At 35.1% G+C, this 57,671-nt stretch carries 54 protein-coding genes (2 of these 54 running past the window's edge); 35 read left to right on the top strand and 19 right to left on the bottom strand.

Going from position 1 to position 57,671, the window contains the following annotated elements:
• The 6 genes from EG344_RS13710 to EG344_RS13690 form a co-directional block, all read right to left on the bottom strand.
• Positions 1-266: the 5' portion of a 3-deoxy-D-manno-octulosonic acid transferase gene (locus EG344_RS13710; RefSeq protein WP_123909900.1), read on the bottom strand. The gene continues 973 nt to the left of window position 1, outside the view; 266 of the gene's 1,239 nt are visible here — the first part of the coding sequence; the start codon lies at positions 264-266; its stop codon lies beyond the left edge, outside the window.
• An 11-nt stretch (positions 267-277) separates the two neighbouring features.
• Positions 278-742 carry a DUF1648 domain-containing protein gene (locus EG344_RS13705; RefSeq protein ID WP_123909899.1) on the bottom strand — a complete coding sequence of 155 codons (465 nt, stop codon included), beginning with the start codon at positions 740-742 and terminating at the stop codon, positions 278-280.
• A gap of 3 nt (positions 743-745) precedes the next feature.
• A complete protein-coding gene (locus EG344_RS13700; RefSeq protein ID WP_123909898.1) occupies positions 746-1,462 on the bottom strand; it encodes a C40 family peptidase in 717 nt (238 codons plus the stop codon).
• 85 nt (positions 1,463-1,547) lie between these two features.
• Positions 1,548-2,195 carry an O-methyltransferase gene (locus EG344_RS13695; RefSeq protein WP_123909897.1) on the bottom strand — a complete coding sequence of 216 codons (648 nt, stop codon included), beginning with the start codon at positions 2,193-2,195 and terminating at the stop codon, positions 1,548-1,550.
• A 140-nt stretch (positions 2,196-2,335) separates the two neighbouring features.
• Complete coding sequence (locus EG344_RS24520; protein ID WP_410493975.1) at positions 2,336-2,491, bottom strand: CCPGW family putative bacteriocin; 156 nt, start codon at positions 2,489-2,491, stop codon at positions 2,336-2,338.
• Between the two features lie 474 nt (positions 2,492-2,965).
• The gene (locus EG344_RS13690) at positions 2,966-3,799 is read right to left on the bottom strand and encodes an OmpA family protein (RefSeq protein ID WP_123909896.1); all 834 of its coding nucleotides are present in this window, start codon (positions 3,797-3,799) and stop codon (positions 2,966-2,968) included.
• An 87-nt stretch (positions 3,800-3,886) separates the two neighbouring features.
• Between EG344_RS13690 and tilS the strand changes: the two genes are divergently transcribed.
• From tilS to EG344_RS13645, 8 genes are all read left to right on the top strand, one after another.
• Entirely contained in the window at positions 3,887-5,239 is a 1,353-nt protein-coding gene (tilS, locus tag EG344_RS13685) for a tRNA lysidine(34) synthetase TilS (RefSeq protein WP_123909895.1), read from the top strand.
• Positions 5,212-5,772 carry an RNA polymerase sigma factor gene (locus EG344_RS13680; RefSeq protein WP_123909894.1) on the top strand — a complete coding sequence of 187 codons (561 nt, stop codon included), beginning with the start codon at positions 5,212-5,214 and terminating at the stop codon, positions 5,770-5,772. Before tilS ends, EG344_RS13680 begins: the two co-directional genes overlap by 28 nt.
• 79 nt (positions 5,773-5,851) lie before the next feature.
• Positions 5,852-6,811: a redoxin domain-containing protein gene (locus tag EG344_RS13675; RefSeq protein ID WP_123909893.1), complete on the top strand. Its 960-nt coding sequence runs from the start codon at positions 5,852-5,854 to the stop codon at positions 6,809-6,811.
• A 312-nt stretch (positions 6,812-7,123) separates the two neighbouring features.
• Positions 7,124-9,193, top strand: coding sequence for a protein-disulfide reductase DsbD family protein (locus EG344_RS13665; protein ID WP_123909892.1), 2,070 nt, complete (start codon positions 7,124-7,126; stop codon positions 9,191-9,193).
• A gap of 253 nt (positions 9,194-9,446) precedes the next feature.
• Positions 9,447-9,968 (top strand): biopolymer transporter ExbD, encoded by a 522-nt coding sequence (locus EG344_RS13660; protein WP_123909891.1) that lies wholly within the window; start codon positions 9,447-9,449, stop codon positions 9,966-9,968.
• A gap of 108 nt (positions 9,969-10,076) precedes the next feature.
• Positions 10,077-10,859: an alpha/beta fold hydrolase gene (locus EG344_RS13655; RefSeq protein ID WP_123909890.1), complete on the top strand. Its 783-nt coding sequence runs from the start codon at positions 10,077-10,079 to the stop codon at positions 10,857-10,859.
• Between the two features lie 4 nt (positions 10,860-10,863).
• Positions 10,864-11,673, top strand: a complete 810-nt coding sequence (locus EG344_RS13650) for a hypothetical protein (protein WP_123909889.1) — start codon at positions 10,864-10,866, stop codon at positions 11,671-11,673.
• 44 nt (positions 11,674-11,717) lie between these two features.
• Positions 11,718-12,521: a patatin-like phospholipase family protein gene (locus tag EG344_RS13645; RefSeq protein ID WP_123909888.1), complete on the top strand. Its 804-nt coding sequence runs from the start codon at positions 11,718-11,720 to the stop codon at positions 12,519-12,521.
• Positions 12,522-12,585: 64 nt separating this feature from the next.
• On the opposite strand, the gene EG344_RS13640 is transcribed toward EG344_RS13645, so the two are convergent.
• Positions 12,586-13,590 (bottom strand): DHH family phosphoesterase, encoded by a 1,005-nt coding sequence (locus tag EG344_RS13640; RefSeq protein ID WP_123909887.1) that lies wholly within the window; start codon positions 13,588-13,590, stop codon positions 12,586-12,588.
• 235 nt (positions 13,591-13,825) lie between these two features.
• Between EG344_RS13640 and rpmH the strand changes: the two genes are divergently transcribed.
• On the top strand, positions 13,826-13,984 hold the full coding sequence (rpmH, locus tag EG344_RS13635; protein WP_040997588.1) for a 50S ribosomal protein L34: 159 nt from the start codon (positions 13,826-13,828) through the stop codon (positions 13,982-13,984).
• Between the two features lie 155 nt (positions 13,985-14,139).
• Positions 14,140-14,850 carry a cell division ATP-binding protein FtsE gene (locus tag EG344_RS13630; RefSeq protein WP_123909886.1) on the top strand — a complete coding sequence of 237 codons (711 nt, stop codon included), beginning with the start codon at positions 14,140-14,142 and terminating at the stop codon, positions 14,848-14,850.
• A 44-nt stretch (positions 14,851-14,894) separates the two neighbouring features.
• Here the strand turns inward: EG344_RS13630 and EG344_RS13625 are convergent, their stop codons facing one another.
• From EG344_RS13625 to EG344_RS13615, 3 genes are read right to left on the bottom strand one after another with little or no spacing between them, the layout of a single operon-like run.
• Complete coding sequence (locus EG344_RS13625; RefSeq protein WP_123909885.1) at positions 14,895-15,599, bottom strand: tRNA1(Val) (adenine(37)-N6)-methyltransferase; 705 nt, start codon at positions 15,597-15,599, stop codon at positions 14,895-14,897.
• On the bottom strand, positions 15,599-17,053 hold the full coding sequence (locus tag EG344_RS13620) for a sensor histidine kinase (RefSeq protein WP_123909884.1): 1,455 nt from the start codon (positions 17,051-17,053) through the stop codon (positions 15,599-15,601). The genes EG344_RS13625 and EG344_RS13620 overlap by 1 nt, the downstream gene beginning before the upstream one ends.
• Position 17,054: 1 nt before the next feature.
• Entirely contained in the window at positions 17,055-17,639 is a 585-nt protein-coding gene (locus tag EG344_RS13615) for a riboflavin synthase (protein ID WP_123909883.1), read from the bottom strand.
• Between the two features lie 48 nt (positions 17,640-17,687).
• On the opposite strand from EG344_RS13615, the gene pdxA reads away from it, so the two are divergent.
• From pdxA to rocD, 7 genes are all read left to right on the top strand, one after another.
• Positions 17,688-18,779 (top strand): 4-hydroxythreonine-4-phosphate dehydrogenase PdxA, encoded by a 1,092-nt coding sequence (gene pdxA / locus EG344_RS13610; protein ID WP_123909882.1) that lies wholly within the window; start codon positions 17,688-17,690, stop codon positions 18,777-18,779.
• Positions 18,780-18,863: 84 nt separating this feature from the next.
• Positions 18,864-19,394, top strand: a complete 531-nt coding sequence (locus EG344_RS13605; RefSeq protein WP_123909881.1) for a YceD family protein — start codon at positions 18,864-18,866, stop codon at positions 19,392-19,394.
• A gap of 67 nt (positions 19,395-19,461) precedes the next feature.
• Positions 19,462-19,665 (top strand): 50S ribosomal protein L32, encoded by a 204-nt coding sequence (gene rpmF / locus EG344_RS13600; RefSeq protein ID WP_002976251.1) that lies wholly within the window; start codon positions 19,462-19,464, stop codon positions 19,663-19,665.
• A gap of 127 nt (positions 19,666-19,792) precedes the next feature.
• Positions 19,793-20,275, top strand: coding sequence for an acetyl-CoA carboxylase biotin carboxyl carrier protein (accB, locus tag EG344_RS13595; protein ID WP_123909880.1), 483 nt, complete (start codon positions 19,793-19,795; stop codon positions 20,273-20,275).
• A 93-nt stretch (positions 20,276-20,368) separates the two neighbouring features.
• Positions 20,369-21,724 carry an acetyl-CoA carboxylase biotin carboxylase subunit gene (gene accC / locus EG344_RS13590; protein WP_123857964.1) on the top strand — a complete coding sequence of 452 codons (1,356 nt, stop codon included), beginning with the start codon at positions 20,369-20,371 and terminating at the stop codon, positions 21,722-21,724.
• A 76-nt stretch (positions 21,725-21,800) separates the two neighbouring features.
• On the top strand, positions 21,801-22,352 hold the full coding sequence (locus tag EG344_RS13585) for a YdcF family protein (RefSeq protein WP_123909879.1): 552 nt from the start codon (positions 21,801-21,803) through the stop codon (positions 22,350-22,352).
• Positions 22,353-22,645: 293 nt separating this feature from the next.
• Positions 22,646-23,896, top strand: a complete 1,251-nt coding sequence (gene rocD, locus EG344_RS13580) for an ornithine--oxo-acid transaminase (RefSeq protein WP_123909878.1) — start codon at positions 22,646-22,648, stop codon at positions 23,894-23,896.
• Here rocD and EG344_RS13575 read toward each other — a convergent pair.
• Positions 23,893-24,978, bottom strand: a complete 1,086-nt coding sequence (locus EG344_RS13575; RefSeq protein WP_123909877.1) for a glycosyltransferase family 4 protein — start codon at positions 24,976-24,978, stop codon at positions 23,893-23,895. The genes rocD and EG344_RS13575 overlap by 4 nt on opposite strands.
• Complete coding sequence (locus EG344_RS13570; RefSeq protein ID WP_164464436.1) at positions 24,956-26,110, bottom strand: glycosyltransferase; 1,155 nt, start codon at positions 26,108-26,110, stop codon at positions 24,956-24,958. The genes EG344_RS13575 and EG344_RS13570 overlap by 23 nt, the downstream gene beginning before the upstream one ends.
• Positions 26,111-26,149: 39 nt before the next feature.
• On the opposite strand from EG344_RS13570, the gene EG344_RS13565 reads away from it, so the two are divergent.
• The 5 genes from EG344_RS13565 (at position 26,150) to EG344_RS13545 (ending at position 31,674) form a co-directional block, all read left to right on the top strand.
• A complete protein-coding gene (locus EG344_RS13565) occupies positions 26,150-27,052 on the top strand; it encodes a glycosyltransferase (protein ID WP_123909876.1) in 903 nt (300 codons plus the stop codon).
• Positions 27,049-27,879, top strand: coding sequence for a glycosyltransferase family 2 protein (locus tag EG344_RS13560; RefSeq protein WP_123909875.1), 831 nt, complete (start codon positions 27,049-27,051; stop codon positions 27,877-27,879). Before EG344_RS13565 ends, EG344_RS13560 begins: the two co-directional genes overlap by 4 nt.
• Before the next feature lie 329 nt (positions 27,880-28,208).
• On the top strand, positions 28,209-28,808 hold the full coding sequence (locus EG344_RS13555) for a hypothetical protein (protein ID WP_123909874.1): 600 nt from the start codon (positions 28,209-28,211) through the stop codon (positions 28,806-28,808).
• A gap of 132 nt (positions 28,809-28,940) precedes the next feature.
• Positions 28,941-30,668, top strand: a complete 1,728-nt coding sequence (gene gltX / locus EG344_RS13550; RefSeq protein ID WP_123909873.1) for a glutamate--tRNA ligase — start codon at positions 28,941-28,943, stop codon at positions 30,666-30,668.
• 49 nt (positions 30,669-30,717) lie between these two features.
• Positions 30,718-31,674, top strand: a complete 957-nt coding sequence (locus EG344_RS13545; protein ID WP_123857973.1) for an acetyl-CoA carboxylase carboxyltransferase subunit alpha — start codon at positions 30,718-30,720, stop codon at positions 31,672-31,674.
• Between the two features lie 57 nt (positions 31,675-31,731).
• Here EG344_RS13545 and EG344_RS13540 read toward each other — a convergent pair whose 3' ends face one another.
• Entirely contained in the window at positions 31,732-32,496 is a 765-nt protein-coding gene (locus EG344_RS13540; RefSeq protein ID WP_123909872.1) for a DUF6759 domain-containing protein, read from the bottom strand.
• Between the two features lie 143 nt (positions 32,497-32,639).
• Between EG344_RS13540 and tsf the strand changes: the two genes are divergently transcribed.
• The 10 genes from tsf to EG344_RS13490 all read left to right on the top strand — a co-directional run bounded on the left by tsf (position 32,640) and on the right by EG344_RS13490 (position 47,779).
• Complete coding sequence (gene tsf / locus EG344_RS13535) at positions 32,640-33,464, top strand: translation elongation factor Ts (RefSeq protein ID WP_065395353.1); 825 nt, start codon at positions 32,640-32,642, stop codon at positions 33,462-33,464.
• A gap of 251 nt (positions 33,465-33,715) precedes the next feature.
• Entirely contained in the window at positions 33,716-37,000 is a 3,285-nt protein-coding gene (locus EG344_RS13530; RefSeq protein ID WP_164464435.1) for a T9SS type B sorting domain-containing protein, read from the top strand.
• A gap of 78 nt (positions 37,001-37,078) precedes the next feature.
• The gene (locus EG344_RS13525; protein WP_123909870.1) at positions 37,079-39,889 is read left to right on the top strand and encodes a gliding motility-associated C-terminal domain-containing protein; all 2,811 of its coding nucleotides are present in this window, start codon (positions 37,079-37,081) and stop codon (positions 39,887-39,889) included.
• Positions 39,890-40,003: 114 nt separating this feature from the next.
• A complete protein-coding gene (locus tag EG344_RS13520) occupies positions 40,004-43,399 on the top strand; it encodes a T9SS type B sorting domain-containing protein (RefSeq protein WP_164464434.1) in 3,396 nt (1,131 codons plus the stop codon).
• 191 nt (positions 43,400-43,590) lie between these two features.
• Entirely contained in the window at positions 43,591-44,397 is an 807-nt protein-coding gene (locus EG344_RS13515; RefSeq protein ID WP_123909869.1) for a hypothetical protein, read from the top strand.
• A 250-nt stretch (positions 44,398-44,647) separates the two neighbouring features.
• Entirely contained in the window at positions 44,648-45,421 is a 774-nt protein-coding gene (locus tag EG344_RS13510) for a DUF6759 domain-containing protein (protein ID WP_123909868.1), read from the top strand.
• 100 nt (positions 45,422-45,521) lie between these two features.
• Positions 45,522-46,199 (top strand): tRNA (guanosine(46)-N7)-methyltransferase TrmB, encoded by a 678-nt coding sequence (gene trmB, locus EG344_RS13505; RefSeq protein WP_123857981.1) that lies wholly within the window; start codon positions 45,522-45,524, stop codon positions 46,197-46,199.
• Between the two features lie 22 nt (positions 46,200-46,221).
• Positions 46,222-46,902, top strand: a complete 681-nt coding sequence (locus EG344_RS13500) for a DUF6759 domain-containing protein (RefSeq protein WP_228412735.1) — start codon at positions 46,222-46,224, stop codon at positions 46,900-46,902.
• 6 nt (positions 46,903-46,908) lie between these two features.
• Positions 46,909-47,346 (top strand): DUF6759 domain-containing protein, encoded by a 438-nt coding sequence (locus EG344_RS13495; RefSeq protein WP_123909867.1) that lies wholly within the window; start codon positions 46,909-46,911, stop codon positions 47,344-47,346.
• Positions 47,347-47,593: 247 nt separating this feature from the next.
• Positions 47,594-47,779, top strand: a complete 186-nt coding sequence (locus tag EG344_RS13490) for a bacteriocin-like protein (protein WP_123909866.1) — start codon at positions 47,594-47,596, stop codon at positions 47,777-47,779.
• Positions 47,780-47,842: 63 nt separating this feature from the next.
• Here EG344_RS13490 and rpsB read toward each other — a convergent pair whose 3' ends face one another.
• The 3 genes from rpsB to rplM form a co-directional block, all read right to left on the bottom strand.
• Positions 47,843-48,604: a 30S ribosomal protein S2 gene (rpsB, locus tag EG344_RS13485; protein WP_045501217.1), complete on the bottom strand. Its 762-nt coding sequence runs from the start codon at positions 48,602-48,604 to the stop codon at positions 47,843-47,845.
• A 207-nt stretch (positions 48,605-48,811) separates the two neighbouring features.
• A complete protein-coding gene (gene rpsI / locus EG344_RS13480) occupies positions 48,812-49,198 on the bottom strand; it encodes a 30S ribosomal protein S9 (RefSeq protein WP_047373582.1) in 387 nt (128 codons plus the stop codon).
• 6 nt (positions 49,199-49,204) lie between these two features.
• Positions 49,205-49,660: a 50S ribosomal protein L13 gene (gene rplM, locus EG344_RS13475; protein ID WP_047385928.1), complete on the bottom strand. Its 456-nt coding sequence runs from the start codon at positions 49,658-49,660 to the stop codon at positions 49,205-49,207.
• Between the two features lie 476 nt (positions 49,661-50,136).
• On the opposite strand from rplM, the gene EG344_RS13470 reads away from it, so the two are divergent.
• A complete protein-coding gene (locus EG344_RS13470; protein ID WP_123909865.1) occupies positions 50,137-51,261 on the top strand; it encodes a DUF3667 domain-containing protein in 1,125 nt (374 codons plus the stop codon).
• Between the two features lie 40 nt (positions 51,262-51,301).
• Here the strand turns inward: EG344_RS13470 and EG344_RS13465 are convergent, their stop codons facing one another.
• Positions 51,302-51,718 carry a hypothetical protein gene (locus EG344_RS13465; RefSeq protein WP_317126471.1) on the bottom strand — a complete coding sequence of 139 codons (417 nt, stop codon included), beginning with the start codon at positions 51,716-51,718 and terminating at the stop codon, positions 51,302-51,304.
• A 172-nt stretch (positions 51,719-51,890) separates the two neighbouring features.
• Between EG344_RS13465 and EG344_RS13460 the strand changes: the two genes are divergently transcribed.
• Complete coding sequence (locus tag EG344_RS13460) at positions 51,891-55,238, top strand: methylmalonyl-CoA mutase family protein (RefSeq protein WP_123909864.1); 3,348 nt, start codon at positions 51,891-51,893, stop codon at positions 55,236-55,238.
• 103 nt (positions 55,239-55,341) lie between these two features.
• On the opposite strand, the gene EG344_RS13455 is transcribed toward EG344_RS13460, so the two are convergent.
• Both EG344_RS13455 and EG344_RS13450 read right to left on the bottom strand, forming a co-directional pair.
• Positions 55,342-56,271, bottom strand: coding sequence for a hypothetical protein (locus EG344_RS13455; protein WP_123909863.1), 930 nt, complete (start codon positions 56,269-56,271; stop codon positions 55,342-55,344).
• Between the two features lie 285 nt (positions 56,272-56,556).
• Entirely contained in the window at positions 56,557-56,928 is a 372-nt protein-coding gene (locus tag EG344_RS13450; RefSeq protein WP_123909862.1) for a hypothetical protein, read from the bottom strand.
• 282 nt (positions 56,929-57,210) lie between these two features.
• On the opposite strand from EG344_RS13450, the gene EG344_RS13445 reads away from it, so the two are divergent.
• Positions 57,211-57,671: the 5' portion of a hypothetical protein gene (locus tag EG344_RS13445; protein WP_123909861.1), read on the top strand. The gene runs 421 nt beyond the window's last position; 461 of the gene's 882 nt are visible here — the first part of the coding sequence; its start codon is at positions 57,211-57,213; the stop codon falls past the right edge of the window.

Genomic DNA, 57,671 nt, shown 5'->3' with positions numbered 1-57,671 from the left:
CCTGACGGGGAAAAGAATGTTACCAGGATTTTATGATCTGGAAACTGATCCTTAAGCCTTTCCAGTACAGGCAAACCCTGCTCATATTCTCCTAAACTGGCAGCATGCATCCAGATCACCTTATCTGTTTTTGAAAAAGCAGATTTTACCTTATCTAAAGACTGCTTTCTTCCCTCAACGCCTTTTTTAGTTTTATCATTAAATAATGAGAAAACTTTCATTCCAAAAATCAGAAGACTGATAAATATATTATAAAGTAAATTCAATTTTGATAGATCTAGCCGTTAGACTTTGTTTTACCTTCCCGAAATGATTTTATAAGCCCTATTCCAATTATCATCATCATTGTTCCTAAAATAAAGAAAACAGCATCGCTAAGCTCTGTTTGCTTTCCTTCTGCAACACGAATGCTTTCAACAATAATATCCAAAAACAAAACCATCACAGGAAGTTCCAGAGAAAACAAATACAGTTTCAGCGTTCTTTCGTTACGAAAACTTTGAGGAACATTCAAAAGGGATGAATTGGGATCTTTTATTCCTATAAAAAGAAGATGAATAAAAGTAGCAATACAGGGTAAAACCCAAATTGTTGCCTTTCCTGATTCTCCATCAACATTCCCTTGAAAATCAAAATGCGTAGGAATTACATCAGGCAACTCAGCATATTTAATTCCTGTAAAGATCCAGATTACAACCAGTAAAAGAGTGTTTACAATTAATAATATGCCGGAAGTTTTCATGTTTTAAATAATGCTTTTAAGTACTCTCAGTTTATGAGTATGTTTATTCATTTCCTTATTAAAGATTCCGGTAGAATCCAGTGTATCAATTCTCACTTTTCCTGATGCATGAATAATTTTCTGGTTCTCCAGCATAATACCAACATGGATAATCTTTCCTTCAGCGTTTTCAAAGAAGGCTAAGTCTCCCGGCTTCGTTTCTTCCACAAAAGTAAGGTCTTCCCCTATTTCTGCCTGCTGTGAAGCATCCCTCGGAATCTTAATACCGTGAACTTTGTAAACCAATTGAGTAAATCCGGAGCAGTCTACCGCAAAAAAGCTTTTACCACCCCATAGATAAGGCACATTAAGGAATTCTTTGGCTGTAAGAGCAACACTTTCCCTTACATCGTGGCTTCTTCTTGACGCTACCACAGGAAATTCCACTTCAGAACCCATTGATAACAAAGTTTTACCATCATTCATTATAACAGAGGAAAAGTCTTCCGTAACTACAGTCACTTTTCTATTGGCCAGGTCTTCTTCTGTTACCGTTTTTAGCTGTTTGGTATCCATCCATCCTTCATAACCATCATAATGCATTTTTATTTTAGTCCAGTTTTTATTCACTTCTAAAATATCTACACTTTCTCCAAACAATATTTCCGTAACAATCTCTGCCTTGTCAGAACCTTCTGCTCTCACGGGTGCTACTGTTACAACACAAATTCCTTTATTCATTTTATTCTTTTAGAAATTAGGAAATTAAGAGATTTGGATATTACATCATTCTATAACTTCCAAATCTCTTAATCTTTTCATTTAATTACTTCCTGCGAAGGAAGTTGACTCCATCACGCAAAGGTAAAATAAGATTTTCAAAATCTTCGTCTTTTGCTGCTAAATCATTCAATTCCTGAATAGACTGCGTGGATTTCAGTTTTGGATTTTCTTCCAGTACTTTTCCATACCATAAAACGTTATCAAACATCACTACTGATCCTGACTTTGTATGAGGTTTTATCAGTTTGAAATAGTCTGCATAGTTTTCTTTATCGGCATCTACAAAAATCAAGTCAAAAAACTCATCTGTTTCTTGTAAGAATTCTTTCGCATCCTGAAGTTTGAAATCAATCTGAGCAGCGTATTCGCTGGATTCAAAATATTTTTTCGGAAGATAAGCAAGATCCTCATTCACATCCAACGTAGTAATTTTACCATCTTTTGCTAATCCTGAAGCCAGGCACAGTGTAGCATATCCGGTAAATGTCCCGATTTCAAGAATGTTTGTAGGCCGTAGCATTTGGGATATGATCGTAAGCAATCTTCCCTGCTGATAGCCCGAAATCATATGAGGCTGTGTGGTTTTCTGATAAGTTTCTCTTCTCAGCTTTTTCAGAATTTCGGATTCTGAGGAAGCATGTGCTTCCAAATATCTATCCATTTCAGGATTCTTTTCTTCAAAAAAACTCATACCATTTTAATTTAAACAAATTTAAGGATTTTAAACTTCTTTTTAAACAAACCGCCTCTGTTGAGTATAAGATACAAAAAAGAGAGGAATTAATTCCTCTCTTTTTTCTTAGGCATATCTAACTTTTAAGTAAAAAATTATTATATGGCTATACAATATTGTCTTATACCGGCACAAACCCATCCTGGGCAACATTTTGTCTGTGGACTAGTACAAAATATCTGTGGATTACACCCTGTAATAGCACCTTTTACAGTTTTCATTTCTCCTCTTGAAAGTTTTTTTGAATTTTTCATAATTATTTTGTTTAGTATTAATTTCCTACTCTTTAAGATTTTCGGATACCTCTGATTTTATTTCCTCTTACGGAGATTTAAATATACGCATTCTTTTATTAATCAAATAATTATATTTAAAATAAAATATCTTAGAGAATTCAACAATGAAACTTTTGGGAAAAATCCCATACAAAATACCGTGAAAATACGGATGTTTTTTCTGTAGTATTAATGATAAGTTTGCAAAGAGAACGAAGGGGTAAAAACACTAGAAAACAAAATGATTGCAGAAGATCAACCACAAACTAACCATGAGAATCAAAAAAAAGTACCTCCAAAAGGAAGTATACAGTCTTCTGCAAAAAAAGACAAGACTGAAATATCCAATCATTTTTTACGACGAATTATTTCCCTTTTGAAAAAAGAAGAATTAATTTGATTAAAAAAATAAATCCCGAATTTCTTCGGGATTTATTTTTTATTATAATTTCATTATTTCTTTGGAGCAATATCCATCAGTTTCATGAACTCATCCAGCTTAGGCATAATGATGATTTCTGTTCTTCTGTTTTCTGCTCTTCCGGAAACACTCATATTGGTTGCTTTCGGGTTGTATTCAGAACGACCTCCTGCTGTAATTCTTGCAGGGTCTACTCCAAACTGAGTCTGAAGAACCTTAGCAACAGAAGTACCTCTTAATGCAGAAAGATCCCAGTTATCTCTTGGTAAGTTTACTGAATTTAATGGAGCATTATCTGTATTACCTTCAATCAATACTGAATATTTATCATAATCATTGATTACCTTAGCTACTTTACCTAGCACTTCCTGAGCTGCCGGTAAGATCGTGTAATCTCCTGTTTTGTATAGCATTTTATCTGAAAGGGAGATCATTACTACACCCTTCAACACTTTCACCTGTACATCTTCATCTGATACATTATCTAAAGATCTCTTCAGCTTGTTAGACAAAGCAAGGTTTAAGCTATCATTTTTAGCATTGCTTGAAATTAGCTGCTTGATATATGAGTTGGAAGCGTTGATTTCTCCCACAAGCTTATCAATATTAGCAGAGCTTTTTCCTGTATTGGAAAGACATGCATCCAATGATGATTTTAAAGCATCATGCTGGCTTTTTAATAAATTATTTTCACCTGATAATGCAGAGTTTTGAGATTTCAAATCTTGAATTTCTCTCTGTCTTTCTCCGATATTTTCAATACATTGCTTATAGTTTGTGCTTAAGGCATCATACTGCTTCTTGCTTACACAAGAGGTCATCCCCAACGCCATTGCAGAAACCGCTAAAATTTTTAAAATCTTCATAAGTAATCATTTTTAGACTACTCAAAGTTAGGAAAATTCAATTGAATTATATGGATTATCTTTGTATAAAAGAAATTCTCAACACCTATGTTGAAAAAATCAAGCTTCAGAAAACAATTAGAAAACCTTATTCACCGACCGGAAAACCACTCCTATCTTTTAGCAGTAAGCGGAGGGGCTGACTCTATGGCTCTGGTCTCATTATTCCGCGATTTGAGAGATGAAAAGCAGAATTCTGAGAGTTCATTTCAGGTGGCTCATATCAATTATAAACTCCGGGGAGAAGATTCAGATAGGGATCAAAAAGTAGTACAGGATTTTTGTGAGAAAAATCATATCAGGTTCCATCTGTATGAAGTTTCGGAAAAGGATCGAAAACCAGACAATTCTATTCAGCTTTGGGCCAGAGAACTCCGCTATACTTTTTTTAAAGAAATTCAGGAAAAGGAAAATCTGGAATACCTGGTTACGGCCCATCACCTGAACGATCAGCTGGAAACGTTCATCATTAATCTTTCCAAAGCTGCAGGAATTAATGGTCTGAGTGGTATTCCTGCCAATGACAATTATATCCTCCGTCCTCTTTTACCATTCTCCAAGCAGGAAATTTATCAGTTTACAGAAGAAAACAATATTGAGTTCCGGGAAGATCTTTCCAATAAAAAGAGTGATTATCTGAGAAACAAAATCAGAAATGAAATTGTTCCGAAATTACTGGAAACCAATGATCACTTTCTGGAAAACTTCAAAAAAAGTTCTTTATATCTAAATCAAACCAAAGATTTTGTCCAGAAACAGATTCAGGAAATAGAAAATCGCCTTACGATATTTAACCCAGACCATAAAATCTTATCAAAGGAAAAGCTGGATCAGGAAAGCGATTTCGTGAAATTTGAAATTTTAAAAAAATACGGCTTCAACCAAGAGGAAGAAATCCCTAAAATTTTTAAAGCAGAAAATAACCGTTCTTTTTTTTCAAAAGAATATCAGTTGATAATCAATCGTGATGAACTGATTTTTATGGAGAAAAATAATGTATCGGAAATCGAAGAAGAAATAATACTGATCCATCATTTTGATTTTTCCGAAAACCAAACCACCATCAATCTCGTAAATCATATTGAAAACATTAATGAAATCAATAAAAGATTTGAATGGGATTTTGATGCTGAAAAGCTTCACTTTCCACTCTATTTGAGAAAACAGCAGGATGGAGATGAGTTTTATCCAATAGGTTTTTCGGGTAAAAAGAAAGTTTCTAAATTTTTTAGAGACGAGAAACTATCTGTTCTGGTAAGGGAAAAGAGTTGGTTATTGTGTGATTCAAGGAACCATATTCTGGGAGTAATCCCTCTAAGACAGGACCGCAGGTATCAGACCGATAGAAATACTCAAAAAAAGATAACTGTAGTATGGACAGAAGAACAACTAATTCATTAGCTGTTGATGATTTTAAAAAAGACAGCAATATAGCTTTTGGTGTTTTATACCAACAGTATTTCGGATATACAAAAAAATTTATCCTTAAAAATAAAGGTAATCTGGAAGATGCGGAAGATATTTTCCAAGATGCGCTGCTGATCCTCTATGAAAAATTACATGCTGACAATTTCAAGATCCAAACCTGCCTGGGAAATTATCTCATTGGAATTTCTAAAAATTTGTGGTTAAAAAGATTGAGAAACAGAAATTTTTATGTAGAGTCTCCTGAAAACTATTTTACAGAAAACTACCAGGAAATTAATTCTGCTATTGAAAATGAAAAATATTATTGGGAAAAGCTGGTTGGTTATGTTAAATCTATCTCTCTGCATTGTCAGAATCTGATCCATGATATTTTTATTGAAAATAAAAGTATTGAGGAAATCCAGAACAAATACCAATATTCCAGCAGGCATAATGCCCAGAATCAAAAGTATAAATGTGTTGAACAAATCAAAAAAATAAGAAATAACAGTATTTTTTCAACCTGAAAATCAATTTATTACATAAAATAATTTAATTAACGGGTGATTTTCCTTTTTTAATGGAACATATAAAAAAAGAAACATTATGTTCAAAAAAATAATATTGAGTCTCCTCATATTAGCAGGAGTTTTATTTAATGCACAAAACATTGGTATCAATTTTCAAAAAATTGATTTAGAGGCAGCGAAAAAAATCGCAGCTAAAGAAAATAAACTTATTTTCATTGATTTGTATACTACCTGGTGTGGACCTTGTAAACTTATGGCAAAGAATACTTTCACCGATCCCCGAATTGGAGAGATGTTCAACAAAAATTTTGTAAATATTGCTATAGACGCTGAGAAAGAAGGCGTAAAACTGGTAAAAGAGTTTAAAGTTGTAAACTATCCCTCTTTTTTATTCTTAGATCCAAAGGGCAAACTGGTTCAATATGATTTTGGTTATTATAATCCAGAACAGTTTTTAGAAGTTGGAGCATCTGTCTTAAGAAAAAAAACTCCTCTCTCCGGCAAAACTTCTGATCAGGTAAAAGGAAAAATGATTGGAGATAAGATTGATAATTTCAATGCTAAAGATCATTTAGGTAATACATTTTCTTCATCAAAAGAAAACAAAAAAATGGTTGTTGTTTTTATCAGAGGGCAGTGGTGCCCGTTTTGTAATCAATATATCGAAACATTACAGAATATCGCACCCGAACTACAATCCAAAAACGCTAAACTCGTTATTATATCTCCAGAAAAACCAGAGTTCATAGAAAAAACAATCAATAAAACAAAAACTGAGTATACTGTTTTATATGATGAAGGCTATAAAATTGCAGAGGCCTTTGATGTTCTTTATACTCCTGACAGTGAAACCCTGAATTTCTATAACTCAAAACTGAAAGATGATTTCACTAAAAGCAGGTCAGATAATTCGGGAAGACTTCCTGTTTCTGCAACATTTATACTTAATGAAGCTAAAGAAATTACATGGAGACATTTTGACCCAGACTATAAGAAAAGGGCTTCTGTAGAGGATATTTTAAAAAACTTAAATTAATTTTTTGCAAGTATTTTATACTGAAATAGAGTTATTTATTAACAAAATTAATAATGATTTAGAAATAAGAGAAAAAGCAACACCCCTATTACAAATTTATTAGGAGACTGAATATTTTACCCATCTGGGGTAAAAAGAAAGTTTCTAAGTTTTTTAGGGACGAAAAATTATCTATTTTAGCGAGGCAAAAAATCTGAATAATGGCTGACAGCAATGATTCTATACTTGGGATCATTCCTTTCAGACAGGATAGAAGATATACAAAGAATGAGAAGACTGAATGAAGTCTTAAAATTTTTAATGAAATGAACAATGAAATTTAGAAATTGGTTTTTATTAATTCTGCTGTTTTTAGCAACAGGGATTAATGCGCAGATAAAAAATCCTGTAAAGTTTAAATTTACCATCAACGATCTGGGCAACAACCAGTATGAGGCGGTGTTGAATGCTACCATGGAAAAAGGCTGGCACATTTACTCTAAAGATCTTCCTGAAGATACGGGGATTCCTACGGAGTATAAAGTTTCAGGAAAAAATATTGAGCTGATTGGAAAGTTTACTGAAGTAGGTAAAAAACATGAAGAATTTTCTGAAGCTTTTGGAGGAACTATTGTTTTTTATTCTAACACCGCTGGATTTAAACAAAAATTCAAACTGAAGGATCCTACTAAACCCGCTGATGTTACTTCTGAAATCACTTATCAGACTTGTGATGACAGAGTTTGTCTTGCTCCAAACACTTTAGAATTCAATCAAAAAATAACTCCAAAAGGGGTTACAGAGGAAGCTGTTACTAAAGAGACTGTGGAGCCTGCAAAAGATTCTGTAAAAGCTGTTGAAACCGTTACTGAAAATCCAGCTAAAACGGAGATGACCATTACTGAAACTTCGAAATTGGATCCTAAACAGCTGAAAATTGAAACACTTGATTTCAAAAAACCATTAACGGATTGCGGAACTGCTTCTACAAAGGTAGATGAGAACTACTGGACCTATTTATTCTTAGGATTTATCGGAGGGCTAATTGCTTTACTTACGCCATGTGTATTCCCGATGATTCCTTTAACCGTTTCATTCTTTACGAAAGGAAATAAGGACAAAGCAAAAGGTAAAAGAGATGCCTTGATCTATGGATTTTTCATTCTTCTTATTTTCGTTTTACTGAGTATTCCTTTCCACATTATTGACGGAATTGCAGGAAATATCTTCAATGAGATTTCTACAAGTGTATGGCTGAATATTGCCTTCTTTATTATATTTATCTTCTTTGCCGGAAGTTTCTTCGGGTATTATGATATTACATTGCCTAGCTCTATTGCCAACAAGTCTTCAAAAGCTGAGGAAGCTGGTGGGATCATCGGTATTTTCTTTATGGCATTAACGCTGGTAATTGTTTCTTTCTCTTGTACAGGACCTATTCTGGGAAGTTTATTAGGAAGTGCTGTAACCGGTTCTTCGAATGTTCCTATGTTATTAACATTTGCACTGGCAGGATTTGGATTAGCCTGGGCAATTATTTTTGGATTACTGGCTTTATTTCCACAAGCATTACAGAGTCTTCCAAAATCAGGAGGATGGATGAATACTGTAAAAGTTGTTTTAGGTTTTGTAGAATTGGCTTTAGCTTTAAAATTCTTATCAAAAGCAGATCTTGTATCTAAGACTTTCTTCTTAAAAAGAGAACTTTTCATTGCAATCTGGATCATTATTGCTTTAGGTTTGGCTTTATATTTATTCGGATTAATCAAGTTTCCGCATGATGATAAAAAACCTAAAATTTCAATCACAAGAAAAATATTAGGGGTATTAGGATTTGGTTTTGTAATCTACCTGATTCAAGGGTTGATTCCTTCTGAACGTCCAAAACTTCAGTTATTAAGTGGAATCTTACCTCCATTGAATGTAAGTTATTTCCATGATGAAAAAGATGGTATCTTAGGAATGCATCCTGAACATGATTTCTTTAAAGCGATAGAAATTGCTAAAAAGGAAAACAAACCTATCTTAATTGACTTTACAGGTTATGGTTGTGAAAACTGTAGAAAAATGGAAGAGTTTGTATGGAGCGAACCGGATATTCTTCCTATTCTTCAAAATGATATTGTTTTAGCTTCTCTGTATGTAGACGACAAAGAAGAACTTCCTGAAGATCAAAAAACAAAGATTGACCTTGGGGATGGACAAATCAAAAAGGTTAAAACCATTGGGGACAGATGGAGCTTATTCCAACAGGTTAATTTCAATAACAATTCTCAGCCTCACTACGTTTTAATAACTCCTGACGGAAAAGTAATCAATACTCCTGTTTCAGGATATATGCCGAAGGAAGACTTCAAGAAGTTTCTGGAATGCGGTGTTAATTACTTCAAGAAAAGCAAGTAAATAATTTTACATAAAGTTTTTAAACTCACACTTATCTAGTGTGAGTTTTTTATTTCCACCATTAAAACAGATTATTCACATTCAACACATTGGATAGTTATTTTTAACATTATTTAAGGATAACACTTTAACAAAATTGAAAATTTATTGCATATTTTAAATTTTAGGCATCAACTTTGTATCAATTTTTCAAAATCACGATCGGATTTTCAAAGTTTTCATCAAATACCGTTTAACATTTAAAATATTAATTATGGCTGAAGTAATCGCACAAGAGAAACAAAGCGGCAAGCAAAAGAAAAAATTAATCAGGGTAGATATGACTCCTATGGTAGACTTAGGATTCCTGCTGATCACCTTCTTTATGTTTACTACTAATTTTACAAAACCCAACGTGATGGACCTGAGGCTCCCTGCAAAAGACCCCAACCCTAGACCCATTGAGACTGTAATTGGAGACCAAAACCAGATTACATTTATTCTGGGAAAAGATAATCGCATTTTTTATCATCAAAGCAATGCAAAGGATCTAAATACAAGCAACTTAAAAGAAACTGATTTCAGTGGAATAAAAGTTTCAAAAATCATTTCTGAAGCTTATAAAAACGCTCCAAAACCAGAAAATTTCACAGTCATTATCAAACCTACTGATGAAGCCAACTACAAAAATTTTGTAGACATGCTCGACAATCTGGCTATTGCTAAAAAAGAACGCTATGGAGTAACGGATATCAAACCTTGGGAAACAAAGATTTATAAAGAATTAACTCAATAAAAAAGAAAGGGCATTTTTAAAATGCTCTTTTTTGTTTACATTTGAAAGGAAAACGGAGCTGCAGCCAACAGAACACTGCATTATTTTAACCTCTATAATTTTGGAATCATGCTGAACTTTGAAAGAAAAGGAAATGGAAAAGAAACGTTAGTACTCCTTCACGGTTTTATGGAAAACCTATCCATTTGGAGCGATATGGAACCCCATCTTTCTAACACTTTTTCACTTTTAAAAATTGATCTTCCCGGTCACGGACAATCTGAGGTCCTGGGAGAAATCCATACCATGGAGCTGATGGCTGATGAAGTAAAAAAAGTGCTGGATCACCAGAATCTGGAAAAGGTACATTTATTGGGACATTCTATGGGCGGATATACATCTCTTGCTTTTGCAGAAAAATATCCTGAAACATTAAAGAGCTTAACCCTTTTCTTCTCTACTTATTTTGCAGATGACGAAGAGAAAAAACAACAGCGTATCAAAAGCTATAGAATCATTAAAGATGCTTTCCCCCATTATGTCAGAGCTGGAATTCCCAATCTATTCAACCCCAATGAAAGAGACATTCTCGAAGGTAAAATTGAGATCGCATTGGAAACAGCACTTTCCACAAACAATAGGGGAGCTCTTGCTTGCGTAAAAGGTATGGTGGAAAGAACAGATAAAAAACATATTATGCAAAATCTGGAAGCCAAAATTCTGGTTTTGGCCGGCAAACATGACAATGCCGTAAAAACAGATATTACGATCAAAAATCTTCCGGACAGAACGAATATCAAATCCTATATATTAGACTGCGGTCACAACGGCCATTGGGAAAAGCCAGGCATCTGTGCCGAAATCATTAATACGGAGCTTCTGCATAATCTTCCTAAAAAATTAGTATTGTAAAACCATGAGAATTGCTATTACTACCCTCCTTCTGCTTTCATTCTTAAGCTGTAAAAAGGAAAACCTGCCTACTCCCAGCACTCTAAATGATACAGTTCAGGTATCATCTCCAAAAACTGATACTGTAACAGCCATTCAGCCTAAGCAGGAGGTATTTAATTTTGGAACGGAACTATGTGATAATAAAGGATATTTCGACAGCAATAAATACTCCAGAAAAGAACTTGAAGACACTTACAAACTTTGGTTTGAACTGAGCGGATCTCTGTTAGACACTCCTTTCGTTCACAATCTTAAAGATCTTAATGATATAAGGAATAACAAAGAGCAGGTTCTGGCAAAACTGGATAAAGATTTTGCGGAAAGAAAAGCACAAATCATGAATCTGAAAGTTATCAATACCCCTTATTGGCAGAATGTTAAAAATAAGAGTCTTGAAGAGCTTGTTCAAACGTATGAAATGGAAAAAATTCAGATCATCGCTTACTCTGATCCTTCCATCCTTCTTAAAAACAATAGCTGCTCCAACTTTTCTAAAGCATTAAATTCAACCGATGAACAAAGATTTGCGGAGTGGAAAAAACTTCGTGAAGAGATGAGCAAAAGAAATAGTGACCCACAACGTATTATGAATCAGTTCAACGAACAACTCAATTCATCAGACAAAAGAGATTATGCCCTCATTGACCTGATTACATTTGGCTGGGGAAACTGTGCCAACGACAAAGTACAAAGAGTTACTCGTGATGAAAAAATGAATAATGAATTCAATGCACTTTTCATTAAGATTGATTCTGAATGTGATGAACCCTAAACATTTAGAAAAATCCTGTATATTAGTAAGGTATAATTTTCTCGATGGGAATATTCTCGTTCAAAAAAAAGACACCACCGAAACCGCAGGTTATCGGACTTACACTTTCAGGCGGAGGAATGCGTGGAATTGCACATATTGCTGTTTTAAAAGCACTGGAAGAATACAATCTTAAACCTCATATTATTTCAGGGACCAGTGCAGGCTCTATCATTGCTGCTTTTTATTCGTTTGGAAAAACACCGGATGAAATGATGGAAATTGTAAAACAGACTTCATTTTTTTCACGGTCTGCCTTGAAACTATCAAAAAATGGAATTTTCAGTTCTACTTTTATTTTAAAACTCTTCAAAGATTATTTCCCGGAAGACAACTTCAACATTCTGAAAATCCCTGTTTATGTTGCTACCACGGAAATGACTCATGGAATTGTTGATTTCTTCTCTGAAGGCGAACTTTTCACTCCACTTTTGGCTTCGTCAAGTGTCCCTTTCATCCTACCTCCAGTAAGAATGGGTGAAAAAATCTATGTAGATGGCGGCGTTCTTGACAACTTGCCCATTGAGCCCATTATGGATAAGTGTGATTTCCTGATCGCCTCTCATGTCAACTCTATAAGCTATGATGAATTAAATAAGATGAGCCTCATGAAAGAATTCGACCGGATTCTCCATTTAGCCATTGCAAAATCAGTCTATTCAAAGGTAAAGTATTGTAATATATTTTTAGATCCACCTAAAATGACGAAATATAGTCTTTTTAACAAAAAATATATGGACGAAATGTTTCGGCAGGTATACGAATATACTTGCTTGGAACTTGAGGAAAAGGGATATACCAAGGTTTGAGCGTTGGAGAGTTTTAGGGTTTTAGACTATCACAAAATTGTATTAATCTATCTCACAACTCTTTCTACAAATTCTCTTCGATCAACCTTGCTTTAAATATTTCTATAGTTCCCGACAAAGAATCATTGGATTTACCCCCTGCTGCATTGATGTGTCCGCCACCGTTAAAGTATTTTCTGGAAAATTGGTTTACATCTACATCATCTTTACTTCTGAATGAGATCTTGATAAAGTCATCATACAGATCTTCCATAAAGAATGCAGACATTTTTACTCCGGCAATGCTTAATCCATAATTCACGAAGCCTTCCGTATCTCCTTTCTGGAATCCAAATTCTTTAAGTTCATTTCTTGTAAGACTTAAGATTGCCACTGTACCATCATTCACCACTTCAATTCTTCCTAAAACCAAAGCAAGCAAATGAAGACGGGAAACGGTATTGGTATCCCAGGTATTGGAAGTAATCATCGCTGGATCTGCTCCTTTTTCAATTAGGTTAGCAATAATTCTATGCGTGGTAGCACTTGTTGAACGAAAACGGAATCCTCCTGTATCAGTCATAATTCCTGTGTACATACATTCTGCCATATCCTGATTCACCAGTTTTTCATCTTCCATTGCTTCAATAAAATGATAGATCATCTGTGAAGTAGCAGGAATTACAGTATCAGAGTAGACAAAATCAAATGGTTCCGGCTGTTGGTGATGGTCAATAAGAATTTTCTTCCCCTGAGCCTTTACCAGCCAGTCTCCTAATAAACCGATTCTTGAAGGAGAATTAAAATCCAGACAGAAAATAACATCTGCAGCTGCAATCATATCAGCAGCCAGTTTTCTTTTGTATTCTGCAATAATTACTTTTTTAGCTTCCGGCATCCATTTCAGAAACTTTGGAAAATCGTTCGGTACAATCACCTCTGCATAGATTCCTTTTGCCTTTAAATAATGTTTCAATCCCAGACTGGAACCAATAGCATCACCATCCGGATTATAGTGGGTAAGAATAACTATTTTGTTTTCAGGGGTAAGTAATGTATTGATCTCTAAAAGTTCTGCTGGTGTAAACATCTTGTGTTTATTTTCGTTAAAATTTAAGTTTTCAAAGATAGAGCTTTTATATAAATCATTTAAATATTATTTTTGCAGGGAGAAATTCAGGTTTACATAAGGGTTTGTAAATATTTGAAAAAAAAACATGACAGATAATTTTAAAAAAAGATAATTTAAGTTTGTATCTTATAAAAAATTATATATCTTTGCAACCTGAAAATTAATAGATTAATTACGATTTAAACATATAGTAATGAGTAAAAGAACATTCCAGCCATCAGAAAGAAAAAAGAGAAACAAACACGGTTTCAGAGAAAGAATGTCTACGCCAAATGGAAGAAGAGTTTTGGCTGCTAGAAGAGCTAAAGGCAGAAAGAGTTTAACTGTAAGTGCTTCACGCGCTAAGAGATAATCTTTTTTATTATCATATACAAAAAATGCTTGAAAAGTTGCTTTTCAGGCATTTTTTGTTGTTAAAATTTATTAAAATTAGAGTCAAATAGACTTCTTTTTTTTACTTTTAAAGATTGAAAATTTTTTGTTTGAAATAGCCTTTAAAATTAAATTATGCCACATACAAATATCTCCGGAGACAATATTATAAGTTTACAACACGCAAAAATTGCGCAAAAAAACTTTACTGTTCTTTCTGATGTAAATCTTAACATTAAAAAAGGTAGATTCTGCTATCTTATTGGAAAAACAGGTTCCGGAAAAAGCTCCCTTCTGAAAACGCTTTATGGGCATATTCCATTAGCATCAGGACACGGATCTGTGGTAGGTTTTGATCTGGCTAAACTAAAACCATCTGACATTCCTAACCTAAGAAGAAAATTAGGAATTGTATTCCAGGATTTCCAGTTACTTTCTGACAGAACTGTTGAAAAGAATCTGAAATTCGTACTGGAAGCTACAGGATGGAATGATAAGATAAAAATAGAAGACCGAATCAATGAAGTATTAGGAAGTGTGAACATGAAGAGCAAAAAGCACAAAATGCCACACGAACTTTCCGGAGGTGAACAACAGCGTATTGCGATTGCAAGAGCCCTTCTTAACCACCCGGACCTTATCTTAGCGGATGAGCCAACAGGAAACCTTGACCCTGAAACTTCCAACGAAATCATGACCTTACTAAAGCAGGTTGCCCTTGAAAACGGAGCAGCTGTAGTAATGGCAACACACGATTACCATATGATTCAGAACTTCCCTGGGGAAGCCATCAGATGTGAAGATGGAAAAGTTTCGGTATTGGATACCGCAGAACTATTTGAATAAGAATAAAAGACTTAGAAGCTAATTACAAAATCCATTTTTATTTTCTAGTTTCCAGCCTTCTTAAAAACATGAAACTCTTTAGTGAGTTCAAGATATTGGTCCGAGTATTTTCTCGGACTTTTTTCTATAATAAATTCAGATTCCAAAAAGTTTTTTTCCTTGGAAGAAAATTCCAGAACCAATCTTTTTGCTTTTGAATTCTCTATACCTTTGATATTAACTCTTCTGCTCAGAAACAGGTTATTTTCTTCAGCAATTGAAGTAAAGACCTCTCCGGCCTCAATAGGAATAACCACCGAAAGAAGTCCATGTTCAGATAAAATTGGAGCAGATTGAGCGATAAGCTGCCTAAAATTCAATTCTACCGTCTGGCGTGCAATTTTATCTTTATCAGATCCTGATTCTTCAAAATAAGGTGGATTTGAAACGATCAGATCAAACTGTTCTTCAGTCTCAAAAGTTTTAAAATCCTGATGAATGTTTTTCAGCCTTGCATGAAAAGGGGAATTTTCAAAATTAAGTTTTGTCAACGCTACCGCTTCTCCATTGATATCCAGTCCTAAAAAATCTGCCTGTGGATTCCTTTGAGCTAACATCAATGAGATCAAGCCTGTTCCCGTTCCGATCTCCAAAACACGAAAAGCAGACTCCACATCTGCCAACGCTCCAAGCAATACCCCATCTGTTCCTACCCGAAAGACGTCTTTGGATTGCTGAATTTCAAATTGTTTAAATGTAAAAGGCTTCACTATAGATTGGTAGGCAATGTAATGATAAATGTAGACCCTTTTCCTACTTCTGATTTCACTGAAATTTCTCCTTTATAATCTTCGATCATTTTTCTTACCATGGATAAACCAAGCCCCATTCCACTGGTTTTGGAGGTGAAATTAGGCTCAAAAATTCTTTCATACATACTTTCAGGAATCCCCACCCCATTATCCTGAACAGAAACAATTACTCTTCGCTGATGCTGTTCTACATCTACATTGATAATTAATTTTCTTTCATCACTTTCCGCCTGCTTGGCATTCGTAACAAGATTGGTAATAATTCTGGAGAGATAAATTCTATCCATATTAATCATAATATTACTCTTGTTGGCATGCATGAAGATGCTATCATCATTAAATACACGAAGAATATCTTCTACTTCTGTATTCAGATTGATGACTTCATTATTTTTCTCGGGAAGTTTAGCAAATTCAGAGAATGCAGAGGCTACAGTAGCAATCAGGTCAATCTGATCCACCATTGTTTTACTCATCAACTTAACTCTTTCTCTGATATTCGGATCTTCGGGATCAAATTTTCTTTCAAAATTCTGAATGGTAAGCTTCATAGGAGTAAGTGGGTTCTTTACTTCGTGAGCAACCTGTTTTGCCATTTCTCTCCATGCTTCCTCGGAGGCTTTAAACCTTAACCTTTCTTTTTGATCCTGAATTTGCAGAATCATTCTGTTGTAAGCCCTTGCCAGAGCATTCAACTCGTCATTTTTATAATATCTGATAGGACGCATTTCATTTTCAAACAATGTAATACGTGTAATCATATCAGAAAACTTCGTGATGGTTTTTGCCAGGCTGTTGGAAGTCACCCAGCTTATCCAGATACTGAACAGGATAAGAAATATATCTACTAAAAGAATATATTTTACATACTGATGCAATACTTCCAGATAAGCAGATTCATTATGATATAAAGGAATATAAACGACCCCTATTGGCTCCAGCTCATTGTTCTTCAATAAAAGATATGAAGAGGTAAGCTTAGCTTCTTTAGCAGCATCGTATCTGGTCATATCAACCCTCGCGTCTGTAGACAGGATTTTGTTGATAATTTCTATAGAAAGTGTTTTCTGATCGATCAGGCTTTCATCTTTATTGGAAAGCAGATAATTCCCTTTCAGATCGTAAATAACAATATCGTGCTGGTTAATATCTGCAATCTCAAAGATTTTATTACCTAAAACCTTCGGCAGATCTTTTGTTTCTACCAACGTACGGCTTACGGCATAATCCAGATACCTCATTACAGCATTGGTTTTCTCCTGCATATCGATATTACTCTGCTGTAGAGAGTTATTTCTCAATACAAAATAAGGAACCAGTGATGTTGCCACAACACTTAAAAAGCATACCAATAAGAACCCGAAAAATACACGGTTCCTTAAACTATATCCTTTATATTTATTTAATGACATCCTACTTTTTAATTAACCTAGCAATATACTTACCAATGATGTCAAATTCAAGGTTCACTTTATCACCAATTTTCAAGTGTTTCATATTGGTAAATTCCCAGGTATAAGGGATAATAGCTACCGAGAACTGAGTATCTTCACTTTTTGCTACGGTTAAACTGATTCCATTGACAGTAATAGACCCCTGAGGTACAGTTACAAAGTTTCCGTCTGATTCATATTTCATGGTAATAAAATAGCTTCCGTCTTTATTTTCGATTCCGACTACTTCTCCTGTTTTATCAACATGTCCCTGAACGATGTGTCCATCCAGTCTTCCGTCCATTTTCATGCAACGTTCAAGATTGACAACGGTTCCCAGTTCCCATTTTCCAAGATTGGTTTTTTCAAGGGTTTCGTTAATAGCTGTTACTACATATTGATTGTCTTTAATCTCAACCACTGTTAGGCAACATCCGTTATGTGCAAGACTTTGATCAATTTTAAGTTCGTTTGTAAAAGGGCATGTCAGGGTGAAATCTATGTTGCTTCCTTTTTCTTCAATCTTTTCAATAACACCAACTGCTTCAATAATTCCTGTGAACATATTATTTTTTGCTAAATTTGTAAATTATAATCTTCAAAGATAATCAAAATGAGCCCAAAAAACCATAAAGTACGAGTAGGAATTTCAATCGGTGATTTCAATGGCATCGGTCCGGAGATCATCATGAAGTCTCTGACAGACAAAACCATTACGGATTTTTTCACTCCTGTAATTTTTGGTTCCGGAAAATTATTTACTTATCAAAAAAACATTTTCAAGCTGAATCTTAATTTCAACTATGTAAATGAAGCTTCCCAGGCACAAGCCGGCAAACTGAATATGGTGAACCTAACCAAAGAAAATGTTAACGTTGAATTGGGAGTTCCTACAGAAGAATCTACTCAAATGGCTATTGATTCTTTAGAAGCTGCAACGGAAGCTTTGATAAAAGGAGACATTGACGTTTTGGTCACCGCTCCCATCAACAAGGATGAAATGGTAAAAATGGGCTTTAAGCATGCCGGACACACTGGATATTTTGAAGAAAAATTCAGTAAAAAAGGATTAATGTTTCTGGTGACAGAAGGTCTTAAAGTAGCGGTGTCTACCCATCATATTCCTATTTCTCAGATCGCTGAGAACATTTCCAAGGAAAAGATCAAAAAGCAGATCAGAGTATTGAACCAGACACTTATTGAAGATTTCTGCATTCAAAAACCTAAGATTGCCGTATTGGGATTAAATCCCCACGCAGGAGACGGAGGAGTAATCGGGACCGAAGAAATAGAAATCATCAGCCCGGCTATTCAGGAACTTTCGGATAATGGAATTCTGGCATTCGGACCTTTCCCGGCAGACAGCTTCTTCCAGCCGAACAAATACAAAAGCTTTGATGCAGTCTTAGCAATGTATCACGATCAGGGATTAGCTCCGTTTAAAACTCTCGCTTATGAAGAAGGTGTAAATTATACAGCAGGCCTTCCTTTTATCAGAACTTCTCCGGATCATGGAGTGGCATATGACATAGCGGGAAAAAACATTGCAGATGAACAAAGTTTTACAGAAGCGATCTTCACAGCTATTAAAGTTTTCAACAACAGAAGTGAATACAACGAGCTGATGAGCAACCGCCTTCAGCCAAGAAAAATAGCTGTTGATAACGGAATTGACGAGGATCTGCCTGAGGAAACTGAAGCATAAACCGTTAAAACAAATTTTAAATTAATTTGTTTTAGATTTTATTTGTTATTATAAAAAAAATGCATATTTTTGCACACTCATTTTATGGACAAGTTAAGAAACTATGACGTAAGCTTTTCCGGACTTAAAAACGGGAAACACGAGTTCAAGTTTGAGATAGATAATACGTTCTTTCAATTATTTGACACTGAGCAGGAATTTACAAATCCTAGAATAGAAGTACAGGCATTACTTGATAAGCATACTACTTTTCTGGAATTTGAGATTAAAATAAAAGGATTGGTTGAGTTGGTTTGTGATATCACAAATGAAGATTTCGACTATCCTATTGAGAATGAAATCAAAGTTCTGGTGAATTTTGGGGAAGAATACGATGACAGCAATGAAGATGTCATTACAATTCCTACAGGAGATCATGCTTTTAATATCGCACATTTGATATATGAAAATGTCATGCTTTCTATCCCGATGAAAAAAATATCACCGAATGTAAGTGATGAAGATATAAAAATTCTTGACCAGTTCAGTCCAAAAGAAATTGAGGAAACTGAAGAAGAAGAACATGAAAGCGACCCGAGATGGGATGCTTTAAGAAAATTAAGAGACAATAATTAAATAGAATAATTTAAATATGATGAGATGATGAATCTCATCGCTCATCAATTAAAAAAGTTATTAGAAAATGGCACATCCAAAGAGAAGACAGTCGTCGACAAGAAGAGATAAGAGAAGAACTCACTACAAAGCTGTAGTTCCTCAATTAGCTAAAGATGCAACAACAGGAGAGCTTCACCTATACCACAGAGCTCACTGGCATGAAGGAAAATTGTACTACAGAGGTAAAGTAGTATTGGAAAAAGAAGTAGCTGCTACTGAAGAAAACTAAGAGTCGCTTTTCACTGAAAAAGCCTCATTTTAATACAAAAACCGCCCAATTTTGATAAAATTTGGCGGTTTTTTGTTGTTTTTTACGTTTTTTTGGTATCTTTGGATCAAAATCAAATATCAAATTTATGGACATTAAAGACATACAAAATCTTATCAAGTTTGTATCTAAGGCTGAAGTTTCAGAAGTGAAGTACAAGACTAAAGATTTCGAAATCACTATTAAAACTCCATTAGCTGGAAGCGATGCTGTTTATGCACAACCTGCAGTATACCACACAGCTCCACAAGCAGTAGCTGCTCCAGCACCTGTTGCAACTCCTGCTGCTGCACCTGCTGAAAAAGCTGAAGCTGCATCTGATGACAGCAAATATATAACGATCAAATCTCCAATGATTGGTACATTCTACAGAAAACCATCTCCTGATAAAGATGTATTTGCAAATGTAGGTGATGAAGTTTCTGTTGGTAAAGTAGTTTGCGTTATTGAAGCAATGAAGTTATTCAACCAGATTGAATCTGAAGTCAGCGGAAAAATCGTTAAAATTTTAGTTGACGATGCTACTCCGGTAGAATATGACCAACCATTATTCTTAGTAGATCCATCTTAAGGAATTTTAGATTAAAGATTATAAATTTTAGATGAAGTCTTTTCATTTAAAATAATTTAAAATTCAAAATTTATAATTTAAAATTTCGGAGAGATGTTCAAGAAAATATTAATAGCCAATCGTGGCGAAATTGCAATGCGTATTCTACGTACTTGTAAAGAAATGGGGATCAAAACCGTAGCGGTATACTCTACTGCTGATAAAGACAGTCTTCACGTAAGATTTGCTGATGAAGCTGTTTGTATTGGTCCTGCAATGAGCAAAGACTCATATCTTAAAATCCCTAATATTATTGCAGCTGCAGAAATTACCAATGCTGATGCGATTCACCCAGGTTATGGATTCTTATCAGAGAATGCTAACTTCTCAAGAATCTGCCAAAAGAATGGAATCAAGTTCATCGGAGCTTCTCCTGAGCAGATTGAGAAAATGGGAGATAAGGCCAATGCCAAGGCTACCATGAAAGCTGCAGGTGTACCATGTGTACCTGGTTCTGACGGATTGATTGAATCTTATGAGCATGCTGTAAAAGTTGCTGAAGAAACAGGATACCCTGTAATGATTAAAGCAACTGCCGGTGGTGGTGGTAAAGGGATGAGAGCCGTTTGGAAAGCTGAAGACCTTAAAGATCACTGGGAGTCTGCAATTCAGGAAGCTGTAGCTGCCTTTGGAAACGGAGGTATGTATATGGAGAAACTGATTGAAGAACCTAGACACATCGAAATTCAGGTTGCAGGTGACCAATTTGGTAAAGCTTGTCACCTTTCTGAAAGAGACTGTTCTGTACAGAGAAGAAACCAAAAATTAACGGAAGAAACACCTTCTCCGTTTATGACTGACGAACTTCGTGAAAAAATGGGTGATGCTGCTGTAAAAGCTGCTGAATTTATTGGATACGAAGGAGTAGGAACTATCGAATTCCTTGTAGACAAGCACAGAAATTTCTATTTCATGGAAATGAATACAAGAATCCAGGTAGAACACCCTATTACTGAACAGGTTATCGATTATGACCTTATCAGAGAACAAATTCTTCTTGCGGCGGGAACTCCTATTTCAGGAATCAATTATTACCCGAAATTACATTCAATCGAATGTAGAATCAACGCAGAAGACCCATATGCAGACTTCAGACCGTCTCCAGGAAAAATCACAGGATTAAATATTCCTGGCGGACACGGAATCAGAGTAGATACTCACGTATACTCCGGATACAGCATTCCTTCTAACTACGACTCTATGATTGCTAAGCTTATCACTACGGCTCAAACCCGTGAGGAAGCGATTGCAAAAATGAGACGTGCACTTGAGGAATTCTATATTGAAGGAGTAAAAACAACGATTCCTTTCCACAGACAACTGATGGATAATGAAGATTATCTTGCAGGAAACTACACTACAAAGTTCATGGAGGATTTTGTAATGGATAAGAAATATGATAATCATTAAGATTATTTAAAATAAAAATTTTAAACTGCCTCTCTTTGGGGCAGTTTTTTATTTTCGTATATATTAATAACAAGATATGCTGACCAAAATTTTAAAATCAATTATGATAGCCGGCTTCTTCTGGTTTATGATTCATGCTCTGTATATTACTTATGATGGGCTTACGAATTCTAAACAAAAAGCAGACCTTGCTGTAGTTTTCGGGAATAAAGTGAACGAAGATGGCAGTCTTTCTCTACGATTACAAGCAAGATTAGATAAAAGTATTGAACTCTATCAGAAAAACCAAATCAAAGAGATCCTGGTTAGTGGTGGTCTGGGCAAAGAAGGTTACTGGGAAGGTACGGAAATGAAAAAGTATCTGGTAAAAAATAAAATACCTTCAGATAAAATTCTTGTGGATGACTTTGGAGACAACACTGAGAAGACCGTTATCAATACCATAAAAATTGCTGATAGCCTAAAGTATAGCAGTATTATTTCAGTTTCACAGTTTTATCATCAGACCAGAATCAAAAAACTGTTCAGGGAACATCATGTTGAAAATATTGAAGGTTCAAGTCCGCTCTATTTTGAAATAAGAGACTTCTATTCAGTTTTCAGGGAGTTTTTCGCTTATTATTTTTAAAACAACAACAATATATCTGAATCTGTCCAAAAAATCAAAAAAACTGATAGCTTTCACAACTACCTAATATAATTCTCTCACTCTCAACCCATTTCCAGATTAATGAAAATTAATCTGGAAAAATCCGCTTCTTATAAAGATATAATACCTGCTACAATTGACCAGCAAAGAAAATATTCTCTGATCCTACTATATTTTGCCTCAAAATTTACTTCAGTTCTGATCTTTGACTGCATCAGGTATTTGTTCATTGATCTCATTAATATTGCGTAAATTTGTAAAAAACCAACAATATGTCAACAGCAGAAACAACAAAAAATTCACAGTACTTTATTGACCTTGAAGACAAACATGGAGCGCATAACTATCATCCTCTACCAGTAGTTCTGGACCGCGGAGAAGGTGTTTTCGTTTGGGATGTAGAGGGCAAAAGGTATTATGATTTTCTTTCAGCATATTCTGCTGTGAACCAGGGTCACTCGCACCCTAAAATTGTAGAAGCTTTGGTAGAACAAGCTAAAAAACTGGCTTTAACTTCAAGAGCATTCTACAACTCGAAATTAGGAGAATACGAGCAGAAGATCACAACTCTTTTCGGGTTTGACAAAGTATTACCGATGAACTCCGGAGCTGAAGCCGTAGAAACCGCGGTGAAGCTTGCCAGAAAATGGAGCTATGAAGTAAAAGGTATTTCAGAAAATGCTGCAAAGATCATCGTTTGTGAAAATAATTTCCACGGAAGAACAACCACTATTGTTTCTTTCTCCAATGATCCTGATGCTAACCAAAATTACGGACCTTTTACCCCAGGGTTTATCAAAATTCCTTACAATGACATTACCGCACTGGAAGAAGTATTAAGCAGAGAAGCAGGAAATATTGCAGCATTCCTTGTAGAACCTATCCAGGGAGAAGCAGGAGTGTATGTTCCGGATGAGAACTTCCTTAAAAATGCTTCTGAGCTGTGTAAAAAATACAATGTCCTTTTCATTGCCGATGAAGTGCAGACAGGTATTGCAAGAACAGGAAAACTGATTGCTTGTCATCATGAAAATGTACAACCGGATATTTTAATTCTTGGAAAAGCCCTTTCAGGAGGAATGTACCCAGTATCAGCAGTATTAGCCAATGATGAGATCATGAATGTGATTAAGCCGGGACAACACGGTTCTACATTCGGAGGAAACCCAATTGCCTGTGCCGTAGCTGTAGCTGCATTAGATGTAGTAGCTGATGAAAAATTATCTGAAAGAGCAGAAGAACTTGGTCAGATTTTCAGAGCTGAGATCAATAAGTTGATCAAAAAAACAGATCTTATTACCAAAGTAAGAGGAAAGGGTCTTTTAAATGCTATTTTAATCAATCACACTCCGGACAGCTCTACAGCATGGAATCTTTGTTTACAGTTAAAAGAAAACGGATTGCTTGCAAAACCAACACACGGTAACATCATCAGATTAGCACCACCTTTGGTTATTACGGAAGAGCAATTATTAGACTGTGTAAAAATTATTGAAAAAACTATTCTGGAATATAAAGCTTAATTTTCCTTCAGAACAGATTCATAAAAATTAAGATAATTATTGGACATTGCGGTATAACTATATTGCTCTGTCCAATTTTTTATTTCCTGGCTCATTTCTTTTTCATTGCTATGGTAAAGAGCCATTTTCTCCTGAAACAGCTGAGCCATTAATTTCGGTTCAAAACTGTCAAAATAAAAAGCTTTATCTCCTCCTATTTCAGGAAGACTCGTATATGTTGAAAGAAATACAGGCTTACCAAAGGCCATAGCTTCAATCGGCGGAATCCCAAAACCTTCTGCAATAGAAGGATGGCACATGGCTTCGGAATGCTGAATTACTGCATATTTCTCTTCCTCAGAAAGATTTTTAAGAAAATGGACTCTTTGTTCCAGGTGCAGTTCTTTAATTCTTGTTCTCACTTCTTGCCCGTACAATAATTTCTCATCTGAAGCAATAAATACAAGATCTTCTTCTATATAAGGAAGCATTTCAACCAAGGTCAACTGATTTTTTTTGTTGAAAAGCACTCCAATGTTTAAAATATACTTTTTATCTTTTAAATAGCCGTATTTACCCAACTGATATTCTCTATCTGCTGGGAGATCAATTCCGTTGTGTATAACCACAACATCTTTTAGTTTAGTAAAATTAAAAAGCCTCTTATTGCGAATAAAACTCTCTTTTGCATACTCAGAAATACAAACAATATAGTCTGCATTTTTCACATTACTTCTAACTTTCCCAAGCATTTTTCTCTTTTTAGAATTGGAAAGATTCTCATACAGAAAGTTCAGATCATGCAGAGTAACAATTTTTATTGTGCTTTTATAATTTCTATGAAAGTACGAGGACAGCTGGTGACTTACATGAATAAGATCAAACTCGCCGCTAAAACGCTCAAAAAAACGATGGGTTTTATTCCAGAAAACACAATTAGGCTTAGGCTCGAATTCCTCAAGCTGTTCTTTTTTCCCGAAAAAAAATATTTCAAACTTAGAATTCTCCTCCTGTAAACCTTTTGCCAGATTTCTGAATACATTCGCAATCCCTGAATGGGGGTATCTTAGACGTTCGAGATCAATTAAAATTTTTTTCTTCATAAATTTTATAAAAAATAGAATCAAGAATTTCTTTTTCTATTTTTGGGTTATGGTTTTCTTTAAAATAACAAATTCCTTGCATCTTTACATTTTCATAAAAAACATGATCATTCATTAACTGATGAATAGCTTTTGAAAATTCAACAGGATTCTGACTTACTAAACATCCGTTATTTTTTTTATTAATGAGCCCATCTACTCCTCTTCTGTTTGTTACAACTGGTAAACCGTAAGATAGGGCTTCCAATACTTTAATTTTCACACCTGTTCCACTTAGCATCGGACAAATGGCAACTCTTGCATGATTATAAAATTCCTGTAAGTCGTCTACAATCCCATATTTAATGACATTTGGGTAATCTTCTGCAATTGCCTTACCAATCTTACCGATGATATGCACTTTAACATTATTCAACAAAGGTAATACTTCTTTTAAAAACCACTGAATTCCTTTTATATTGTGTGGATTATCGCTGGCAACATAAAGAATATCATATTTAAACTCAGTTTTCTTTTCACTCAAGTTCTCAGGAAATGAAACAGGCATCAAAGTTACTTTCTTATTAGTAAATTGATCAAATATATACTCTTCCTCTACCGAATAAGTCCAGATATTATCATATTGTTTTAAAATGGAAATCTCATCTTGAAATAGTTTTCCAATGGTACATTTGTGGCGGCTCTGTGCAGTAATAAAATCATGAGTATCTATAATTGTATAGGTACTGTCAGACAATTCATTAATGAGTCTTCCCCATGTAGCATAGCTTATTATTGCAAAATCAAAAGTGGATTTTTTAATAATATCCGAAAATTCTTTTCTAAGAATATAGCTTGTTGTATCTATCGAATTTTTTTTGAATAAATAGGGTATTTTATATAAAAAAAGATATTTAATAAAACTCTTTTTATATTTCTTATCTAAAAGATGCAACTGAATATTCGGAAACTTCTCATAAAACAGGGTTTCTTCTTCTTTTTTCCACATTCCCCAATCTCTTAATGAAACAAAAGTCACATCCAGATCCCTGTTCTCATTGAAATAAGAAAGCATATAATTCAGCCTGGTAGTATTTCCGGCCTTTCCAGACATCGGATTATCAGGCATAAAATAAAGCACTTTCTTTTTCATTATATTTATTATTTTTGCGGCTACAAATATGACTATTTAATGAGAGATATAAAAGAATTAATTATAATAATATTAAATTATAACTCCTCTAAAGAGATCATCAGACAGTTATCAACCCTCACCGATAAAGGTGAAATCAGCAATGATTCTTTTATTATTCTTGATAATAACTCTAACGATGGAAAAGAATTAGAAGCCTACTGTAACAGTCATCAGTTTTTCTTTCATCAGATGGGAAATAATCTTGGATATGCCTATGCCAATAATTGGGCCATTAAACAGGCAATTGATTGGGGAAAGAAATATTTTTTTATTCTTAATCCTGATATTCATATAAATGCTCTTACGATTGAACAGCTTTATTTACATTTAAAATCTGATTCTTCATTAGCAGTAATAGGTCCAAGATTGCTTTATCATACCAAACCTAATATCATTTTTTCTGATGGCGGTTTATTATTTCCTAGAAAAGGATTTGAAGGGAATCATATCAATTTTCTGAAAAATGTACAAGATGTACCATCCAAAGGAATGACTTATGATATGGCTTATATCAATGGAAGTGCTATGATGTTCAAAAAGGAAGTTCTGGATGATATGGGATATATGGAAGCAGATTTATTCATGTATTATGAGGAATCGGAATGGTGCTACAGAATCAAAAAAAGTAACCGCTGGAAAATTGCAATTGATACAAACCTTGTGGCTTATCAATCTGACAGCTGCAGAGGAAAAGTTTATGAATACTATATGACCAGAAACAGAATCTGGTTCACAAAAAAACATTCTGGGAATCTATTTTTTGTAATTCGGGAACGTTTGATTGTTGCCCGTAAAAAATTCTTATCTTCAAAAGGAAACATTAAAGAAAACAAATCATTTTCCAGGAATATCCTTAGAGGAATAATTCATGGATTAATCGGAAAAACAGGAAAATTATGAATGAAATCGTATCTATTGTTGTTCCCTGTTATAATCAGGAGAAATACCTTGCTGAAACCTTAGATTCCGTTTTGGCCCAGACTGCAGACACCTGGGAGTGTATCATCGTAAATGATGGTTCAACGGATCATTCTGAAGCAATAATTGATGCTTATTGTGCTAAAGATTTTCGTTTCAGCAAGCTTAATCAGGAAAATCAAGGGCTTGCTGCCAGCAGAAATAGCGGAATAAAAGCGGCAAAAGGAAAATATATTCTCCCTCTGGATGGTGATGATAAAATAGGAGCTCAATATATAGAACTAGCCCAAAAGGAGTTTGCAAAAAATCCAAAGCTTGCATTGGTATACTGTAAAGCTGAATTTTTTGATGCTAAAACTGGGCCTTGGGATCTCAGAAAATACGATTATGAAACCTTATTATTCGCTAACCATCTCTTCTGTTCCGGAATTTTCAAGAAAGAAGATTACCTAAAAACCAACGGGTATGATATCAATATGAAATTTGGATATGAAGACTGGGAATTTTGGATTCAACTTTTAAAGAAAGATGATGTTGTGATACAATTAGATTCTGTACAGTTTTTTTACAGACAAAGAGAAAGCTCCATGTTAAAATCACTGCAAGAAAGTAAAGCCAAACAAAATCAAATGGAGGGATATATTTTTCACAAACATCGTGATCTTTATTCCAAAATCTTAGATTCAGATCTTTCTTTAGCTGAGCTTCAAAATGTATTTGAAACCAGGCAAACCCTAAAAAAAATAAAAAAAACCTTTACGTACAAAACCATTTATAAAGTTGAACGTGCTATAAGATCTCTTTTTTAGAAAAATAAATTACAACTTGAGAGCAAATTACGAAAGAATTTTAGAAGTTTTTATAAGCAAGACTGAAAGAATAGTTGATAATTGTCGAAGAAGAAAATTAGTGAGTTTTACAAATATGATAAGGTTACAGCTATCTGAAATATTTAATGGGTTTGAAACTTATTTCATTGTTGACAGTATGCCTTTGAAAGTATTTAAAATCTCAAATAAGTGAGTTAATACAAGTGTAGATATTCATACGAACGCCCATCAGTATTAACAAAATTAATATTATTTTATTCACCAAATATAGAAATTTAATTATCTTTGCCGGAAAATTATAAATTTCCATGACAAAACTATTAAAAATTTCAACTTTAACTTTATTAACGTTAGCCATCACATCATGCTCAAGAGAAACCGATTCAATGACGGAGCAAACCCCTGTACAAACTGCCAAAAATATGAATGCACAGGAAAAGATTTCATTGACAAAGACTGAGGTACTTGCTGAAAGCCACAGAATATCAAGCCTTAATGCTGGGCAATCTTTAGTTTTAAACTACGGAAATGTGAACTTACATCTGGATCTTCAATTTGATTCTAACCTGGTCCTTTATGCAAGTCCTATCAATTTTTGGGGACCAGTACCTCATCCGGTAAAATGGGCATCCAATACAAATTTGGGTAATGGCGTGGCTCAACCTTTTTTAAATGCACAAACCGATGGTAATTTGGTATTATACAAAGCACAGCCCTATGTTTCAGGAAATGCTATATGGTCAACAAATACATATTCCGGAACCGTTTCAAATCCTAGATTTAAACTTCAAATCATTAAAAAAACGCATGCAATAAATGGTACCCGCTATTATGCAACTTTTATTCTTGAAGGAAATGATTCTGAAAGACACGAAATTGCCGTAGAGGACATTACAAATATCTATTAAATAAAAACTTTTCAACATAAAAAAACTATCTGTTTTCAGATAGTTTTTTTTTATGCTTTTCTTACATAATCAAATGAAACAATTTATTTTTCAAGTTACTTTAAGTAAATTTGCACCAAAATTTAAATTGAAATGGAGAAAGTAAGAGTACGTTTTGCTCCAAGTCCTACCGGACCTTTACATTTGGGAGGCGTAAGAACTGCATTATATGATTACCTTTTTGCTAAAAATCAAGGGGGAGAATTTGTATTAAGAATTGAAGATACAGATACCGCCAGATATGTAGAAGGAGCTGAAGAATACATTGAAGAAGCTTTAGAATGGTGTGGAATTATCCCTGATGAAAGTCCTAAGAAAGGAGGAAAATTTGCCCCTTACAGACAATCTGAAAGAAGAGATATTTATGACAGATATACTGAGCAGATCTTGAAAACAGATTATGCTTATATGGCATTTGATACTCCGGAAGAATTAGATGCTGTACGTGCAGAATTCGAAGCAAACGGAGAAGTTTTCTCTTATGATAATAAAACGAGAAACCGTTTAAAAAACAGTCTTGCACTTTCTGAGGAAGAAGTTCAGAAATTATTGGATGAAAAAACACCATATGTAGTGAGATTCAAAATGCCTGTAGACAGAGTATTGAATCTTGAAGATATCATCCGTGGAAAATCTGCGGTTAATACCAATACATTAGATGATAAAGTTTTGGTAAAAAATGACGGAATGCCAACATACCACTTCGCCAACATCATTGATGACCACGAAATGGAAATTTCTCATGTAATCCGTGGAGAAGAATGGCTGCCATCTCTAGGACTGCATACTTTATTATATGAAGCAATGGGCTGGGAAGCGCCGCAATTTGCTCACCTTTCATTAATATTAAAGCCTGATGTTTCAACTTTAATCAACAAAGATAATATTGATGAGATCACAAAATCTTTCACCGATGAATTTGTGGTGAAGAATGGTCAGTTTTCTTTCGATGAGTCTGCACCGATCATCAAATCATTCTTTGCGGAAGTAAAAAGCCCTAGATTCAAATCTATGTTGGGCGAAAATGATAAAGATAATCCACTAACTGCTGCAGTAAAGCAATTTTTAAAGAAAGGGCTTTCAGGAAAATTAAGCAAAAGAGATGGTGATAAATTTGGATTCCCTGTATTCCCGCTTGACTTCAAAGACCCTGCAACAGATGCTGTTTCTAAAGGATACAGAGAAAACGGATACCTTCCTGATGCATTCATCAATATGGTAGCATTATTAGGATGGTCTCCGGCAGATGATAAAGAAGTTCTTTCTTTAGAAGAAATGGCTAAGGAATTTGATCTTCATAAAGTTCATAAGGCAGGAGCAAGATTCAGCAAAGAAAAATCAGAATGGTTCAACCATCAGTACATTCAGATGAAGTCAGATGAAGAACTTCTTGAAATGCTTAAAAACTCAGGCCTTGATTTATCCAATGCTTCTGACGAAAAGCTATTAAAAGTAATTCCTCTGATGAAGGAAAGGGCTACTTTCCCTAAAGACATCTATGAAAACGGAAAATTCTTCTTTGAAGCCCCAACCTCATATGATGAAAAAGCATCTAAAAAAGCATGGAATGACGAAACATCTGCTATTTTAGGAGAATTGGCTACCCTATTCCAATCTACAGACTTCGTTGCAGAAACAATAAAGCAAACGATGCATGATTTCGCGGAAAATAAAGGCTTGGGAATGGGTAAAGTAATGATGCCACTTCGTTTAGCTTTGGTAGGAGAATTGAAAGGACCAGACGTTCCGGACATTCTGGAAATCATTGGAAAAGAGGAAAGTATCGCCAGAATAAGCAATGCTATAAATAATTTTAAATAAAATTACCATAATTTTTCATACATTTGAAAGATTTAATTTACTTCAAGAAATGGAATATTTAAGTTTCGAACTTCCTATCAAAGAATTGATGGACCAATACCAGACGTGTTCTTTAGTAGGAGAAGAAAGTGGTGTTGATGTAAAATTAGCATGCAGCCAGATTGAGGATAAGATTTTAGAAAAGAAAAAAGAAATCTATAGCAATCTTACACCTTGGCAAAGAGTACAACTGTCCCGTCACCCGGATCGTCCTTATACATTGGACTATATCCACGGAATGGCAGACAAAGGCAGTTTCTTAGAACTTCACGGAGACAGAAATTTCGCTGATGATCCGGCAATGATTGGAGGATTGATGACCCTGGATGGTCAGAGAGTAATGATCATAGGGACTCAAAAAGGAAGAACAACTAAGGAAAGACAGCATAGAAGATTCGGGATGCCAAATCCTGAAGGATACAGAAAAGCTTTAAGACTAATGAAGCTTGCTGAGAAATTCAACATTCCTGTAGTAACTTTAGTGGATACACCGGGAGCTTATCCAGGATTAGAAGCTGAAGAAAGAGGACAAGGTGAAGCGATTGCAAGAAATATTTTTGAAATGGTTCAGCTGAAAACGCCGATCTTCACTTACATTATTGGAGAAGGAGCAAGTGGTGGAGCATTAGGAATAGGTGTAGGTAATAAAGTATATATGCTGGAAAACACATGGTATACGGTAATTGCGCCAGAAAGTTGCTCTTCTATCTTATGGAGAAACTGGGATCATAAGGAAGATGCTGCTAATGCATTAAACCTTACTCCTCAGGATGCTTTAAGAGAAAAGTTCATTGACGGAATTATTGAGGAACCCCTAGGAGGTGCTCACTACGACCAGGAGACCACTTATTTGAACTTGAAAAATTCTATTTTACAAAATATCAAAGCGTTCTCTAAATTTACAGGACAAGAGCTTGAAACCCAGAGACAGGATAAATTCATTGCGATGGGTCAGTTTAAAGGATAAAAAATAAAAAAGGTTAAGAAAATTTCTTAACCTTTTTTATTTTAGTTTTCTTCTTCATTAATCAGCAATATTGAGAGCAATCTCTATATCCTGAGTAATTTTTTTCAGTGAAGAATATTTTGCATCACACACCATTGTAGTCAATACATATTCTCCTTTATCAATCAAAATAAAGTTTTCCCCTCGGGCAGGAACACTTAAATTATAATATTTTTTACCACTTATTTTCACGATCAGATTACAGCTTGATCTGTTTTTAATATTGATATACGCTTCATTCTTATTGATATCATTATTAAAAAGGTGTGTAAGCATGGCCGCTGTCTTCTTATTCGCTTCACTAGGTTCCGATTTCACCGAAGAACCTGCACTTTTTGCAGTCCCTGCTGAAGCATAGTTTGCCAATCTTTCTTCTTTCAATGCATTGATGGCATTATTTACTTTATCCGCATTCTTGCTATTATTGGCAGTAGATGCTTTATTGGCAGCCATTACTTTCCCACTATTCAGCTCATTATTTTTAACAATATTTTCAATTTTTTCTTTGCTGATCGGCCTTATGGTAGGTTTTGCTTCAGGTGAATTATCAGCCATGATAATATCCATCAACCTTTTTTTAAAGAAATCTGTTCGTGCATGTCCAGGATTTTGTTTAATAAAACCGGCAATCACTCTTGTTTCTTTTGAGACCTCTGCTTCCTGCTCCGTATAAATAATCACTGTTTCTTTTTCAACAACAGCTTTAGATTTTGTTTTTTTCTTTTTTTGAGAAAAACCAAGCGCAAAAATGCTTACAAAAAGGAGAAGGAAGATTTTTTTCATTAATCAAATCTTTAAAATAGTATTAAATATATTAATAACGTGAAAAGTCATTTTTTAGTTTATCATTAAAATCATTATCTTTGCACTGCTCTAAAATTAAGCTAAAAATTAATACTAATCTTAAATAAAAAATAATAGATATTATGTCTTATACACCAGTTGCTGCAGATGTAGCTAAATTAAGAAACCAAACAGGTGCAGGTATGATGGACTGCAAAAAAGCTCTAGTTGAAGCAGAAGGAGACTTCGAAAAAGCAGTGGATATCCTTAGAAAAAAAGGACAAAAAGTTGCTGCTAACAGAGCTGACAGAGAATCTACTGAAGGAGCTGTAATCGCAAGAGTAAACGAAGATAACACTTTAGGTGCTATTATCTCTTTAAACTGCGAAACTGACTTCGTTGGTAAAAACGAAGCTTTCATCGAGCTAGCTTACGAATTAGCTGAAATGGCAATCTTCGCTGCTACTAAAGAAGAATTATTAGCTACAGATTTCCACGGAATGACTGTTGCTGAGAAATTGATTGAGCAGACAGGTGTTATCGGTGAAAAAATCGAAATTGGTACATTCGAAAGAATCGAAGGACCATTCCTAGGAGCTTACATCCACGCAGGAAACAAAATTGCTGCAATTACTTCTCTTTCTGCAAAAGTAGACGGAGCTGATGAAGTTGCTAAATCTGTTTCTATGCAAGCTGCTGCGATGAACCCAATCGCTCTTGACGAAACTAGAGTTTCTCAAGAAACTATCGACAAAGAATTAGAGATCGAAAGACACAAACTTACTGAAGAAGGTAAGCCTGCAAACATCATCGATAATATCTTGAAAGGTAAAATGCAAAGATTCTACAAAGACAACACTTTGGTACACCAAGACTTCATTAAAGACTCTAGTATCTCAGTTGCTGATTATGTAAAATCTGTAAATGCAGATCTAAAAGTAACAGGATTTATAAGAGTAAGCTTATAATCCAGCTTTTTAAAATATAGAATCCCGGTGAAATTATTCACCGGGATTTTTTTATGGACTATCTTAATGAATATGAACGCAAAATGAAGCAAATTTTAAATATTCAACAATTCTAAAGCAAATCAAAATTCCAAGTTTTTTTTATATAAAATTGTGATGATTAATACTTAAATTTGCGGCCCTTATAGTAACGCATGAAAAAATTTCTACTAGCTTTTTGCACATTTTTTTGTTTATTAGTTAATGCCCAATTGGATACAGAACACTGGTTCGCTCCTATGTCTGCAAGCAGTCTTCAGGGTACTCCCAAAGGTTATTTGTACCTGTCTACTAATGAAACAGTCCCTTTTACTGTACAGATTTTTAACAATAATAATCTTATTGCCTCGGTACAACTCAGTAAAGGAAACCCTATAGAACAGTCTATATCCAATAATATGATGATTGCTTCTACAGCAGCCAACCTGTTTAAGTCTGTTTCAATGGGGCTGCATGTTAAAGGCAGTAAAAAGTTTTTTGCCAGCTACAGATTTGCAGTGAAAGATCAGGCAGAATTTATTACTTCAAAAGGACTAGCCGGTCTTGGAAAAACCTTCTTTGTAGGAATGGCCCCCAATACATCAGCCAAGCCTTATGTAAATTCCACTATTGGGATTACCGCTACTGAAGATAATACGACTGTAACGCTATCAGGATATAATCAGAATGTAGTCTTCTCCGACTTAGTATCCGCTCCATCCAGAACGTTTACCATTGATAAAGGAAAATCATATATCATTGAAGCACAAAGCGACCTTAATACCAACAACTTGAAAGGATTAGTAGGCGCGAAAATTGTTGCTAACAAACCTATATCCGTCACTAACGGAAACTTTAACAGCATCTATACAACCCAAAACAGCACAAATGTTGATGTATTGATGGATCAGTCTGTTCCTGTTGAAAGATTAGGAAAAGACTTCATAATGGTAAAAGGAAACGGTCCGGCAAATTCTGGAATGGAAGCTGCTGTAGTAGTTGCCACAGTAAACAATACAAAACTTACGGTAAATGGTGCTCCACTAGGACCTACCCTAAATGCAGGTGACCATTATGTTGTACAGGGAACGCATTACACTTCTCAGGCTAACGGAAACTTTAACATGAGCATTTCCGCAACCAATAATGTATATGTCTATCAACTACTAGCAGGAACTTCCACCGGGAATATTTATGCTACAGGAGGGATGAACTTTATTCCACCTTTGAGCTGCTTTCTCCCTACCGAGATCAACGAAATTGGATTCATTAATAAAATAGGAAGTGATTCTTTTACTGCAAGACTTAATATTATTACCCAAACCGGAGCCACAGTAACAGTTAACGGAAATCCAATCACAACTAACGGACCTGCTCCAGTAAACGGAAACCCAAACTGGGTTACTTACTCAATTCCTACTATAACAGGAAACGTTACAGTACAATCAACCAAACCAGTCACCGCAGGTATTGCCGCAGGAAACGGAGCTGTAGGATACGGCGGATATTTTGCAGGATTCTCATCGATCCCGGTGATTACTAAAACTGGTGATTGTTATAACGGAGTCATTTTACAAGTAGAGTCTGGCTATGATGACTATAAATGGTACCGTGACGGTGTTGAAATCCCAGGTGCTATCACCTCTACTATCAGCCCAGACTTATATGGTTCTGGGATCTATACCTGTAAAATCACCAAAAATAGTTGTGAAACTAGGCTTACTGCAGAATACGATTATACAACTTGTCCACCTATTACAACCACAACTTATGATATTGGCTCATGTAATACACAAGTAATTATTCCTGCATTTACCCATTCAACCCAACCTGTAGTTCCTGCCAACACCAATATTATTGTACAACCAACTAATGGGACAGTTGCGATTAATCCTACAACAGGCCAAATTACCTATACTCCTAATGCAGGGATGGCTGCAGATTTTACAGATACCTTCACTTATTATATTCAGGGCAATGGAAGTCCTGCTGCGTTTGAGTATTTTAAAATTGTAGTCAATACCCATATCTTAAAAGTGACCAATGATGTGCTATTTTCCTGTGCTGCAGCTAATGGAAACGGAACTTACAATCTGCAAGCGGCCAGCGTCACTCAAACTCCGGGAGTTACAATAACTTATTTTACCAATGCTAATTTAACAGGGCCAATTGCCAATCCTCTAAATTATACTGGTCCTGCAGGGAACGTATATGCCAATGTAACTTTTTATGGATGTTCTAAAATAGCGACCATTACTTTAAATACATTTCCTATACCTGTTATCAACACTACCAGCTTCAATGCTAATAGCTGTGGAAGTGATGTTGATGGAAGCGTACATATCAACTTTGACAATGTTACTCCACTGATTGTGGCTAATTCACCGATTTTTACAGTAAAATATTATCTTAGCCAGGCTGATGCGATTGCAGGAAATAGCAATACACTTCCTACCAACTGGACCTATACAGCCAACACAACAGTGTATGTAAGAGCAACGGGGAACACTGGAAGTTGCCCTCCAGTCTTCGGACAGATTAATTTTACTATAGGAAACAAAATTCCATTGATTACGAATAATGCAACCGCTGATGTCTGTGATAATGATATTAACGGTTCTGAACAAGTAAATCTGAATGATTATAAAGGTTTATTTACCGTTGATCCGCTTGTTATCTTATCTTTTTATGCCTCTGCAGCTGATGCGCAAACAGGAACTAATCCAATCTCAGCATCACAGATCCTTACTTCTTCAGGAGGTACTTTTTACATAAGATTCCAAAGCAATACAGCATGTGCAAATACAGGTAGTTTAACACTTAATTTAAAAGTACCTAAAAAATCGACAACACTTCAAGATAAGATCATCTGTTCCAATGACAAAATCCTTTTGGATGCTGGACCTGGATTTTCATCCTATTTATGGAGCAATGGAGCTACTGCCCAAAGCATTAGTGCTTCTGCAGGAAATTATTATGTAGACCTTGGATCTAATGGATGTGTGTACCGTCAATATGTAAAAGTTAATACGGCTCAGTCTCCTGTCATTTCAAAAATAGAGGTTTCTGGTACCACAGCAACGGTTTATGTAACAGGCGGAACTCCTCCTTACAGATATTCATTAAATGGTTTTGATTATCAGTCTTCCAATGTGTTTACAGGATTATATAAAGGGACTCATACGGTATATGTATTAGGTGCTGACGGATGTCGTCATGTAACTAAAAACTTCCTGATTGTTAATATTATCAATACGATTACTCCGAATGGAGATGGCATTAATGATACCCTGAACTATTCAGAAGTAGGAATCAAACAAAATGTATCCATAGAAGTTTCAGATCGATATGGAAACCCTGTGTATAAATCTTCCGATAAGAATTACATCTGGGACGGAAAATCGAACGGAAGAAATCTTCCTACGGGAACTTATTGGTATGTTATAAAATGGATTGAACCGGACACTCAATTACCAGTTTCGTATTCAGGATGGCTTTTAATTAAAAATCGGGAATAATTTTCAACTTTTATTTACATTTTATTAAAAGTATTTGATTTTTTATTTTAATTTTGTAGAAATCCTAATTCCATACACATGAAAAGATTTCTACTCAGTTTGGTACTAATTTTTTTTACAATTAATACCCTCTTCGCGCAAAGGGATACTGAACACTGGATTGCACCTTATTATACCAACCCCGTTGGAGGTTACCAAAATAAGGTGTATTTATCTACTGATTCTACCACTCCTTTTCCCGTGCAAATATTCAGTGCCAATACCCTTATAGGTACTGTTACTATTGCTAAAGGAGATCCCCAAACATATAATATTGAAGATCCAAGCCTTATCTCTGCCAGCGGAATAACCGATGCTTTTGTTATAGGCACAAAAGGACTTTATTTGAAAGCAGAAAAGCCTTTCTATTGCAGTTTACGAATTGCACAAAGTGCCCATGGCGAAATTATTACCAGTAAAGGGAAAGCAGGTATTGGTAATAAGTTTTTCGTAGCAGCCGGTCCCAACACAAGGGAAAGTGGTGCCAGTACAGATAATTTTACAGCAGGAATTCTTGCCACTGAAGATAATACGAGTGTTGTAGTAACCTGGAATACTCCCGGGCTAAAATTCATCAATGGAAATCCTCCTGGCCAAAGTCATTCGTTTGTATTAAATAAAGGGCAATCCTTTATTTTTGCTGGAAAAACGGATGATGCAGCGGTTAATAACAAAGGCTTTATTGGAGCTAAAATCGTTACAAGTAAACCTGTAACTCTTACCAATGGTAACTGTAATGGTAACTTCACTACCAGTCCGAGTGGTTCTGACCCTATCCTTGACCAATCTGTACCTGTAGACAGATTAGGGAATACATTTGCTATGGTGAGAAGTAAATCTGAAGATCCTACCTTAAATATGGAGGGAGGGATTGTTATTGCCACAGAAGATAACACTGAAATTTTTCTTAACGGATCCACCACTCCTATTGCAACCCGAAATGCAGGACAATGGTATAGAATCAACGAAACCAGCTATGTAGCTCAAGGTGGAGGTCATTCTAATATGTTTGTTTCCACATCCAAGAATGTATACCTTTATCAATTTGTAGGAACTGACAGCGACGCGACCAACGGATTCAATTATATTCCGCCATTGAACTGTTTCTTACCAAGAAAAATTGACGAAATTGGGAAGATCAATGAAATGCCTGGTATTACTTCTACTATTAAATTAAAACTGAATATCGTAACTGAAGTTGGAGCCAGTGTATTGGTAAATGGAGTTCCTCCTACTGCAGCCCAAGGACCATACCCTTTAACAGGAAATTCACTATGGGTAACCTATTCATTAGAAAACTTCCCTCCAAACCTTACTATTACCTCTACTAAAGCAGTAACTGCCGGAATTAACGGTGGCTATAGTTCAGCTGGGTACGGCGGATATTTTGCAGGATTCTCATCAGTTCCTGTAATTGCTAAAAAATCAGGAGATTGTGTTCCCGGGATTGTTCTGCAAGTAGATGATACGTATGATACCTATCAATGGTTTCTTAATGACGTTGCCATTTCTGGTGCTACTACTTATACCTATTCACCAACGCAACCTGGTTATTATACGGTAAAAGTAACTATGGGAGCGTGTCAATCACTTACAACACCTATTTACAAAGTCACTAACTGTTTAAAGAAGACGATTAAAAATGAGCCTGCTTGTTCTACTAAGGTCATTACCCCAACATTCTCTTCTTCAACACAGACTCCAGTGATAAGTACTATAAAGATTCTTACCCCTCCATCTAATGGAACTGCGGTACTTAATCCGGATGGTACAATTACCTATACACCGAAACCTAATTTCGAAGGTACAGATAAAATTGTTTATACATTCTGTGGTGACTCTCCAGACTTTATGGATTGTGAAGAAGTTACCCTAAACCTTACAGTTGTCCCTTTCATTGTGAAGGATGCCACTATTAAAGCTTGTTGGTATGATGTAGCTCCTTATGCTTATTTTGACCTGACCAAAGCTAACGTTACAGATTACGGAAATGCAATAAAAAAATATTACCGTACATTAAAAGATCTTACTGCAGGAATTAACGAAATTACTGCAACAACCAACTATCCTGCAACAGGAGGAATAGTATATGTAAAAATTACCACTGAACAAGGATGTGAGGCTACTGCAAAAATTGAACTTATCCCACTTCCTATTAAAAAATCCCCGATTCTTGTAGATAAATACATCTGTATTGATGCTAAAACGGATCTGGATGCAGGTACTGGATATGATTCTTATCAGTGGAGTACGGGAGCAACGACTTCAGGAATCAGAGGTGTAGGTGTAGGTGAATACAGTGTAATTCTTGAGAAAAACGGATGTTTCATTACCCAGGTTGTAAGAGTAAGAAAAGCTGTTGATCCGGTTATTCAACAAATTGAAATTAATAACACTACAGCTACTGTAGTTGTAGTAGGTGGTAAAGCCCCTTACAAATATTCAGTTGACGGAACTACAAACTGGCAGGATTCTAACACTTTTACAGGATTAACCAGAGGCCAACATAAATTCTATGTAAAAGATGCTTACAACTGTACCCCTGTTTCAGCAGAAGTTACCGTTCCTAATTTATTGAATGCCATTACTCCTAATGGAGATAACATCAATGACTACATCGATTACAGTGATCTTGCTTACAAGGACAACCTTAGCTTTGTTGTTTATGATAGATATGGAAATATGATATTTACCGGAAATAAGTTTAACAATTACAGATGGGATGGAAGACATTTCGACAAAAAACTTGTAACAGGTACTTATTGGTATCACGTTTCCTGGAATGAATCTAACAAAGAAAAGACTGAGATAAAATATACTGGCTGGATTATGGTAAAAAACAGAGAATAATCATCCAGATTTAAAATTTTTCAAAACCACGATTGCAAAATCGTGGTTTTTTTATTGCATTTTCAATACTTCAATGCTTTTTATTATTAAATTTGTGATAAATACCATCACTGAATGAAGAAAATTCTATCTTTTTTATTTATATTTCACATATTCACCTCTCTTTTTGCACAATTAGACAGAGAACATTGGTTTGCTCCCATGATAGACCGATCTGGAGCTTCCAATCCCTATCAGAAGCTCTACTTGTCTACCAGCCGCACAACCCCTTTTCCTGTAAACATCTATAACAATAATGTTCTGATCGGAACAGTGAACATCAGTAAAAATAATCCTCAGAAATTTGATGTCTTAAGGAATTATATCATTACCACACAGCAGACAGATTTATTTACTCCTACCACAAAAGGATTATATCTGAAGGCAGAATTTCCATTTTATGCAAACCTAAGATTTTCAGTATTTAATCATGCCGAAATCATTACCTCTAAGGGCATTCCATCCACTGGAAAAAGTTTCTTTGCAGCATCAGCTCCTATCAGTGTAAATAATGATATTCTGAATTTTATGACCAGTATTCTGGCAACAGAAGATAACACTACGGTTAGCATTACCGGTTACAGCCCACTTGTACAATTCTCAAACGGAACTACAGGGGCTACCAATCCTACCATAAACATCGCTTTAAACAAAGGACAATCCTATATTATTGATGGTATTGGAAATAGTACCGGAAACTTTGATGGATTTATCGGAGCTAAAATCACCTCAAACAAACCCATTAATGTCACTAATGGAAATTTCAACGGTCAATATGCTGGAAACTTCCCTACCAGTTCTGATATTTTAATGGATCAGGCTGTACCTGTTGACAGGCTTGGAAATGAATTTGCTCTCGTTAAAGGTAACGGAAGTATTGGAGCCAATATGGAAGGAGCTGTTATTATTGCTACCCAGGATAATACCCAGATCTATGTAAATAATGAACTAACCCCTATCGCTACATTGAATACTGGGAAGTATTTTGTAATTCCTGATTCTAAATACAGTCTTCAGGGCGGTGGTCATTATAATTTATATATCAAAACCTCTAAGAATGCCTATGTTTACCAGATTTTAGCAGGAGATTCGAATACAGGAAATGAAGTTGCTACAGGAGGTTTCAATTTCATTCCTGCATTAAATTGCTATCTTCCCAAGCAGATCAATGAGCTTGGTCTTATCAATGAAAACTTTGTTCATTCGAATATAAACCCATCAGGAGTTCTCAATATTCCCACAAAGCTGAATCTTGTTACAGAAAAAGGAGCTATAGTTACCGTAAATGGAGGAACTCCACCAGCTTCTACCGGTCCTTACAATATGACAGGCACCAACAATTGGGTTACTTATGGAATTCCCAATGTGACTGGAACAATAACAATCGTTTCCAGTAAAGCTATTACTGCGGGAATCACAGCAGGAAGTGACGCGGTAGGATACGGAGGTTTCTTTGCGGGCTTTCCTACCCAACCCGTTATTTTAAAAACAGGAGGTTCATGTATTCCTGGAATTGAGCTTACTATAGATCCCATCATTTATGATACCTATCAATGGTACAGAAACGGGATCGCAATTTCCGGAGCAAATAGCTCTTCAATTGTTCCTACCCAATCCGGATATTATACTTGCTCTGTTACCATGGGAAGCTGTGCTCCTTTGGTTACTGAACAATATAAAGTAACAAATTGTATGAAGCTGACAACAACATCTTATGATGTATGCACTTCACAAATAATTACCCCAACCTTCAGTAATTCAACACAAGTTCCTGTGGCCTCTACTGTGGCCATCACTTCTCCACCAGCATTGGGTACAGTGGTAATAAATCCTACCACAGGAATCATTACTTATACTGTCAATACTCCCGGCACAGCAGGAATTGATACATTTACCTATACTTTCTGTGGCAATGACCCTGATTTCCCTGACTGTGAAACAGTAACCGTAAATATCAATATTAAAGCGATCATAGCTACCAATGCTGTATTATTTGCCTGTGATGTAAATGGAAAAGGAACATTTAACCTTACAACCGCCAGTGTAACAACAAACAATCCTGTTACTAAAACCTATTATCCAACCTTGGCAGATGCACAAACAGAAAATCCTGCAGCCCAAATCACTACTCCCAATGCCTATTCCGCAGCAAATGGTACAATCATCTATGTGGTAATCAAAAATACACTTGGGTGTAAAAGCATTGCCCAAGTAACATTAAGTTTTTATAATAAAGCCATTGTACCAGATAATTATAATGGGACATTCTGCGATGATAATTTCGATGGAACTGTAAATATAACCCTCACTAACATCACTCCTATTGTTCTTAATAATCCGAATTATTTTACCGTAAGATACTATGCAAATTTGGCTGATGCCAATGCAGGAAACGCTAACACACTGCCTAATAACTGGAGTTATACCGCAACCACAACAATCTATATCAGAGTAGATTCTCCTGACGGATGCTCCCCTGTTGTTAAACCTTTACAATTCAGTATCGGAAACAGAATAAAACTAGCAAGTCAGGCAGTCACAGAAAATGTATGTGATGATGACCTGGATGGAATAAAAACAGTAAATCTTTCCCAATTTATTCCTCTGTTTACACTAGATCCCAATGTGACCTTTACATTTCATGGAACCTTAGCTGATGCACAAAACAATGTCAATCCATTAGCTGCAACAGTCAATATTACCACCCCACAAACATTTTATATCCGTTTTGAAAAAAATGGTGTTTGCCCGGAAGTGGCCTCTATTAAAATTACTATTAAAATTCCTAAAACTTCGCCTCTTCTTGCAGATCAGATGATTTGTCCTAAAACAACCACAACACTGAATGCGGGTCCGGGATTTGACAAATACTTATGGAGCACGGGAGCCACTACCCCTTCCATTACTAATGTACCTGCAGGCAGCTATTGGGTAGAACTTACCTCTAATGGATGTACTTATAAACAGCATGTAAATGTGACAGAATACACCATCCCAACGATCACTTCCATTGAAATTGACGGAACAACAGTGAAAATTGGTGCAAGTGGTGGCAACCCACCTTATGAATACTCTTTGGATGGGATTGTATGGCAATCTTCAAATATTTTCTATGATGTACCAAGAGGCCCTCATTATGTAGTGGTAAGAGACGCTAAAATGTGCGCAGAAGTAAAAAAGGAATTTGCTATTATTAACCTTATCAATACCATTACTCCAAATGGTGATGGGCGTAATGAGCAAATAGACTATTCAGCGTTAATGGCTAATGAGAATCTGGTATTCAGAATCTTTGACCGATATGGAGCTGAAATCTTCCGGGGTACCCGTGAAAACCGATTTACCTGGGATGGAAGAGTGGGAGGCAGATATACTCCTACGGCAACTTATTGGTACTTTATCAGCTGGACAGAATTTGGTTCTACAGTTTCAATAAAATACTCAAGCTGGTTATTGGTAAGACACAGATAAAACATCTAAAAGGCTGAAAAAGAGCAACATTCTTTCAACCTTTTATGGTATATTCCGGTTTAGATTCAAAATGAAAATATGTTTATAACATTCATTAACAATTCAATACTAAAGTTTAATATAACTTTAACCACTATTCTTTATCTAATTAAGCACAAATTGCTGTATTTCTATGTAATTTTGCCAATTATATGAAGAAACTGTTTACTCTGCTGCTGCTGATTTTTCTGGCAAAAATCAATGCTCAAATATATTCCGGTGAAGTATTTCTAAGGGATAACTCCATCCTTTATCTTAACCAGGTATATGTTACCAATCTTAATACCCAAAAAACTGTTCTTGCGGACTTCAACGGTAATTTCAATGTCCCGGCCAATCCCGGAGATGTTATCCGTTTTACCTCTATTGTTACGGAAAGAAAGGATATTAAAATGACTCCTCAGTTATTGGGGCAGAAAAATCTTGTAGAACTGAAAGTAGCTTATTATGAGATTCAGGAAATTGTGCTCAGCAGATTTAAACCTACAGGAAACCTAAGATATGATGTAAACTCTCTCAGAAAAGAAGATAAAGCCCTTGCAATTAAAAAAGTTATCGGACTTCCTGAACCTAAAGGAGATGGAACCCCTCCTGAGCTTCCGGTTGCGGGATTAAGGGATGGCGGACTAACCTTTAGCCTTGAAAGTATCTATGATATGCTTTCTGGTGAAAGAAAGAAGAAGCAGCGTTATCAGGCTTACGAGAATATGAATACCTCCATCACTCAGGTTAAAAATTATTTAGGGAAGGACTATTTTGCTAAATTTAAAATACCTGAAAACCTGATCGATAACTTTTTACAGTTTGTGTATACTTCGGAAAACATCCAGCCTTATGTATTGGCTGGAAACTTTGAAGCCATCAAAATTCCTATAGAAAAATATATGCCTATCTACCAGAAGAGATTAAGAAGTTCACATCTCCAGGAAGTCATAGCACCCCAACAGACCGAGAAATAACAATTCACATTTATACAAAAATCCATGTAGTTTTACATGGATTTTTCTTTTACACCAATGTGGGCACCTATTGTCAATCATTCACTTTTCACATAAAACATTTCACTTATATTCAAAAATATGTTTAATTTTATATCACGATAATGTGTTTAAAATAAAAACAATACTATTTCGTTATCCTACTAAAAGACTAATTGACCCAAACACAAATTAAGAAAAAGTACCTAATTTTTAACTTAATATTATATTAATGAAAAAAATACTTTTACTTCTTGCCTCGGTCTTGTTTTTCAGCGTGTATGCCCAAAAGAAGGGAAAAGATTACAGCGAAATTCTGAAAAGCAATAATATATATGAAATCAATGCATTCTTAAGAGACGCTCATCCTGATGATCCCAGAAGATCTGTCCTAAAACCAAGGGTTATGGAAATGATGAAAGAATACATCAAAAATGCTCATCCCGAAGATCAGAAAGTGAAAGACATGCAGGAAATGCTGGCCTTATTAAGAAGAAGACCTTCTACAAAAATCACCTTTGATGAAATGAATGCTATTATCAAACAGAAACAGATTGCCAAATATAAAGCTGAACTTGCCGCCAAAAAATCAACAGAAACTTATACTCCAAGCAACGCTCAAAATACATTTGTGGTGAACACAGCAGCTAATGCTGCAATTCCTAATGCAGAAGCCGAGGAATTTAATATGCTTATGAATATCTCTCCTATTGAACATCAAAACAAAACCGTCAAAATCCTTAATTCCTTATTTGATAATGATCCCAATGCTAAAGAATGTATTGTTCTTATCCAAAATCAATCTGACTGCAATATTATTGTAAGGATGGAAAGTGTTGGTACAATTAAATACAGACTCGCCGTTCCGGCCCATAAGGACAACTCCATCGTAGTAGAAAAAGGACAGTATCTTTTCACAAGTTTGGTATGTGGTGCGCAGTATGCATCACAAAAAACTATTCAAAAGCCAATTATGGTTGCTTTAGGCAGCGCAACAGCAAAATAATCAAAACAATATCATAGCCTCACCATAGGTCTTTTAACTTTAAAAGACCTCAATTCTGTGTAAATTTTATTACTTTTGCAGTCATTTTATACATGACTCAATGGGCAAGAATAAATTAGCAAGATTTGCAGAAAACAAGATACTACCGAATGTAATTCAACCAACACGGGAAGATGCTTTAGAAGGCTTTGAACTTAAAGGAAAATGGAGAGAAAATTTCTTTAAAAATGACAACCCGATTGTTCTGGAGCTAGGCTGTGGAAAAGGAGAATACTCTGTAGGGTTAGCCAAAACATTTCCAGAAAAGAACTTTATCGGGATTGATATTAAAGGGGCAAGATTCTGGTTCGGAGCAAAAGAGGCAGTGGAAAACGGGATGACTAATGTTGCCTTTTTAAGATCGCAGATTGAACTTGTAGATCATTTCTTTGCTGAAAATGAAGTGGATGAGATCTGGATTACCTTCCCGGATCCACAAATCAAATACAAAAGAACAAAACATAGATTGACACACCCGGACTTTTTAGCCCGTTATAAAAAATTCCTGAAGCCAGGAGGAATTATCCATTTGAAAACTGACTCAGAATTCCTTCATGGATATACTCTAGGATATTTACAGGGAGCAGGATATGAAATCATTACCGCTCACCATGATATCTATGGAGCTCCGGAATATGATCCTAATACGCCCCATTTGAGAGATATTCAAACGTATTATGAACAGCTATTCTCAGCAAAAGGAAAAACAATAACCTACATAAAATTCCGAATCAACTGATGAAATAAACGAAACACTATTGATGAAAAAAAAATTTTTGACGATTTTATTTTTCACTTTCCTTACCCCCGGCTTTACCTCCGCACAAAAAGGCAGTAAAGACATTTTAAAAAGCACAAATATTAAGGAAATTGAAGAATATCTTAAGACCGCACACCCTGACGATCCTAAAAAAAGTGTGCTGAAACCTAAGCTCATTGCTTTAAAAAACTCTGAATGGACAAAGGGAGCAAGGACTGCCAAACCAATGGAAACAAGGCCCGTTATCGCAGATATTCCAAAAAATGCGATGAAAGATCCCAATTCTAATGAAGCGGAAGAATTTAGGCGTTTAATTGCCGAAACATCTGCAGAACATAGAGAGAAAACTGAGCAGCTTCTCAATACAATGCTCAATGAGGATATTACCAAAAAAGAATCCATTCTTTTATTTAAGAATAACTCGGACTGTAATATTGTTCTCCGGATAGAAGGAAATGATTATTATAATCTTGCCGTACCTGCTCACGGAGAAAATTTTATTGTAATTAATAAAGGTTCTTATACACTGAACAGTAATGTCTGTGACATGAAGTACTTCTCTCAAAAAGATATAAAAAGAAGTATCTTTGTAACCATAGATAATCCAGGTCAGCCAGGTGCTCAGCAAGCCTCACCCACAAAGGCACCCTCTGAAAAACCATTAAAAAAAAGAAAAAAATAAACAGGTATGAAAAAGTTATTAGTTCTGACTGGGATTTCAATGATCCTTACCAGCTGTAGTGTTAATTATGGTGGTTATCCCATTAGAAATCCCTATCCTACCAATACTGGTGGTGGCAGTGTAGCTAATACAGAGAGAGAATATAATGAACTGATGAAAACCTATAAGCCTGAAACAGCTGAAGTGCTGAGTGACCTTCTCAATAATGATGATCCAGGTAATCCCAGAACATCCATTTCTGTAGAAAACAAATCTCCCTGCAATATGGTTCTTACAATAAGTGGAAACGGATTCTTTAAAAAGATCCCTATAGGTGCCGGAAAAATTGGGTATACAATGGTCACTAAGAACCAAAACTACAGTTTATCCGGTATGCTTTGTAATTCAAGATATCAATCTAATAAGTATATAACAACCTCTTATACTATAACACTTCGAAACTAAAAATAGAACTGCAGAATTCTGCAGTTTTTTTATTTTTAATATTTACTTACAGATAAAACAGGCAGCATATAAACCTCTAAGATGCTTATTGTCTACTTTGTCCATAAATGATTATAAATAAAAATGTAAATAACATAAAATCAAAAAGTTATTATATAAAACATACAAAGTAATAAATATCTATTTTTAAAAAATAATTGCGGTAGCCGAAAAGCATACAGAGTAGGACAAGTCAAAACTAAAAACCATGAAAAATTTAAAAAGAATTCCAAGGAATGCCTTAAAAACAATTAAAGGAGGATTTAAATTATGTACACAAGGCTGTAATACCGACATAGGAGAAATATGCTGTGGGGTTGTATGTAAGGTGAGAGAAGTCTTAACACCAGAAGATCCTACTATTCCATCGGTTGTTATCTGTCCAAAAAGATAAACTAAAACAAAAAAACGCTGGATCGAAATCCAGCGTTTTTCCTATATTAAAGAAAATCTTTAATTATTCAGCATCGAAATCAGCATCTGTATCAGCAGATACTTTTTCTCCTTCTTCTTTAGATTTTTCTTTATCAGCTTTTCTTTGAGACTGACCTTCTTTGATAGAATCAGAAACAATGCTCAAGATCATATCAATAGATTTAGAAGCATCATCGTTTCCTGGGATAACGAAGTCAACTTTTCTAGGGTCAGAGTTTGTATCAACGATACCGAAAACTGGAATACCAAGTTTCTTAGCTTCAGTTACCGCGATATGTTCTCTTAAGATATCAACTACAAAGATTGCAGAAGGAAGTCTAACCATGTCAGAGATAGAACCTAAGTTTTTCTCTAAGTTAGCTCTTTGTCTGTCAACTTGTAATCTTTCTTTTTTAGATAAAGTTTCGAACGTACCGTCTTTTTTCATTTTGTCGATAGAGTTCATCTTCTTTACCGCCTTTCTGATAGTAACGAAGTTCGTTAACATACCACCTGGCCATCTTTCTGTAATATAAGGCATATTAAGTTCAGAAGCGTGTTTTGCAACCACTTCTTTCGCTTGCTTCTTAGTAGCTACGAAAAGAACTTTTTTACCTGCAGAAGTTAATTTTTCTAAAGCGCTGCACGCTTCATCCAATTTAACTGCTGTTTTATGTAAGTCTACAATGTGAATACCGTTCTTCTCCATAAAAATGTATGGAGCCATATTTGGGTTCCACTTTCTAGTCATGTGACCGAAGTGTACACCAGCCTCTAAAAGGTCTTTTACATTTGCTTTTGCCATGTTTTCTGTTTTTGTTAGTTTACTTTCCGTTTTTTAAACAATCAACAACTTCTTTAGATGGGAGAAGCGTTTGGATGCTAAACGTAACGGGCAATTGGCGCTTTGCTTATTGCTTTTGGCAATGGGCTCTTCGCCGAGATTAAGTTTAAATAAAATGTAGTACATTTCTGTAGCCAATAGCCAAAAGCCATTCGCCAACAGCAAATCTTAACGTTTTGAGAATTGGAATCTCTTTCTTGCTTTTTTCTGACCTGGCTTCTTTCTTTCCACCATTCTTGCGTCTCTTGTAAGTAAACCAGCTGGCTTTAATGCTAATCTGAACTCAGCGTTGATTTCGCATAAAGCTCTAGAAATACCTAATCTGATAGCTTCTGCCTGACCTGTATTACCTCCACCGAATACGTTTACGGTAACGTCATACTGACCAACAGTCTCAGAAAGGATGAACGGTTGGTTTAATTTGTAAACCATCACGTCTGTAGAGAAATATTCTTTAGCATCTTTACCGTTTACTGTAATGTTTCCAGAACCTGGTCTTACATAAACTCTTGCTACAGAAGTTTTTCTTCTTCCGATTTTGTGAACTATAGACATAATTAATTATTTAAATTCGTTAACATTAATTGTTTTTGGCTGTTGAGCTTCATGTTTGTGCTCAGTTCCTTCATACAAATAAAGGTTCTTAAGGATAGCAGATCCTAATCTGTTTTTAGGTAACATACCTTTTACAGACTTCTCTAATACCTTTAAAGAATCTTTCTTTTGAAGTTCAGCCGCAGTCATAGACTTCTGTCCACCAGGGTATCCTGTATGCCAGATATAAGTCTTATCAGCCCACTTGTTTCCGGAAAGCGTAATTTTCCCAGCATTCAAAACGATTACGTTATCACCACAATCTACGTGAGGTGTAAAATTCGTTTTGTGCTTACCTCTCAAAATCTTTGCAACCGTAGAAGCTAGTCTTCCTAACGGCTGTCCTTCAGCGTCTACCACAACCCATTCTTTATTAGCAGTAGCTTTGTTCGCTGAAACAGTTTTGTAACTTAATGTATTCACACGTTTTAGTTAAAGATTAAACATAATTTACCCCTAAAAGGGTGTGCAAAGGTACAAATTATTTTTGTAACCCAAAAACATATTTTATTTAATCTATAAAATATCGGATAATCAACCCTGTAGCAATAGATTTTAGCACTATTTATACTTTTGGCACAAAACTTGCAAAATGTTGTGGCGATGAAAAAAAAACGTTTAGAAGGTTCTAAAAGCACGAAGATGATAAAGCAAGAGTTTCTTCCCTCAACTCTTTCTTTATTGCCTTTTCTCTAAAATTCCTGTAAAATATTATTCTTTAGTTCACTCCTCTAAACTTATTAGAAAAGGCATTCATAACTATCATTAGTATTAATTCCATTCGGTTTCAAGAATAATTACTCCTCAATTTTAATTTTTCTTTAAGGATTTCTTCAAAAGAGTATTGATATCATTATTTATTTCCTGAAATAATTATCTTTGCCACACAAACAAGTACCATGAGCCACGGAAAGATCCGAGAAGATAAAACCTGCCTGAATTGCGGGCATCAAGTAGAAGAAAGATTCTGCCCTCATTGCGGACAGGAAAATACTGAACGCAGACAGCCTTTCTATTTTCTTTTCACCCATTTTATCGAAGACTTTACCCATTATGATGGCCAGTTCTGGGGAACGGTAAAGAATTTATTATTTAGCCCCGGGAAACTAACAAACACTTATCTCGAAGGAAAGCGACAGAAATTCGTACCCCCTGTAAAGCTCTATATTTTTGTCAGTTTTATTACATTCTTCCTATTTGCATTATTTCCTCCTTTTAATGTCAATTATGGACATACAAAAAAAGAGGAACACAATGTTCCTCAAGCTACCCCAGTCAAAAACCAGGTCGTGCAAAACATTGTCGAAGGGATTGAAATAGAAAAGCTGAGAGTAAAAGATTCTGCGAAAATAACACAACTTAATCAAGCACAGAACTACATACAAGATTCTTTGAAGAAAGACAGCTTCCAAGAAGGTCTTATAAGCACATTGGATACCAATAATAAAATAGCTGATGACACCAATTATCGGGGATACAAGACTCAGGAGGAATATGATAAAGGAACAGCCAATAAAAAAAATATTTTTAGTTTTATCAATGATGCTTTTGCCCGTAAATTCTTCAGTCTAAAAGAAGAAGGTGTTAAAAAAGGAGATATTCTAAGAAATCTGGTAGAAACTTCTTTTCACAATCTGCCTAAAGCCCTATTCATCTATCTCCCAATTTTTGCATTCTTTTTATGGATATTTCATAGCAAAAGAAAATGGTGGTATTTTGACCATGGCATTTTCACTCTGCATTATTTTTCATTTTTACTTGTAAGCATTTTGATATTAGCACTGCTCATTAAAGCTGCAGGCTTATTATCGGAATATACATTTTTCCCTTCTTTACTATCACTGATTATATTTATAATTTCGGCATACGGACTCATTTATTTCTTCATTGCCCATCGCCGGGTCTACAAATCACATGGTATTGTAAGTATTATGATTGGTGGAATTATATTCTTTCTCAATCTGTTTGCATTCATATTCTTAGCTACAGGATTGGCATTAGTAAGTTTTCTGATGCTCCATTAAATAAAAAAAGAGGCTGTCGTATCGGACAGCCTCTTTTATTTTATTTTCTTAATGACTTAGTGGCCCTAAAACTTGCTATTACATAATAGGCTACAAAGACCATCGAAAATTTCAGAATAGATGGAATCGCCAGTTCGAGCTTAAATAGTAAAGTACCTATCAGAACCAAAATAGCCATGGCTAAAAAAGACAGGCCTAGTTTCTTAGGCAATGTAAAATCCGGAGTATCCAGATAATAAGCAATTCCCCACGCCGCCCCGAAGGCAACGGCATAATAAAGTTCCAGTCCCATATTATCTGAACTTAAAAAGAAATAATTGATAAGGAAGCTTACTACTGTTCCCAATGCGAAATATATCAAAGCTTTTTGCATGTCTGTAAAATATGGTGCAAAAGTAGAGATTTTAATTTGAGTAATTAAGGATCTATCAATTTCTAAATAAAATCTGGAAGTCATTTTTAATTCTGTAACTACCGAACTATAAGACTTTCAAATTCTCAAACCTAAAATTGGAGCTATTTTATTAAATAAACCAATTTAAACATATGATAATCAGCTTAATAAAATCAAACACAGGGTTGTTTTTTTATTATTATATTTGAAAACTTAGAAACTTTCTAGAATTTTTATGGAAACCCAAAAATATACTCCAACCAACAAGGTAAGAATCGTAACCGCTGCGTCATTATTTGACGGACATGACGCTGCGATCAATATTATGCGTCGTGTCATTCAGGGAACTGGATGTGAAGTGATTCACTTAGGACATGACAAATCAGCAGAGGAAGTTGTAAACACAGCGATCCAGGAAGATGCCAATGCTATAGCATTAACTTCATATCAAGGAGGGCACAATGAATATTTCAAATATATCTATGATCTTTTAAGAGAAAAAAATTCACCACAGATCAAAATTTTTGGTGGCGGTGGTGGTGTTATCCTTCCGGAAGAGATTAAAGACCTGATGTCTTATGGAATTGATAGAATCTATTCTCCGGATGATGGCCGTGAACTTGGCCTTCAGGGAATGATTGATGATCTGGTACACCGTTCAGATTTTGCAACAGGAAAAGATGTAACAGCCGATGATCTGGACTTAATCAATTTTGAAAATTCAACAAGTATTGCCAGAATTATCTCTGCCGTTGAGAACTTTTCAGAAGAAAAACCTGAATTGGTAAAAGCGATTGATGAGAAATCAAAAGATTTAAATATTCCAATCATTGGAATTACAGGAACCGGAGGGGCTGGAAAATCATCTTTAACGGATGAATTGGTAAGACGTTTCCTACGTTCCAACACCGATAAAAAAATCGCAATTATTTCTATTGATCCTTCTAAAAAGAAAACCGGAGGAGCTCTTCTTGGAGACAGAATCCGTATGAATGCGATTAATGATCCAAGAGTATACATGCGTTCAATGGCCACAAGAGAAAACAACGTTTCTGTTTCTCCATTTATCCATTCTGCACTGAATGTATTGAAACTGGCGCATCCGGATGTGATCATTCTTGAAACTTCAGGGATTGGGCAATCAGGATCAGAGGTTTCTGATTTTGCAGATGTTTCCATGTATGTAATGACTCCTGAATATGGTGCTTCTACACAGCTGGAAAAAATTGACATGTTAGATTATGCTGATCTGGTGGCATTAAACAAATCCGACAAACGAGGGGCTCTTGACGCGCTTCAGGCGGTAAGAAAGCAGTTCCAGAGAAACCATCTTTTATGGGAAAGCCCATTGGAGGATATGCCTGTATATGCTACAAAAGCATCTCAGTTCAATGACCATGGAACAACAGAACTTTACAACAGATTGGTTTCAAAAGTAAATGATAAGTTTACTGACTTAGAACTTAAGACTTTCGTTGAGCAGGAAATTACAGATGAAGTAACCATCATTCCACCCAAAAGAGTGCGTTACCTTTCTGAAATTGTTGAAAACAACAAACAATATGATGCTAATGTTGAGAAACAAGCTGAATTAGCAAGAAAATTATACCATATTGAAGGGGTAAAAAATATTATTTCTAATGAAGCTTTAGATATTGAATATCAAAAAGCAGAAAAAGAACTTCAGCAGGAAAATATTGATTTCCTGAAAACATGGGATGATACAAAAAAAGCGTTCCATGCAGAGTTTTACTCCTATTTTGTAAGAGGAAAAGAAATTAAAGTAGAAACTTCTACAGAATCTTTATCTCACCTAAGAATTCCAAAAATTGCTTTACCAAAATACAACGATTGGGGTGATCTGATTCAATGGAAAGGCCAGGAAAACCTTCCGGGAAGCTTCCCTTATACTGCCGGAATTTATCCGTTTAAAAGAACAGGTGAAGACCCAACAAGAATGTTTGCGGGAGAAGGTGGCCCGGAAAGAACCAACCGAAGATTTCATTATGTATCTGCAGAAATGCCTGCAAAACGTTTATCTACGGCTTTTGACTCGGTAACATTATACGGGCAGGATCCAGCTTTACCACCAGACATCTATGGTAAGATTGGTAATGCAGGGGTTTCCATTGCGACTTTGGATGATGCTAAAAAACTATATTCTGGATTTGATCTGGTGAATGCATTGACTTCAGTTTCCATGACCATCAATGGTCCAGCTCCAATGCTATTGGCATTCTTCATGAATGCTGCCATTGACCAGAATGTTGAAAAATACATTAAAGAAAATGGATTAGAAGCTAAGGTAGAAGCTAAACTTAAAGAAAAATTCGACGATAAAGGATTAGAAAGACCAAAATATAAAGGTGAACTTCCTCCATCTAATAACGGATTAGGATTACAACTTTTAGGATTAACCGGTGATGAAATTATCCCTGCAGAGGTATATGCTGAAATTAAGGCTAAAACAATTGCTACCGTTCGTGGTACTGTTCAGGCTGACATTTTAAAGGAAGATCAGGCTCAGAATACCTGTATCTTCTCAACTGAATTTGCCTTAAGATTAATGGGTGACGTTCAGGAATATTTCATCAAAGAAAAAGTGAGAAACTTCTACTCTGTTTCCATTTCCGGTTATCACATTGCTGAAGCAGGGGCTAATCCTGTCTCTCAGCTGGCATTTACATTGGCCAATGGTTTCACTTATGTGGAATACTATCTGTCAAGAGGAATGGATATCAATGATTTTGCTCCGAACCTATCCTTCTTCTTCTCTAACGGTATTGACCCTGAATATTCAGTGATCGGACGTGTAGCCAGAAGAATCTGGGCAAAAGCAATGAAACTGAAATATGGTGCAGATGAAAGAAGCCAGATGTTGAAATATCATATTCAGACTTCAGGACGTTCTCTTCACGCTCAGGAAATTGATTTCAATGATATCAGAACTACCCTTCAGGCACTTTATGCGATCTATGATAACTGTAATTCACTTCACACGAATGCTTATGATGAAGCCATCACGACTCCTACAGAACAATCGGTAAGAAGAGCAATGGCGATTCAGCTGATTATCAATAAAGAACTAGGTCTTGCTAAAAACGAGAACCCACTTCAGGGATCTTTCATTATCGAAGAGCTAACGGACCTTGTAGAAGAGGCAGTATATGCAGAATTTGACAGAATCACAGAAAGAGGAGGTGTTCTTGGAGCTATGGAAACGATGTACCAGCGTTCTAAGATCCAGGAAGAATCTATGCATTATGAATGGTTGAAACACACAGGAGAATATCCAATCATCGGGGTGAATACATTCCTTGGAAAAGACGGTTCTCCAACCGTACTTCCGGGAGAGGTTATCCGTTCTACCGAAGAAGAAAAACAGGCACAGATTGAATCTCTTCACAATTTCCAGAAAGCTAATGAAGAAAAATCTGAAGAAGCGTTGAGAAAACTTCAGCATGCAGCAATCAACCAGCAGAACTTATTTGAAGTAATGATTGATGCGGTTAAATTCTGCTCTTTGGGACAAATCACCAATGCTTTATTTGAAGTGGGTGGTAAGTACAGAAGAAATATGTAAGATAAGATGTACCTTGTTAATTAATATAACAAAACCTAACAGGATTCAGAACCCTGTTAGGTTTTTATTATAGAAAAGGTAGTTCAAATAAACAACCTTTAATTTATGAAATTTCTAAAATTAGTTTTATTGAGATTTCAACAAATTTATGTAATGGAATCTCTCCCCTGAAACTTTCATTATCTATCATAGATGTAATATCAATTTCTGATCTAATTTTTGATTTATCTTTCACATAGAATGTCTTAGTAACTTTGTCAAGATAAAACGTAAACGAAACTTCATCATAAAAGTTTCCATCAATCTCAACTTGATCATCACCACTATAACTTTTATTATAAATATTATATAAAACTTGTTTAAAGTTATCCTTTGTAGCTATTTTATTAAATTTCAATTGTGTAGTAATTGTCCCTAAATTTGAATCACTTACTCCTTCAAATAACTCTGAAAAACTATTTGGTATAATATTTCTTTCAAGGTTTATCTCCTTCAAATCTCCTCCATCCATCATTCTTTGCATTAATTTTAAATTAGGAGCATGTGAAAGCTTAATTTTAATTCTATTCTCACCTTGAAAACCTTTTTTCACTAAAAAATTATTAAAACAATCTTCAAAACTCTTTTGAATGCTATGAGTAGATTTTCTTTGTAATATAATAAAACCTTCTTGTTTGTTTTTTGGAATTTGAATAAAGAAATTTAATATTCTTGCTTGAAGTTCATCAGAACTAACTGAATAATTAGTTGCATTAGTTTCTGGATCATTAATATTTACAGGATCTCCTGTTGTCCCGGCATCAAATTTTCCATAGATTTGCCTATTAGTTTTATCAAATCTATGAGGTTCTCTCAAGGTAAGACTTTTGTCTTTCCCGTTCTCATTAAATTTTTTAGTATTTGAAAAAATGTCATGACAAAACTCATCAAATAAATCTTGAGAATCGATATTCCCGGGCAAATTAGCCAAAAAGTGTTTTTCTCCTCTTTTATCTAAGATGGAGAATCTAAAAGTTGATACTTTATAATTCATTAATTTTTATTTCTTTTTTATAAAATTCTTAAATAATGATATTCTTATTTTTTTAAATATTATTATTATAACTCTAACGTTCGTGAGTGTTAAAAACGAATTTAATTTTGGAAAAAAGAAACATTTGCAATACATTTGCACAACAAAAGTAGATGAGGTAATCTCATTTTCTTCATTATTGATTTTTGTTTAAATTTGGATTGCGACCCCTAATTTTTAATACAAAATTTGATAAATTTTCCATGGCTGTTTATTCAGCCTTTTTTTATATTTTCTTTCCCTCTATTATTTTTTTCTTTTTGTTAAAATAAAATACTCTACCCCTTCATTTCTTTCCTTTCTAATATCATATATATAGCTTTTATTTTTATAATCTACCCCTCTTTTATCAAAAACATTTTTTAGATTAATATAAAAATATTGGCCGGCTTTAGACACTTTAAAAGCACCATCTTCTGTATCAACTGATACCATATAAATATTTCCCTCATCACCGCTCTCATTAAAGCCTACTTTAAAAAAAACGCCTTCTTTAATTGCCATAAAACCCTCTGCTCCAGAAGAGAACCCAAGCTTTCCTGATTTATGAATTGTTGCTTTAATTGAACCTCCTACTTTATTAGGATCTTCAAATACTATAGAATCAAAAATATTCATTGTATTTATTTACTAGCAAATGTAGAAAAAAAAACATTAACAATCAAATTATATAAAATTTATTATCAGATTACCATCATACTACATTACGGTTTTCCGTAATTAAAATTGAATATTTATTCGATTATTTATTCGATTACTTATACATTTATTTAACAATAATCATTATATCATTTGTTAAATGAATATATTAAAGTCTAAAAAAATAAATATTATAATTAAAAACCTCAAGGAATTTCTTTGAGGTTTTTTTGTATTTTTAATCTGACAAAACTAATCCTCATGAAAAAGGAATTTCAAATTAAAGAGCCTTGCTCTGCTGCCCGGGAAAATATGCAGAAGATTCCTGGTGGAAGCTTTTGTGATCTTTGTGCAAAGAAAGTATATGATCTTGCAGATACAACAGATGATGAAATTAAGGAATTGTTAGAATCCAACTCTTCTGTTTGTGGAAGAATCCAACCCCATCGATTATATATTCCGGAAGAAAAATCAGAAACACAATACAATTTTTTTCAGCTGCCTTTTAGAAAAATTGCAGGAGGAATCTTTCTTTCTATTTTATTTGCCTCAAACCTTAACGCACAAAAGCAGAAACGTGATACTTTAGAAGCTCGTGAGATTCAGGGAATGATTATGGTTGCCCACAGACCAGATGATGAGGGATTTGAGTATCCTGAACCAGTAATCACCAGAAATTTGAACGTAAAGCCTTCAGGAAATACAGGAAACCTCATCGAATA

The sequence above is a fragment of the Chryseobacterium sp. G0162 genome, from assembly GCF_003815715.1.
Classification (GTDB): domain Bacteria; phylum Bacteroidota; class Bacteroidia; order Flavobacteriales; family Weeksellaceae; genus Chryseobacterium.
This window is presented reverse-complemented; position numbering and strand designations above follow the sequence as displayed.

Coding starts and splice junctions, on each gene's coding strand:
- rocD (WP_123909878.1), top strand. CDS start 22,646: ATGTCAACAGCAGAAACAACAAAAAATTCACAGTACTTTATTGACCTT.
- EG344_RS13540 (WP_123909872.1), bottom strand. CDS start 32,496: ATGAAAAAAATCTTCCTTCTCCTTTTTGTAAGCATTTTTGCGCTTGGT.
- EG344_RS13570 (WP_164464436.1), bottom strand. CDS start 26,110: ATGAAAAAGAAAGTGCTTTATTTTATGCCTGATAATCCGATGTCTGGA.
- pdxA (WP_123909882.1), top strand. CDS start 17,688: ATGAGCCCAAAAAACCATAAAGTACGAGTAGGAATTTCAATCGGTGAT.
- EG344_RS13615 (WP_123909883.1), bottom strand. CDS start 17,639: ATGTTCACAGGAATTATTGAAGCAGTTGGTGTTATTGAAAAGATTGAA.
- rpmH (WP_040997588.1), top strand. CDS start 13,826: ATGAGTAAAAGAACATTCCAGCCATCAGAAAGAAAAAAGAGAAACAAA.
- EG344_RS13560 (WP_123909875.1), top strand. CDS start 27,049: ATGAATGAAATCGTATCTATTGTTGTTCCCTGTTATAATCAGGAGAAA.
- EG344_RS24520 (WP_410493975.1), bottom strand. CDS start 2,491: ATGAAAAATTCAAAAAAACTTTCAAGAGGAGAAATGAAAACTGTAAAA.
- EG344_RS13655 (WP_123909890.1), top strand. CDS start 10,077: ATGCTGAACTTTGAAAGAAAAGGAAATGGAAAAGAAACGTTAGTACTC.
- EG344_RS13515 (WP_123909869.1), top strand. CDS start 43,591: ATGAAGAAACTGTTTACTCTGCTGCTGCTGATTTTTCTGGCAAAAATC.
- rpmF (WP_002976251.1), top strand. CDS start 19,462: ATGGCACATCCAAAGAGAAGACAGTCGTCGACAAGAAGAGATAAGAGA.
- EG344_RS13640 (WP_123909887.1), bottom strand. CDS start 13,590: ATGTTTACACCAGCAGAACTTTTAGAGATCAATACATTACTTACCCCT.
- EG344_RS13555 (WP_123909874.1), top strand. CDS start 28,209: ATGACAAAACTATTAAAAATTTCAACTTTAACTTTATTAACGTTAGCC.
- EG344_RS13450 (WP_123909862.1), bottom strand. CDS start 56,928: ATGAATATTTTTGATTCTATAGTATTTGAAGATCCTAATAAAGTAGGA.
- EG344_RS13500 (WP_228412735.1), top strand. CDS start 46,222: ATGAAAAAAAAATTTTTGACGATTTTATTTTTCACTTTCCTTACCCCC.
- accC (WP_123857964.1), top strand. CDS start 20,369: ATGTTCAAGAAAATATTAATAGCCAATCGTGGCGAAATTGCAATGCGT.
- EG344_RS13675 (WP_123909893.1), top strand. CDS start 5,852: ATGTTCAAAAAAATAATATTGAGTCTCCTCATATTAGCAGGAGTTTTA.
- EG344_RS13605 (WP_123909881.1), top strand. CDS start 18,864: ATGGACAAGTTAAGAAACTATGACGTAAGCTTTTCCGGACTTAAAAAC.
- accB (WP_123909880.1), top strand. CDS start 19,793: ATGGACATTAAAGACATACAAAATCTTATCAAGTTTGTATCTAAGGCT.
- EG344_RS13455 (WP_123909863.1), bottom strand. CDS start 56,271: ATGAATTATAAAGTATCAACTTTTAGATTCTCCATCTTAGATAAAAGA.
- EG344_RS13620 (WP_123909884.1), bottom strand. CDS start 17,053: ATGTCATTAAATAAATATAAAGGATATAGTTTAAGGAACCGTGTATTT.
- EG344_RS13490 (WP_123909866.1), top strand. CDS start 47,594: ATGAAAAATTTAAAAAGAATTCCAAGGAATGCCTTAAAAACAATTAAA.
- tilS (WP_123909895.1), top strand. CDS start 3,887: ATGTTGAAAAAATCAAGCTTCAGAAAACAATTAGAAAACCTTATTCAC.
- EG344_RS13665 (WP_123909892.1), top strand. CDS start 7,124: ATGAAATTTAGAAATTGGTTTTTATTAATTCTGCTGTTTTTAGCAACA.
- EG344_RS13630 (WP_123909886.1), top strand. CDS start 14,140: ATGCCACATACAAATATCTCCGGAGACAATATTATAAGTTTACAACAC.
- EG344_RS13565 (WP_123909876.1), top strand. CDS start 26,150: ATGAGAGATATAAAAGAATTAATTATAATAATATTAAATTATAACTCC.
- EG344_RS13650 (WP_123909889.1), top strand. CDS start 10,864: ATGAGAATTGCTATTACTACCCTCCTTCTGCTTTCATTCTTAAGCTGT.
- EG344_RS13680 (WP_123909894.1), top strand. CDS start 5,212: ATGGACAGAAGAACAACTAATTCATTAGCTGTTGATGATTTTAAAAAA.
- tsf (WP_065395353.1), top strand. CDS start 32,640: ATGTCTTATACACCAGTTGCTGCAGATGTAGCTAAATTAAGAAACCAA.
- gltX (WP_123909873.1), top strand. CDS start 28,941: ATGGAGAAAGTAAGAGTACGTTTTGCTCCAAGTCCTACCGGACCTTTA.
- EG344_RS13510 (WP_123909868.1), top strand. CDS start 44,648: ATGAAAAAAATACTTTTACTTCTTGCCTCGGTCTTGTTTTTCAGCGTG.
- EG344_RS13695 (WP_123909897.1), bottom strand. CDS start 2,195: ATGAGTTTTTTTGAAGAAAAGAATCCTGAAATGGATAGATATTTGGAA.
- EG344_RS13585 (WP_123909879.1), top strand. CDS start 21,801: ATGCTGACCAAAATTTTAAAATCAATTATGATAGCCGGCTTCTTCTGG.
- rpsB (WP_045501217.1), bottom strand. CDS start 48,604: ATGGCAAAAGCAAATGTAAAAGACCTTTTAGAGGCTGGTGTACACTTC.
- EG344_RS13700 (WP_123909898.1), bottom strand. CDS start 1,462: ATGAATAAAGGAATTTGTGTTGTAACAGTAGCACCCGTGAGAGCAGAA.
- EG344_RS13470 (WP_123909865.1), top strand. CDS start 50,137: ATGAGCCACGGAAAGATCCGAGAAGATAAAACCTGCCTGAATTGCGGG.
- EG344_RS13705 (WP_123909899.1), bottom strand. CDS start 742: ATGAAAACTTCCGGCATATTATTAATTGTAAACACTCTTTTACTGGTT.
- EG344_RS13495 (WP_123909867.1), top strand. CDS start 46,909: ATGAAAAAGTTATTAGTTCTGACTGGGATTTCAATGATCCTTACCAGC.
- EG344_RS13575 (WP_123909877.1), bottom strand. CDS start 24,978: ATGAAGAAAAAAATTTTAATTGATCTCGAACGTCTAAGATACCCCCAT.
- EG344_RS13690 (WP_123909896.1), bottom strand. CDS start 3,799: ATGAAGATTTTAAAAATTTTAGCGGTTTCTGCAATGGCGTTGGGGATG.
- trmB (WP_123857981.1), top strand. CDS start 45,522: ATGGGCAAGAATAAATTAGCAAGATTTGCAGAAAACAAGATACTACCG.
- rpsI (WP_047373582.1), bottom strand. CDS start 49,198: ATGTCTATAGTTCACAAAATCGGAAGAAGAAAAACTTCTGTAGCAAGA.
- EG344_RS13545 (WP_123857973.1), top strand. CDS start 30,718: ATGGAATATTTAAGTTTCGAACTTCCTATCAAAGAATTGATGGACCAA.
- EG344_RS13465 (WP_317126471.1), bottom strand. CDS start 51,718: ATGACTTCCAGATTTTATTTAGAAATTGATAGATCCTTAATTACTCAA.
- EG344_RS13460 (WP_123909864.1), top strand. CDS start 51,891: ATGGAAACCCAAAAATATACTCCAACCAACAAGGTAAGAATCGTAACC.
- EG344_RS13520 (WP_164464434.1), top strand. CDS start 40,004: ATGAAGAAAATTCTATCTTTTTTATTTATATTTCACATATTCACCTCT.
- EG344_RS13645 (WP_123909888.1), top strand. CDS start 11,718: ATGGGAATATTCTCGTTCAAAAAAAAGACACCACCGAAACCGCAGGTT.
- EG344_RS13660 (WP_123909891.1), top strand. CDS start 9,447: ATGGCTGAAGTAATCGCACAAGAGAAACAAAGCGGCAAGCAAAAGAAA.
- EG344_RS13525 (WP_123909870.1), top strand. CDS start 37,079: ATGAAAAGATTTCTACTCAGTTTGGTACTAATTTTTTTTACAATTAAT.